Consider the following 57,671-nt stretch of genomic DNA (forward strand, 5'->3'; position numbering starts at 1 on the left):
ATACCGCGCTGCGCCTGTTCGGCAAGCCTGAAGTCAACGGCCAGCGCCGCATGGGCGTGGCCCTGGCGCGCGACGAGTCGATCGAAGCCGCTCGCGCCAAGGCGACCCGTGCTTCGCAGGCGGTTGTTGTCGAGCTGTAAAAACAACGGTGGCGGGCTTATAACTTCTATAGGCATCGCGCCATTGCTTTACCTGTAAGAGCGAACCTGCTCGCGATGTACTCAAGAACACCGCGGGGAACCAGACTCCCCGCGTTATCGTTAACGACCATCGCGAGCAGGCTCGCTCCTGCAGGACATTTATCCATGCTCCAGGCCTGTACCCCATGAATTCGCAAAGCATCATCGTCCCGAAAATCTCCACGCTGGCGGTGCACGAGCCCCGGGCCCGGGCGATCGTGCGTTGGCTGGTGCGCAAGAACATCATCCAGGAAGAACTGACCACTTGTGGACGCACCGGCAATCGCATGGCCTATGCCATCGCCGACGGTGCCCGCGCGGTGGTCCTGCACCCGGAGGCGCTGCCGTTCGGCGAGCCGGTCAACGGCCTGGAGATCGTCACCAAGCGTTGCATCTATACGCCAGCCAAGGGTTTCCTTGAAGAAGCGGGCTGCGCCGAGTGTCGCAAAGAAGTGGGCGAGGCCTTGTTTGAAAGCCTGGAAGACTGGATGCCGGGGCGCACCGATAACTTCACCTGCCCGGAATGCGGGCATGAAGACGACATCAACGGCTTTCTGTTCCTGCAGGAATGCGGCTTCTCCAACCTCGGTTTCATCTTCAATAACTGGGCCGAAGCCGGCTTCAAGCAGAGCTTTCTCGATGAGTTTGCCGATTGGCTCGATCAGCCGGTCAGTTGGGTGAAGGTCGAGTTGTAGCGCGTCTGATGGACCGCGTTATCGTTGATCGCCAGCAAGCCGGCTCCTACAAGATCACGCCAAATCCGTAGGAGCCGGCTTGCTGGCGATGCTCTTCAAATCTCCCGTCGATCACCGCGTCGATAATAGACAGAGTTTTACATTGAACCCGAGAGGGTGTCTGACTATAATGGCGCGCTTCCATTTTCCCGCTCGGGAGCCCCCGCGATGCTGCGTATCAGCCAAGAAGCTCTGACATTCGACGACATTCTCCTAGTGCCCGGTTATTCCGAGGTGCTTCCTAACGAAGTCAGTCTCAAGACCCGCCTTACCCGTGGCATCGAACTGAATATTCCATTGGTCTCCGCCGCCATGGACACCGTCACTGAAGCCCGTCTGGCAATCGCCATGGCTCAGGAAGGTGGTATCGGTATCATCCACAAGAACATGACCATCGAGCAGCAAGCTGCCGAAGTGCGCAAGGTCAAGCGTTACGAAGCCGGTGTGGTCAAGGACCCGATCACCATCGACGCCGACGCTACCGTGCGCGAACTGTTCGACCTGACCCGCATGCACAACATCTCCGGCGTTCCGGTGCTGCACGATGGCGACCTGGTCGGCATTGTCACCTCCCGTGACGTGCGTTTCGAGAACCGTCTGGAAGCCACTGTCCGTGAAGTGATGACGCCTAAAGAGCGCCTGGTCACGGTCAAGGAAGGCGCCGACAAGAACGATGTGCGTGAACTGCTGCACAAGCACCGCATCGAGCGCGTGCTGATCGTCGACGACAAGTTCGCCCTCAAAGGCATGATGACCGTCAACGACATCGAAAAAGCCAAGGCTTACCCGCTGGCCAGCAAGGACGATCAAGGTCGTCTGCGCGTGGGCGCTGCTGTCGGTACCGGTAAAGACACCGGCGACCGCGTTGCCGCCCTGGTCAACGCCGGCGTTGACGTGGTGGTGGTCGACACCGCCCACGGTCACTCCAAAGGTGTGATCGACCGCGTCCGCTGGGTCAAACAGAATTTCCCTGAAGTGCAGGTCATCGGCGGCAACATCGCCACCGGCGCTGCTGCCAAGGCCCTGGCCGAAGCCGGCGCTGACGCCGTCAAGGTCGGTATCGGCCCAGGCTCGATCTGCACCACCCGTATCGTCGCCGGTGTCGGCGTCCCGCAAATCAGTGCCATCGCCAACGTCGCCGCTGCCCTTGAAGGCACAGGCGTTCCGTTGATCGCCGACGGCGGCATCCGTTTCTCCGGTGACCTGTCCAAGGCCATCGTGGCTGGTGCTTCCTGCGTGATGATGGGCTCGATGTTCGCCGGTACTGAAGAAGCGCCGGGCGAGATCGAACTGTTCCAGGGTCGTTCGTACAAGGCTTATCGCGGCATGGGTTCGCTGGGCGCCATGTCCCAGGCTCAAGGTTCCTCCGACCGTTACTTCCAGGACTCTTCGGCAGGCGCCGAGAAGCTGGTTCCGGAAGGCATCGAAGGGCGTGTTCCGTACAAGGGCACCCTGAGCGCGATCATCCACCAGCTGATGGGCGGCCTGCGCTCCTCGATGGGTTACACCGGCAGTGCCGACATCGAAGAGATGCGCACCAAGCCTGAGTTCGTGCGGATCACCGGCGCAGGCATGGCCGAGTCCCACGTTCACGACGTGCAGATCACCAAAGAAGCGCCAAACTACCGCGTAGGTTGAGCCTTCAAGCAACAAGCTAAGCAACCGGGGCTGTTCTATTCAGCCCCGAGTTGTTTCTGAATCACGATTGTTTCCGAATTTTTTAGACGAGACTGAATCATGGCCCTCGACATTCACGCCCACCGCATCCTGATCCTCGACTTCGGTTCCCAGTACACCCAGCTGATCGCCCGCCGCGTGCGTGAAATCGGCGTGTACTGCGAACTGCACCCGTTCGACATGGACGAAGATGCGATCCGCGAATTCGCTCCTAAAGGCGTCATCCTCGCTGGCGGCCCAGAGTCGGTCCACGAAGCCAACAGCCCTCGCTGTCCGCAAGCAGTCTTCGACCTCGGCGTACCGGTCTTCGGTATCTGCTACGGCATGCAGACCATGGCCGAGCAACTGGGCGGCAAGGTTGAAGGTTCCGAGCTGCGTGAGTTCGGTTACGCCCGCGTAGACGTGGTCGGCAAGAGCCGCCTGCTCGACGGCATCGAAGACCACATCGACGCCGATGGCCTGTTCGGCCTCGACGTGTGGATGAGCCACGGTGACAAAGTTACCCGCATGCCGGAAGACTTCCACATCCTGGCCAGCACCCCGAGCTGCCCGATTGCCGGCATGTTCAACGATGCTCGCGGCTACTACGGCGTGCAGTTCCACCCGGAAGTGACCCACACCAAGCAGGGCGGTCGCATCCTGTCGCGCTTCATCCTCGACATCTGCGAATGTGAAGCGCTGTGGACCCCGTCGAAGATCGCTGAAGACGCCATCGCCCAGGTTCGCGCCCAGGTTGGCACCGACAACGTCCTGCTCGGCCTGTCCGGCGGCGTGGATTCGTCCGTGGTTGCCGCGCTGCTGCACAAAGCCATCGGCGACCAACTGACCTGCGTCTTCGTCGACAACGGCCTGCTGCGTCTGCACGAAGGCGAGCAAGTGATGGCTATGTTCGCCGAGAACATGGGCGTCAAAGTAATCCGCGCCAATGCTGAAGATCAGTTCCTGAACAACCTGGCCGGCGAAGCCGACCCGGAGAAGAAGCGCAAGATCATCGGCCGTACTTTCATCGACGTGTTCGATGCCCAGTCCAATAAACTGGACAACATCAAGTACCTGGCCCAGGGCACCATCTACCCGGACGTGATCGAGTCGGCTGGCGCGAAAAGCGGCAAGGCTCACGTGATCAAGTCGCACCACAACGTGGGCGGCCTGCCGGAAGAAATGAACCTGAAACTGGTCGAGCCACTGCGCGAACTGTTCAAGGACGAAGTCCGTCGTCTGGGCCTGGAACTGGGCCTGCCGTACGACATGGTCTACCGTCACCCGTTCCCGGGCCCGGGCCTGGGCGTGCGCATCCTCGGTGAAGTGAAGAAGGAATACGCCGACCTGCTGCGTCGCGCCGACCACATCTTCATCGAAGAACTGCGCAAAGCCGACTGGTACCACAAGGTCAGCCAGGCCTTCGTGGTGTTCCAGCCGGTGAAATCGGTTGGCGTGGTCGGCGATGGCCGTCGTTACGCCTGGGTCGTGGCCCTGCGTGCCGTGGAAACCATCGACTTCATGACCGCGCGTTGGGCACACCTGCCTTACGAACTGCTGGAAACCGTCAGCGGCCGCATCATCAATGAAATCGAAGGCATCTCCCGCGTTACTTACGACGTGTCGAGCAAGCCGCCAGCGACCATTGAGTGGGAATGATGAGGCGACCCACAAAGCCGGCACCCTCTAGAGTTCAACGTTAGATTCGGAGGGGCGCAGGAGGGTTTTAGCCAATGCCAGTCAGTTTTGCTGACTGGCATTTTTGTTTTTGGGTGGAAAGCGCCGAAGCAAGATTCGTCGTTTTCGGTGGATGGCAAAGGCTGGCGTAGTTTTTAGAGAAACTGTGATCGAATCAAATCCGTATCGAACGGCGTTATCCCTTGATCAGGCGCAAACACCGCCTGTGCCTGCTGCGGCGAAGCCACTCGTTCCCCCCGTGCTCGAACATGTAAGTCGAACAGAGTTTCCAAATCAGGCCGTGGTGTATGCACCAAAGCCCGCAGCATCAACGATATCCCACTGAGGTTGTTCTCGACATTGTTCCACCGGGGAGATGAAGTCAGCCCCAGATCGGCCCAGATCACGCGTCGTTCCTGCAAGTCCATAACAAATGGCAGGCAGATCTGTGTGTCGGATGCGATATCGATACGGTCGAACACGGAGCGCGGCTCGAATACTTCACCCGATGCTGCGTCGGCGCGGGCCATCCAGCCAGCGAAGCATTCTGGAAGATCGCAGTACGGCTGCTCGGTGTATGAGTTGATAGACGTGACGACGTAGCGGATACCTTTCTTGACGAGGACATTAAGGTCGAGGTCGATGAACTCCGAAGCCCCGTCGGGCGCGTCGACGATGTCGCCGCTGTGGTAGCCACCGAAACCCTTCAGGTTGTAGTACGCGACCGTTTGTGTGAACACGAAGTTGGCGTCGAAAAATGCGGCGGACAAGTCGATGTCCGTGCGTTCACAGCCATTTTTCCACCACAGGAACAGACGAATGAAACGTGTGTCAGGTATAGGCAACCGACTGCCCCGCACCAGCGTACGTAGCGATTTCGATGAGGCACGCTGCGCCAGCGGCACCCGGTATTCGCGTAATGCTGGATCGATGAAACAGCGGCCTAGTGGCGGCAGCGACGCAAAACGCTTGACGAGAGCGTCTTCACAGATTCGGGCTGCACGAGCCAACACGTCGGGTGTGAGCGGTTCGCGTCGATCCTTGATGCCATAGATTTTGGCGAATGAACCTTTCGGTGTGAAGGCCCGCAGGGGCAGGGGGCGCGGAGAGCGTACTTGGGCCAGCAACTGCAGCAGGACAGGTGACGACACTTGTGTCGCTACAGCCTCGAACGCGTCGAGAACCGACTCTGGTTCCGTCGCGCGCCGCAGGGTCGCGTCCAGCCGTCGTGCGAACTCACCAGGACGGCTCTGAAGTATTGGCACAAGCGTGGCGATGTGACGCTGGGCAAGCAATGTTTCGACACGTGATCCAAATGAGGCTGGCGCTTCGTTGCGACGCGCTGCCGTGATGGCGGCTAGCGCTCGTGGGTACTTATCGGCGTAGTCGCCCGGATGCAGTACTTCAGCCAGACGTTTCCAGCGCTCAGCATGGCGCATCACGTCTTCTACAGCGTTGGGTATGTGCTCGAGCAGGCGCAACAGCAGACGGCGCATTGAGCGCTTCATCGCGGTGAAACGTGTCGAAGTTGTCGTCAGCGACACGTCTCCTCCATTCAGCGCGACCGCCAGCCGTAGCACGTCAGTCGCCGTTTCGACGTTTCGCTCCAGGAATGCGTCCACCCGTGCGTCACTGGCGACATGCAGGATCAGTGCGCCGCCAACCCGTGCACGGATCTCCCGAAATGGGATGGTCTCAGGCAGCAGACGGAACACATCGCTTTTGTACTCTCGAATAAACCAGACGACATCGGCAGCCTCCTCTTCGGAGAGCGAGGTACGCGATGAAACCAGCGGCTCGAGCAGTGACTCGAACTCAAAGACGCTTCCCGGTTCGATAACGCGGGAAATGAAGTTGCCTTCAAGCAATGCAGGTCGAGAGTGTCCAGTCGGTGGTAAACGCCAAAGCGTGAGGCAGTGGATGACGGCGTTCAGGTACAACTGCGCCTCTGAGGCCGTCAGAACTTGCTCCGGAAAGTCAGGATAAAACGGCCGGTGGTGCACATGAGCGCCAGTCTCCCGCCGAAGCACTCCGACAATGTCGCGCAGCCAGTGCTTGAGTTCTGTCGCTGACAACATGCCGATTTGCTCAATCAGAGGCTCTGATAGTACACATCGGAATGCAGCGACTTCCCGGACAGCCGACGCGACCTGAGCGGGCGTGGCACCGCCAGTGCCCATCGGGACGTGAACTTTGGTACGGCGACGCAGGAACAGCTCCTGATTCATCCTTGATTTTCTCCCTTGGCCTCCGTCGTGAACGAGCTGCAGCATCGTGTCTACAGCCGATATAAAAACGCCTGCAAGAAGCAGGCGCGGTGTGGAGAGCGGAACCCCTAGGTCATAGGAGGTTTAGAAGGAAGGTGTTCCATAGCCACGAAGGGATTCTACGGGAGGCTGTTCCTGTTTGTCAGGTTGCTGTACATCGCAACAGTAACAAGCTGCTTCACCATGCCGGGCAAGCAAAGTGCCTGCGTTTTTTCATCCAGGATTCCTTACTGTTTCGCAGTTGCAGGTGTATCGTATTTGCCTTTTGCGGCCCTCCGGGCCTGTTGCTGATACGTGAGGTAGTTGAGTTCATGTCGTTTACCCGTCGCCAAATCCTCGGTGGCCTGGCCGGTCTTGTTGTCGTTGGTGTCGGTGCTGGGGGCGCGTCGCGCTACTGGCTGGGCAAGATGGCTGACGCCGAGGCGGGTCACGATTACGAACTGATCGCGGCACCGCTGGACGTCGAACTGGTGGCCGGGCATAAGACGCCGGCCTGGGCCTTCGGCCCATCGGCACCGGGCACCGAATTGCGTGTGCGCCAGGGTGAATGGCTGCGGGTGCGCTTCATCAATCATCTGCCGGTCGCGACCACCATTCACTGGCACGGCATCCGCCTGCCGCTGGAGATGGACGGTGTGCCTTATGTGTCGCAGCTGCCGGTATTGCCGGGTGAATACTTCGACTACAAGTTTCGCGTGCCGGATGCCGGCAGTTATTGGTACCACCCGCATGTGAACAGCAGCGAAGAACTTGGCCGGGGGCTGGTGGGGCCGCTGATCATCGAAGAGCGCGAGCCGACCGGTTTCAGGTACGAAAAAACCTTGAGTCTCAAGAGCTGGCATGTCGACGATGTGGGTAACTTCGTCGCGTTCAGCATTCCCCGTGAAGCCGCCCGTGGCGGTACGGCGGGGCGGCTGTCGACGATCAACGGCGTGCCACAAGCGGTGATCGAATTGCCGGCCGGACAGGTCACCCGCGTGCGCTTGCTCAATCTCGATAACACGCTGACCTATCGCCTGAATATTCCCGGCGTCGAAGCGCAGATCTACGCGCTGGACGGCAATCCCATCGAGCCGCGCCCACTGGGCAAGGAATACTGGCTGGGTCCCGGCATGCGCATTTGCCTGGCAATCAAGGCCCCGCCGGCCGGTGAAGAGTTGTCGTTGCGTAACGGCCCGGTGCGCTTGGGCACGTTCCGTTCGGTGGCCAATACCGACGCGCCGACCGAGTGGCCACCGGCACTGCCGGCCAACCCGATCGCCGAGCCGGACCTGGCCAACGCCGAGAAACTCAACTTCAATTTCGAATGGGTCGGCTCGGTGTCGGTCAACGTCGACAACGGCAAGCCGCCCAGCCTGTGGCAGATCAATGGCAAGGCCTGGGACATCACGGACAAGACCTGCGCCGACCGCCCGATTGCCAAGCTCGAAAAGGGCAAGAGCTACATTTTCGAATTGAAGAACATGACTCAGTATCAGCACCCGATTCACTTGCACGGCATGAGTTTCAAAGTGATCGCCTCGAACCGGCACAAGGTCATTCCGTATTTCACTGACACCTATCTGCTGGGCAAGAACGAGCGCGCTCAAGTGGCGCTGGTGGCGGATAATCCGGGAGTTTGGATGTTCCATTGCCATGTGATCGATCACATGGAAACCGGCCTGATGGCCGCCATCGAGGTGGCGTGATGCGTCAGATTCGTCCCGCCGCGATCATTGATCGCAGTCGTGATCGTGATTTCATGCGCGAAGCGTTGGCATTGGCCGCTGAAGGCGCCGCTCTCGGTGAAGTGCCGGTGGGCGCGGTGCTGGTGCAGGACGGTGAGATCATCGGTCGCGGCTTCAACTGCCCGATCAGTGGCAACGACCCTAGCGCCCACGCCGAGATGGTTGCGATCCGCAATGCGGCTCAGACCGTGAGCAACTATCGTCTGCCGGGCAGCACGCTCTACGTCACGCTGGAGCCGTGCAGCATGTGTGCGGGGCTGATCGTGCATTCGCGGATTGCGCGGGTGGTGTACGGCGCGCTGGAGCCGAAAGCGGGGATTGTGCAGAGCCAGGGGCAGTTTTTCACCCAGGGCTTTTTGAATCACCGGGTGTTGTATGAGGGCGGGGTGTTGGCGGAGGAGTGCGGGGCGGTGTTGAGCGAGTTCTTCAAGGCCCGCCGCGCAAAACCTGCAGACTAAACACCGCCCTCTGTAGGAGCTGGCTTGCCAGCGATAGCGTCGGCACACACAACCGCGATGTCGACTGAACCACCGATATCGCTGGCAAGCCAGCTCCTACAGGTGTTTGTGGATCATTTCTTCGCGACAATCACCGCCCGCATCGGCGCCGGCAATCCTTCAACGGTCTTGCTGTGATCCTCGGGATCAAGGAAGTCGCTCAACGACTGATACTTCATCCACTCCGTGCCGCGCTGTTCCTCGATTGTGGTGGTGCTGACGTCCACACATTTCACATCGGTGAACCCGGCGCGGCGCAGCCACAGTTCCAGCGCCGGAACTGACGGCAAGAACCACACGTTGCGCATTTGCGCGTATCGGTCCTCCGGCACCAGCACCTGCTGTTGGTCGCCTTCGATCACCAGGGTTTCCAGCACCAGTTCACCACCCTTGACCAGGCAATCCTTCAGCGCCAGCAAATGCTCGATGGGCGAACGGCGGTGGTAGAACACGCCCATGGAAAACACCGTGTCGAAGCCTTCGAGGTTCGGCGGCAGGTCTTCGAACGGGAAGGGCAGGTGCCAGGCATTCGGCTCTGACAGGTAACGCTGCACCGCCTGGAACTGGCAGAAGAACAGCCAGTTCGGATCGACGCCGATCACGCTGTCGGCGCCGGCGCCGAGCATGCGCCACATGTAATAGCCGTTGCCGCAGCCGACATCGAGGATGCGTTTGCCTTTCAGATCCAGGTGCGGAGCGACCCGCGACCACTTCCAGTCCGAACGCCATTCGGTGTCGACGTGCACGCCGAACAGGTCGAACGGCCCCTTGCGCCAAGGCGACAGGCCCATCAACGCCGTGCGCATTTGTGCACGGGTTTCATCGTCGCAATCGGTGTCGAGCTTCAAGCCGTTGAGCAAATCGACTTCGCTCGGCTGGATTTTCGGCAAGGCATCCAGCGCACTCTGCCAGCGCTCCAGGTCGCCGTGACCCTTCTCCATTTTCTTGTCGAGTTGTGCTTGCAGGGTGTTGGCCCATTCGGCCAGCGGCGTGCCTGCCAGACGGCGGGCGAGGGGGGACAGATCAATCATGGCAAGGCAATCAACGAGGCAAAGTTAAGACACTGGAACCACGGCACGACTTTCGAGAACCCGGCGGCCAGCAGGCGTTCGCGGTGTTCTTCGAGGCTGTCGGGCTTCATGACGTTTTCGATGGCACTGCGCTTCTGGGCAATTTCCAGTTCGCTGTAGCCGTTGGCGCGTTTGAAGGCGATGTGCAGGTCGGTGAGCAGCGCGTGCTCCTGCTCGTCTTCGAAGCGCAGTTTTTCCGAGAGGATCAATGCACCGCCGGGCAACAGTGACTGGCGGATACGCGACAGCAACGCCGTGCGCTGATCCGGGGCAATGAATTGCAGGGTGAAGTTCAGCGCCACCACCGAGGCTGGCTGGAATTGCAGGGCGAGGATATCGCCTTCGATCACTTCGACCGGCAGCAACTCCTGGAACATCGAATCCTGACCGTTGAGGTATTCGCGGCAGCGCTCGACCATGGCGGCGGAGTTATCCACAGCGATGACGCGGCAACCGTCGGTGCGCACATGACGGCGCAGGGCCTGGGTCACGGCGCCAAGGGACGAGCCGAGGTCGTAGAGCACGCTATTGGGCTGGGCGAATTGCGCGGCGAGCACGCCGAGGTTTTCCACAATGGTCGGATAACCGGGCACCGAGCGCTTGATCATGTCCGGGAACACCCGCACCACGTCCTCGTTGAAGGCGAAGTCAGGCACCTGGGTCAAAGGCTGGGCGAAAAGGCGATCGGATTCTTTGCTCACGGCGGTTCCGGCGGTATCGGTGAAAAGGCCGGCATTTTAGCCAAGTTGGCGCAGGGATGCGCGGGTTGTCTGATAAAGCGCAAAATCAAAAGATCGCAGCCTGCGGCAGCTCCTACATTGGAAACCCGATCCCCGTAGGAGCTGCCGCAGGCTGCGATCTTTTTTATGCTGAGTGCGTTTTTTGGCTGAAAGCCGAAGCAGTGATCCCCCATTGGCCAAGCCAGTAGCTGAGGATGATCACGTAAGGCGCGGCATCAAACGGCACCACGAAACGACTGATGCCAATCACGCTATCGGAAAACACAAACGCCACCGCGCCTGCTGCCGCCAACAGCGCCGAACGTTTGGGCACCTCGGTCCCGAGCCGGGCCAGTGCGCGCCAAAGCATGGCGCTGATCGCCAGGCCATAGACAATCACCGGCACCAGCAATGGCCCAAGCCCGTGGGAAATCAGAATCCCCAACAACACCGCGCCAACGCCGAGGGCGATGATCAGCGGCAACAGCGCCAGACGCCGACAGTCGCTCAAGTAGGCTTTCAGATAAGCCAGATGCGCGACCAGAAACGCCCCGAGGCCGAACACAAACAAATCCCCGGGCCACGCCAGCAGCACATCGCCGAGCAGGGAGAAAATCAATCCGAGACTGATCCAGCGCCGGTAATCGCTGGGTGGCGCGTCGTGTAGCCAGCCGAGAAGGGCCAGCACCGGCAGCGGCTTGACCAGCAGGCACAGCAAAGAGGCATGGACGCTTAGGCCGTAGAGAAAGGTCACCGCGCCCATCAGCGCCAGAATCAGCCAGCCCACGGTCAGTTAACCGAGATCGCGCAGTCGAAGGTTTCCACCGGCAACACTTCCGGCGCCCAAGGCTGTTGCGAGGTCAGGCGCAGGCGCCCGTTGCCGGGAGCAAAGGCCTGGAAGCGCCAGGTCGACACACCTGCCGCGCCCACGACGCCGGCATCCTCCGGATTTCGGTAAACCTCTGGACCTAATGCGTGCAATACGCCACCGGCTGAATCCTGGACGGCCCAGCGGTAACCTGTGGTGGGGTTGCTCGGCAGGGTCAGGATCAGGTTTTGTCCGTTGCTGAGCTGCACCGGGCATTCGCTTTGTTTTTCCACGGTCACGTTCTGTGCAGGTTGCGTGGCGCATCCGGCCAGCAAGGCGAGGGCGAGGGGGATCAACAGGCGAGTGGGGGACATAAGGTCAGTGGCTCCGGCGTTCACGACGAACGGCGAGCATAACCGAGTTGAGACAAATTGTGACAGTCAGGGAAGTCGGCGTTGTCAGTGCCGACGCCATCGCTGGCAAGCCAGGCTCCTACAGGGTTTTGCGGTGGACACATAATCTGTGAGCACCCCCAATCACTGTAGGAGCAAGCTTGCTCGCGATGGCGGTAATGCAGGCACTACAGAAACATCAGAAAAGCACCTTCGCCACATCCGCAAACCGCTTGGCGAAATGTACCGTGATGCCTTCTTTCAAATACTCCGGCAGCTCTTCGAAGCTCCCGCGGTTGGCCTCAGGCAAGATCAGTTCGAAAATCTTCTGCCGCCGCGCCGCAATGACCTTCTCGCGCACGCCACCAATCGGCAGTACATGCCCGGTCAAAGTCAGTTCGCCGGTCATCGCCACGCCTTTTTTCGGCGGCTGGTTGCGGGCCAGCGACAGCAGGGCACTGGCCATGGTCACGCCGGCGCTCGGGCCATCTTTGGGCGTCGCACCTTCCGGCACATGCAAGTGCACGAAAGCCTCATCGAAGAACTTCGCATCGCCGCCGAACATCTTCAGGTGCGAGCTGACGTAGCTGTAGGCGATTTCCGCCGATTCTTTCATCACATCGCCCAATTGCCCGGTGAGTTTGAAACCACGGTTGAGGGTGTGAATCCGTGTCGCTTCAATCGGCAAGGTCGCGCCGCCCATGCTGGTCCAGGCCAGACCGGTGATCACGCCGACTCCCGACAGCACTTGCTCGTTACGGAACACCGGTTTTCCGAGGGACGTTTCGAGGTCCTTGGTGCCGAGCTTGATCACGGCCTTTGGATCGTCGAGCAGTTTCATCACCGCTTTACGCACCAGTTTGCCGAGGTTTTTCTCCAGCTGACGTACGCCGGCTTCACGGGCATATCCGTCGACCAACGCCTTCAGGGCGTTGTCGCTGATGCTCAGGCTGCCTTTGGACACGCCCGCTTTCTCAAGCTGCTTGGGCCACAGATGACGCTTGGCGATGGCGACTTTTTCTTCGGTGATGTAACCGGACAGGCGAATTACTTCCATCCGGTCGAGCAACGGACTGGGGATCGAGTCCAGGGTGTTGGCGGTGCAGATGAACAGCACTTTCGACAGGTCCATCCGCAGATCCAGATAGTGGTCGAGGAATTCCACGTTCTGTTCCGGGTCGAGGGTTTCCAGCAAGGCCGAGGCCGGGTCGCCCTGGTAGCTCTGGCCCATCTTGTCGATCTCGTCGAGCATGATCACCGGGTTCATCACTTCGACGTCTTTGAGCGCCTGCACCAGTTTGCCCGGTTGCGCGCCGATGTAGGTGCGGCGGTGGCCCTTGATCTCGGCTTCGTCACGCATGCCGCCGAGGCTGAAGCGATAGAACGGCCGACCGAGGGATTCGGCGATGGATTTGCCGACGCTGGTCTTGCCCACGCCCGGTGGCCCCACCAGCAAAACGATGGATCCGCTGATCTCGCCTTTATAGGCACCGACCGCGAGGAATTCGAGGATGCGGTCCTTGATGTCGTCGAGGCCGGCATGGTGTTTGTCCAGCACCTTGCGGGCGTGCTTGAGGTCGAGTTTGTCCTCGCCGAAAACGCCCCACGGCACCGAGGTCGCCCAGTCGAGGTAGTTGCGCGTGACCGCATACTCCGGCGAGCCGGTCTCGAGGATCGACAGCTTGTTCATTTCCTCTTCGATGCGCTTCTGTGCCTGGGGTGACAAGACTTTGCCGACCAGCCGCTGTTCGAACTGTTCGATGTCGGCGCTGCGGTCGTCCTTGGTCAGGCCCAGTTCCTGCTGAATGACCTTGAGCTGTTCCTTGAGGAAGAACTCACGCTGATGCTCGCCGATCTTGCGGTTCACTTCGGCGGAAATCTCTTTTTGCAGACGCGCGACTTCGACTTCCTTGCGCAGCATCGGCAGGACTTTCTCCATGCGCTTGAGCATCGGCACGCAGTCGAGCACTTCCTGCAGCTCGCTGCCGGTGGCCGAGGTCAGGGCCGCGGCGAAGTCGGTCAGCGGCGATGGATCGTTGGGGCTGAAGCGGTTGAGGTAGTTCTTCAGCTCTTCGCTGTACAGCGGGTTGAGCGGCAGCAGTTCCTTGATCGCATTGATCAACGCCATGCCGTAGGCCTTGACCTCGTCGGTCGGCTCGCTCGGCTGGTGCGGGTATTCGACTTCCACCAGGTACGGCGGGCGATGGTGTTTGAGCCAGGTCTTGAGGCGGACGCGGGTCAGGCCCTGGGCGACGAACTGCAGTTTGCCGTTTTCGCGGCTGGCGTGGTGCACCTTGACCAGCGTGCCGTACAGCGGCAGGGCCGAGGTGTCGAAATGGCGCGGGTCTTCCTGGGTCGTGTCCATGTAGAACAGGGCCAGGGTGTGGTGTTCGGAGTTGGCCACCAGATCCAGCGTCTCGGCCCACGGATCTTCATTGACGATGACCGGCAGCACCTGGGCCGGGAAGAACGGGCGATTGTGGATCGGGATGATGTAGACCTTATCCGGCAGGTTTTGGCCAGGCAGGGCGAGGCCTTTGCCGGTGGTGTGGTGTTCGGCGTTCTCTGGATCGGCGTATTCGCTCGGCTCTTCGGGGAATTCTTGCTGGTCGCTCATGGGGGCACCTGCGCAATGGGTATGGGTCTTAGATGGGGCAGGTTGGCGGTGGTTTCAACGGTCAATTTGTGCAAGCAGGTGTTTTGGCTGTGTGTTCAGCGCACAGACAGGTTGGCTGGAAACTGTGACAGATGAATTCATCTGTAGGAGCCGGCTTGCTGGCGAAGGTGTGTCAGCTGCGGTGATGTCGCCTGACACGCCATCGCCAGCAAGCCGGCTCCTACAGTGTTTTTCACACGATCAAAAAAAGGCGACGCCTGTGAGGGCGTCGCCTTTGGTTTTTCTGTCGCTAAATCTTACTCGGACAGTTTGTACGCAATCACATAGTCACCCTGCTTGGTGCCCAGCGAACCGTGGCCGCCGGCGACGACGAGCACGTATTGCTTGCCGTCCTTGCCGGTGTAGGTCATCGGCGTGGTTTGCGCGCCGGCCGGCAGGCGGCCTTCCCACAGCTGCTTGCCGTTTTTCACATCGTAGGCACGCAGGTACTGGTCGAGGGTGCCGCTGAGGAAACCGACGCCACCGGCGGTGGTGAAGGTGCCGCCCAGGCTTGGCACACCCATGCTCAACGGAATCGGAACCGGCGAGCTGTCGCGCACGGTGCCGTTCTTGTGCTTCCAGATAATCTGCTGGGTGGTCAGGTCGACCGCTGCCACGTAACCCCACGCTGGCGCCTGGCATGGCAGGCCCATTGGCGACAGCAACGCTTCAAGGACTACGCCGTATGGCGCGCCTTTGTTCGGCTGCACGCCTTCGGTTTCGCTTTTGCGCGGGCCTTGGGCGGCGATTTCAGCGGCCGGGATCATTTTCGATTTGAACGCCATGTAGCTCGGGTTCACGAATGCGATCTGACGCACCGGGTCAACCGAGATACCGCCCCAGTCGAACACACCGAAGTTACCCGGATACACAATCGAACCCTGCAGCGATGGCGGTGTGAACGGGCCGTCGTAGCGCATGGATTTGAAGTCGATCCGGCAGATCAGTTGGTCGAACGGTGTAACGCCCCACATGTCGCGCTCTTGCAGCGGCGGCGGCATCAGGTTGAGGTCGGACTTCGGTTGGGTCGGCGAGGTGTGGTCGCCTTCCACTGCGCCCTGCGGCACCGGCACTTCATTGATCGGCACGATGGCCTGGCCGGTGCTGCGGTCCAGCACGTAGATGCTGCCTTGCTTGGTCGATGCCAATACCGCTTGTTTGACGCCGTCAGCGGTTTTCAGGTCCATCAGGGTTGGCTGGCCGCCGACGTCCATGTCCCACAGGTCATGGTGAGTGAACTGGAAGTGCCAGCGCACTTGACCGGTGGCGATGTCCAGGGCAGTCAGGCCGGCTGCGTGCAGTTCAGATTCAGGGGTGCGATCACCACCGAACTGGTCCGGGGTCTGGTTGCCCATCGGCAGGTAAAGCATGCCGAGTTTTTCATCGACGGCGAACATGGACCACATGTTCGGCGAGTTGCGGGTGTAGACCTCACCTTCGGCAATCGGCGTGGTGTCGTCCGGGTTGCCGCTGTCCCAATTCCACACCAGTTTGCCGGTGTGCACGTCGAACGCGCGGATCACGCCGCTTGGCTCGTCGGTGGAGACGTTGTCGGTGACGTGACCGCCGATCACCACCAGGTCCTTGGTGACTGCGGGTGGCGAAGTGGAGTAGTAACCGCCGGCCGTGAAGCCGCCGATGTTGGCGCGCAGGTCGACCTGGCCCTTGTCGCCGAAGTCTTCGCACATCTTGCCGGTGTCGGCGTTGAGGGCAATCAGACGGGTGTCGGCGGTCGGCAGGAAGATGCGGCGCGGGCAAGCGTTGGCCGGGGCCGGGCTGGCCGAACCGGTCGGGCTCTGCTCGGAGGCATACACGGCGTCATCGTGATAGGTCACGCCACGGCAGGTCATGTGCGCCCAACCCTTGAAGTTCGCCGCGTTCTGCGTGGAGAGCTTCGGATCGAAACGCCAGATTTCCTTGCCAGTGTCCGGGTCCAGTGCAATCACCTGGCTGTGCGGCGTGCACACGTAGAGCATGCCGTTGACTTTCAGCGGGGTGTTTTCGGCGGTAGTTTCGCCCGGGTCGTTCGGCCCTGGCAGGTCGCCGGTGCGATAAGACCAGGCTTCGACCAGTTTGTGGGCGTTCTGCGGCGTGATCTGCGCCAGCGGCGAGTAACGGTCGCCGTGGGCGCTACGGCCGTAGGAGTTCCAGTCGCCGTCGGGCATGGCCGGGGCGGTGTTGGTCATGCCCGGCACGCTGTCGCGGTCCAGTTGGCCTTTGATTTCACCGGGGTTGGTGAACTGGCTGGCCAGTGCCGTCGCGCCCGCGAGCACTACGGCGACGCTCAGTGCGCCCGTGCCCATCGGTGCGCCGCCGCTGACCAGCAGCGGACGGCGGAACCACGGCAGCAACATGACGATGCCCAGCCCGAACAGCAGCGACAGACGCGGCACCAGTTGCCACCAGTCGAGGCCGACTTCCCACAATGCCCACACGGTACTGGCGAACAGCACCAGTGCGTACAGGCCCAGCGCTGCGCGGCGAGCGGCGATCAACAACGCGCCGGTCAGTGCCAGGCCGATACCGGCCAGCAGGTAATACAGCGAGCCGCCGAGCATGCTCAGCTTGATCCCGCCGGCCAGCATGGCCAGGCCCATCAGCAGAAGCAAAATGCCGAGCAGGGTCGGCAATAGACGGCTTCGACTCAAGGCACTATCTGTGCTCATAGTGTGATTCTCCGTGATGTTTCAAAGAGTCCCGCGCAAGTTCACTGTAGATGACGATCTTGCTGGGGCATGGTTCAGATAAAACCGATTGGGTTGACGCAATCCCTTGTAGGAGCTGGCTTGCCGGCGATGGCGGTGTGCCAGCGGGCATGTGTGTCGACTGATACACCGCCATCGCCGGCAAGCCGGCTCCTACAGGGTTTTTGGTGTTTTTTAGAACGAGGACTGGATCTTGATCCCGCCGATCAGCGCGTCATCGACCTCGTTCACGCCACCGGGATGGCGGATGTATTGCAGGTTCGGGCGCACGGTCAGCCAGTTTGTGACGTGCACGCCGTAATACAGCTCGGCGCTGTATTCGGTGTCTTGGGGTGGCAGGTAGGACGGATCGTCATAGTCGTAGACGGCGCGGGCCTGGTTGGTCGCCTCAGCGTTCTTGCGATAAGCCGGGTTGACGTGGACGCGGGCCATGGCGAAGCCGATGTCGTCCTTGGCGCGTGCGTCGAACACACCTTTGTAGACGACGCCGGCCTGGACATAGTTGTCGATGGCGTTGGTCTTTTTGTCGTGCATCGTGCCGTTGGCGAATACGCTCAGACCGCGCGAATGGTCGCTGGCGAGGCTGGTGATTTGCTGCTGGATGCCGAGCCACATGCCGTGCTTGCTCGATGCGCTGCGGTAGGCCTCGCCACTCAGGGCGGCAGGCTGGCCGTTGCTGTCTTTGTAGACATCGGTGGCGTCGGCGTTGCTGTAGTAATAGCCGGCGCGGTACTCGCCCGACAGACCATTGAGCTTCGGCGTCCACACCAGCTCCACCGGCAGGATCGCGCCCTGGGTGCCGCTGCCACTGAGCTTGAACCCGTTGTCGCGATCAAGGTTCGACGGGTTTTGCTCATACACGCCGACTTGCGCGTACAGCTCCGGCGTCAGGTGATATTTGACCCGCATCGCCCACTGGCTGACCGGCCAGTTGTACCAGATGCTGCCCGCCCAGTTGCCGACCTGGGAGCCGCAGAACGCCAGGTTCTGGAAGTCGCAAGGGAAGCTGTTGAAATCTTCGCCTTCGCCAAAACGGCCGACCTTGATGTCGAGCGTTTGATCGAGGAACTTCTGCTGATACCACATCTGTGTCAAACGCCAGGTCTGGCCGCGCCCCCAGACTTCCTGGGCGGACGTGAAGCCGCCGACACGCGGATCGTTGATGCGGTCGTTGCTGATGTTGTTGCCGCTGCGTTCGGTGATGGTCAGCTGAAATTCGGCGTCGTTCCAGCCGAGGATTTTCTGCAAGTCCAGGTGGGTCCCCAAGGCAAACTGGTCGCTGTAGCGCGCAGTGCGATCGTCGTCGTAGCCGCCATGCAGGTTGCTGCCCATTTCGCCGGTGTAATCGACTTTGAAGTCGTAGCCTTTTTCCGCGAGTTCTGTGCGAGTGCCGTTCCAGTCGCCGAGCATCCACGGCGAGTCGCTGTCGAAGGCCGGCGCCGCTTGTGCACAAGTGGCGACGCCAAGCGCGGTGAACCCACTGAGCAGATTCATGACGTTTCGATGGGCAACAGATGGTAAGACAGCGCTGTCTCGCAAGCTTTTTACGTAAGGCATAGGGAAGAGATTCTTGATCTTTTTCTGGAAGTAATCGGGAAGTGCAGTTGATGGATGAAGCGTTTCAGCTAAGGCGGGCGCAAGGATAATGTTCTGTTACAAATAGAGAAAGGGCTTTTGCTGACATGGAGCGTTTCGGATTTGGTAACAGTCAGCGGGAAAAGATCGCAGCCTCGTTTCACTCGACAGCTCCAACAGGTGAACGCATTCCAATGTAGAAGCTGTCGAGTGAAACGAGACTGCGATCTTTTCCGTTTCACCTACATTTGACGTAAGGTGCGCGACTTCCCAATCCTCACACTGCTCGAAGGCCCGGCATGACCGAACACAACATTGACCCGCTGCATGGCGTGACGCTGGAACAGATCCTCAATGCGCTGGTTGAACATTACGAGTGGTCGGGGCTGGCCGAGCGCATCGATATTCGCTGCTTCAAGAGTGACCCGAGCATTAAGTCGAGCCTGACGTTCCTGCGCAAAACGCCGTGGGCGCGGGAGAAAGTCGAGCGTCTGTACGTGAAGCTGATGCGCACCAAGCGTCCACTCTGAACATGGTCAATCCGTCGGTGCGGCGTCGTTTTGTGGCGGTGGCGGCCGTGCTTGGCTGGGTGGGATTGAGCATTCAGATGTACCTGATCTTCCACTCGCGCTGGACGCTGGACGCGAGTCTGATCGGTGGTCTGGTCAGCTTCTTCAGCTACTTCACGGTGCTGAGCAATACCCTGGTGGCGACGGTGTTGACCTGTGAACTCACGTCCCGCGATTCGGCGGCACGGCGCTGGTTTTTGCAACCCTGGGTCAGCAGTGCGATTGCGGTGAGCATCGCGGTGGTGAGCCTCACCTACAACGTGCTACTACGCCACTTGTGGCATCCCGAAGGTTGGCAATGGCTGGCCGATGAGTTGTTGCATGACGTGATGCCGCTGCTGTTTCTGGGCTATTGGTGGTGCTACGTGCCCAAGGGCACTTTGCGTGTCTGGCATATTTCGGTGTGGTTGATTTATCCGCTGGTGTACTTCGCCTATTCGATGTGGCGCGGGCATTTGCTGGCGGTTTATCCCTATCCGTTCATCGATGTGGATAAGTTGGGTTATCCACAGGTGTTTGTGAATGCCGGCGGGTTGATGGTGGGGTTTGTGGTGATTGGGTTGGTGGTGATCGGTTTGGATCGCTGGCGCGCCCGCTCTTTGTAGGAGCGAGCCTGCTCGCGATGGACGTCAACGATAACGCTTCGAGCCTGGCACCCCGCGGCGTTCTCAGGTTTTTCGCGAGCATGCTCGCTGCTACAGGTTGCTACTCCGCGTCGCTGCTATCCAGCTTCCAGTAGCCAACGGCTTTGACGTACTGATCGTCCAGTCCATGCTCATCCAGCAACACCCGACGAATCTGCCGCGAGACTTTGCTCTCCGTCGCCACCCAGGCATACAGACTGCCAGCGGGCACCTGCATCTGGCGCACGGTGGTCAGCAAATGGTCTTGCCCACCTTCGCGCAGCACCCAGATCACATTGACCTCGGCAGCACTTTGCAGCACTTGCTGTTCCTTGCCGTTCTCCACTTCGATGATTACCAATGCACGTCGATTGGCTGCCAGGCCTTCGAGACGCCGGGCGATGGCGGGGAGGGCGGTTTCGTCGCCGATCAGCAAATAGCTGTCGAAGATATCCGGCACGATCATCGAACCCCGAGGCCCGCCGATGTACAGGAACTGCCCCGGTTTCGCCTGTTCCGCCCAGGTCGACGCAGGGCCGTCGCCGTGCAGGACGAAATCGATGTCCAGCTCCAGCGTATTCAGGTCATAGCGCCGCGGGGTGTAGTCGCGCATTTCCGGCATCGGGCCGTTGTCCTTGCCTGCCCCCAGGACCAATGTCTCCAGCGCGGCGGCTTGCTCGGCGTTCTGCGGGAACATCAGTTTGACGTGATCATCGGTGCCCAGGCTGACGAAGCCCGCAAGCTCTGGTCCGCCCAGGGTGATGCGACGCATGCGCGGCGTCAGGTCAACCACCCGCAGCACTTCCAGGCGACGGCGTTTGATTTCGTGCATGACGCGGTGAATGGTTTGGCTCACTTCAGTCATTCAGCTTGCTCCTGAACGGGTTGAACGGCGGGGCCGTCGACAATGGCTTTGGCCGTGTTGTTGAGCAGGTCGCGCACCCGCAGGATTTCTTCCGGGCTCCAGCGTCCGTGATGTAGCTGTAATGCGTGGCGCAGGTTGTGCACCGCCTCATGAATTTCCGGCGGTCGATCATGCCCGCGCAACGAACGTTTGCTCACCTCGATGCGCATGCGCACGCCATCCAGCGCAACGGCTTGGTCCTGCAAGGAAAGACGTCCGGCGTCGGTAATTGTGTAGCGTTTTTTTCCGCCTTCGGCGTCGCCCTGGATCAACTCGCTTTCTTCGAGGAACGTCAGGGTCGGGTAAATCACACCGGGGCTTGGGCTGTAGGCGCCGTCGAACAGGCTTTCGATCTGGCGGATCAGGTCGTAGCCGTGGCACGGTTGTTCGGCGATCAAGGCCAGCAGCAGCAGCTTCAAATCGCCGGGGGCAAATACTCGTGGACCGCGACCACCGCGCTCGCGGCCGGGGCGTTTCTCGAAGCCGTCGCGGCCGTCGCCGTGTTCGCGGTGGGGGGAATGATGGTCTCTCATTTCGTCTTCTCTCGTCGTGTTTAGATACAACTTAAGATATATCTTTGCGAGAGAGCAAGGGCTTCTGACCAACGGTGGGTGTCAAGCAGGTCAACGCGATGAGGGCTGAGCCCTGAAATCTACGAAAGCGAACAATTTTTAATTAGAGTAAATAACTAGAAATTAGTGTTAACTCTCTAATTGCGAGTTTTGCACTATTGTTTGTTGGGTGTGTGGTATTGGTCTTACAGAAGTTGCTGTGACATTGTGTTTTAGATGCGTCGTTTGTTATTGGGTTTGTAGTCTCTCTCTTACAGCTAAACAGTGACTTTTCCGTTATTTCAGAATTCTTCCTGCCGAGTAGATCGTTCTTGGGCTACGTGGTTGTCGGAACTTGCCTGCTTACTTTCAAGAAGGAATGCCGGATCATTGCCGGCATTGAAAGTTCAACGTTGTCATCACGTGCTCGTGACACTTGATGCCAATCTTGAACGTTCAATGAATCGATCCTTTTAAAAAGACAGGTACTTAAATGATGTTCAAGAAAATCGCATTCGCCGCGCCACTGGCAATCCTGGCGCTGGGTTCTTCCATGGCCTTCGGTGCCGATGAATCCCGCCAGACCATCAACATTATCGCCAAAGTACCAACGACCTCTTTCTACGTGAGACCGAGCCCAGGGTTGACCGACCAGATTCAGGACATGAGCCCACAATCGGAAGATGGCGCATTGAAAGATATCAACGGTCACTTCGACATGCGTGCTACGGGGGCCAAAATTGTTGGAAAGCTGATCAGTTCGCCCGTGCTCTACGCCATGAACAGCAACAAGCAAGTTCTGTTGAAAGTCACGGTAAACAATAAAGAAATGACTTTGAATTCGGAGGAAATTGTCAATGAGGCGGATTCTAACGATAATTTTCGTGCCCTGCTGAATATCACAACTAAAGTCGCTGGGCCGGTGGCGTCAGGTGATTACAGTGGTGATGTGAAAATGCTCTTTGAACCAGAAATTACTTCGCTCTAATTTTCCCATGTGATTCGTCGGGGCAAGCCGCGTGGATTGCCCCGATGGTTTTTACCGAGTTCGAAACCAGAGAACGTTTTCATGTTCCCGATGACACCCATCGCGGCCGCGCTTGCGCTGTTGTTTTGTGCCAGTGCACTCGCGGCACCCGATTCCGCTGCAACGACACCGCGGAGTCTGTTGGCCCAGGCCAAGGGTTTGCCGGCCGATTTCGAGGAGCACTTTTTTGATGTGCCTTTGGCGGTACGTGTGGAACTCGATCAACAACCCCTGGGCGAAGCCATGGTGGTGTTGTCCCGAGACGACCGTATTTCGCTACTTGAATTTACCGATACCAGCGAAAACCGCTATGGCGCCCTCGAGCGCGAAAAGTGGGCGGGATATCTCAAACAAGGAGTACCGCTGGGCAATTGCGCTGGCTCATGCCCGAATCAGATGCTGGCGGTGCACTACAACCTGGAAAACTCGCTGGTATCGATCCTCAGCGAAAACGCCGAGCGTGATCTCGAGGCCAAGCGTTTCCATGACCAGCCCCTGGGTGGCAGCACTGGCCTGATGGTGCGCAATCAACTCAATCTCAACGGCGGTCAGGATCAAGACCTTGGCGGACGTTTTGGCCTTGAAGCCAGCGCCAGTCTGGGTAACTGGAGCCAGGCGCTCAATCTGCAAGTGGCGCGCCTCGGTGGTCCGGACGACAAGTTCTACCATGCTGTCCAGGAGCTTTATACCCAGCGAGAACTGCAAGGCAGTTTCCTGCGGTTGGGCTATTTCACGCCCAGTTCCGAAGGTTTGACCCGCCAGCCCCGCACGTTCGGCAGCAGCCCTGACACGGCGGTCGGTTTGATGTACGGCAGCTCCGACAGTCTGGCAATCAACAGTCCCAAACCGAGTGTTTACCCGATCTATGTGACGGCTAATCGCCAAGGTTCGGTTGAAATCTACCGTGACGGCCTGTTGATCAATACCCAGTCGGTGCCGGCAGGGTTACAGACCCTCGACACCCGGCCATTACCCGGCGGCATCTACGAAGTCGAAGTGCGTCTGATCGAGGACGGGCAGATCACTTCCACCAGCCTGGAGTTGGTGTACAAGCCCAACAACTGGCGCAACCTCGACGAGCGCTGGCGCTACAACCTGTTTGCCGGGCAGGAAAGCAAACTGCTCAGCAACTGGGATCAGCAGGAAAGCGGCAGTGCCACCGCCGGGGCGTCGGTCAATTACCTGATGCACCCGCGGGTCATTCTCGGGCTGTCGACGCGGCAGATTCGCGACAAGCTGCAATACGGCAGCTCCGTCGACTGGACCCTGGCCGATCGCCTGAGTCTGTACGCCAACGTCTATCAGACGCAGGACCACGGCACCGGCCTGGATGTGCAAAGCCTCTACAACTATGACTCGGGCAGTCTGGTCATCAGCCACAACCGCAGTTGGCTGGACACCACCAGCCTCTACGACACCCTGCCGGACGGCACTCGGGTGAAACAACGCAACGTGTTTGTCGGCGAGACCAGTAATTCGTCCCTGGCCCTCAACCATCGGCTCAACAGCAAAAGCTCGATCAATGCCCGGGTCTCCCACAGCGAGGGCAACACCGAAGGTGTCGGTGTGGACCTGGGCTGGAACCAGCGCACGGTGCTGTTTGGCAGCGATGCCAACTGGCGGTTGTCGCTGTTCGATCGGCCCGGCAGTTACAGCAGTGGCGATGAGCGCAATCGCGGGGTCGATCTGAGCATCAACCTGGCACTCGGCGGACCGGGTCAGCAGATCACCGGCAGCATCGGTTCCCGCACCGCCATTGAGGGGGGGCGCGATAACAATGCTTCGCTGGGCTGGCGCAAGGATCTCAAGGACCACGTTCTGCAAAGCGTTTCGGTGACTGCTCTGAGCGATACCTACGGTTTGGGCATGTCCGGTTTTGGAAGCTTCGGTACTGATGCGATCACTGGCGATGGTTTTATCCAGCGTTCCTCTTACAACGGCAATTTCACGGGAGGGTTGAACGTGGACAGTACATTGGCCATCGGCGCTCAGAAAATGATGCTGACCAGTCAAGGCGACTTGCGCGGTGCCGGGTTGATTGTCGACGTGGAATCGGATGTCGATGACGTTGTGCTGCGTGCCGATGATTTCAGTGGCGGCAGCGCGTTGCTCAAGCCGGGACGCAACTTCATCCCCATCACCGCTTACCAGAACAGTTCGGTGGGCTTCGATTTCGAGGGCAATCATGCGCCGGCTGCCGCGATAAACCCGCCGCGAACGCGCTATCACCTGAACAAGGGCGGCATTGAATATCGCAAGGTGACCGTCATGAAAACCCTGACGGTGCTCGGCCGGCTGGTCGACGGCCAGGGACAGCCGCTCAAAGGGCATCACGTGATCAACCACGCCAGTCGGGGGGTAACGGAGGTCGACGGTTTCTTCTCGATGGAGATGCATGCCGGTACGCCGACGCTGGAAGTGCGCCAGGGCAACCAGTTGCTGTGCCAGTTTCGCCTCGACGCGGATCGCCATCGCAGCGAAAACAACGTGTTGATGATCGGGGATCTGCGCTGCACGCCAGACACCCTGGCTGACGTCACTTCCACCGACCAGAAGGCGGGCTGAAAAATGAAACGAACAACCTGTTGGCTGGGATTGTTGCTGGCGTTGGCGACTCCGTCGGCCATGGCGGTGAATCAAACGATTACGGCGAAGTTTGCACAAGACCCTACTCGTCCGAGCAAAAACGAATTTGTGAACACAACGCCCGTCAGCGGCTATTGCGCGACCAATCCGGCGGATTGTGCTCAATACAACATGTTCAGTATTCGGGTACCCATGAGTTTCAGATCGAACCGAGAAATACGTCCGCGGGACATGATTTCGATCAAAGTACCGGCCTATTGGCATCAGGCGACGGTTTTCCACAAGATTACAGGGCAGGCCGAAACAGTCGAGATACGGTTTGTCGGCATAGGCTCCGAGTATGTTCTGAGCAGCCCGGTCGATGAACTGACTGGCGCACCATCAGTACGCGACGGGCACCATTGGCTTTGGGGCGGCGGGGCAAGTAGTTGGGTTTTCGCTCCCCCCCCTTGTCTGGAAGGCGGGGCCGGGGGCTATAGCGCTACGAGGTACCGGTTTTTCTGGCGCACACCTGTCGAAGGCCCCTGCACCAAAACAGCCGAATACAACATACCGTTACTGTCTTTCGACACCCTCGATTTTGCCTATCAACTGCGAACCCCAAACCCCCTGGGCATGATGAACGGTCAGTACACCGGATCGGCAGCTTATACGGTCGGCTCCCTCAGGGATTTCGATTTCGGGCATCTGATGGTCGCTGATGATCAAAATTTGACCTTCGATTTTGTTCTGGATGTTCAGCACACCTTGAAAGTCGATTTGCCCGCGGGTGCAGACAAAGTTGCGCTTGAGCCTGAAGGCGGTTGGCAGCAATGGATCGACGGCGGACGCAAGCCCTCGAGAATCTACCGCGAACAGGAGTTTCTCATCTCGACGACTTCAATGTTCAGTGTCTGGATGAACTGTGACGGTTTTCCCGGCAACTCCCAGTGCAAGTTGCGCGGTGAAAAAGGCAGTGAGGCCAACGTCCAGGTGTTCCTGACAATGCCTGACGGGATCGTCAATCGAAACGGAGCGGCGGTGCGCGATGAGCGGCTGTACCACGGGAAGTGGTCCATTGGTTCACCCTACGAAACATCGCGCTACATCGATCGAAAACCGGGCAAGTTGCGTTTTGAAATGGACAAGTCCGACATCGATGCGCTGCTGCGTCCAGGGTTTACTGACACCTTGAGGGGCACCATCAACATCATTTGGGATTCGATGTAAGTATCCGGGGCAGGTATTTTTTATGAGGTTGAACACGATGATCCGTCTGTTTTTACTGTGGGCATTCAGCCTGCTGTGCGTCACTGCCAATGCGGGGCCGCAGATCAATGTCGGCGCGGTGTACGACTACCTGGATGGCGATAAAAGTACCTATCTGAAACGGGTATTCAACAGTGGCGATGCCACCGCGTTCGTCAAGGTCAACGTGCTGGAAATCGTTTATGACGCCGACGGCAAATCTCGGGAAATTCCGGTTGAAACCTCTGCCGATGGAGCCTCGCGCAATGGCCTCATGGCCAGTCCGGCGCGGTTGATCGTTCCGGCTCAGGGTGTGCAGGGTACGCGTCTGTTGTTCATGGGCGTGCGTGATCGTGAGCGCTATTTTCGAGTGCGCTTCATACCCGTGATACCGGAGAAGGAAGACGCCTTTGTGGTCACCAACGAGGAGCGCGAAGACTACAAGGAAGCGCTCTCGGCCGGTCTCAATGTCATGACCGGTTTCGGCACGATCTTTTTTGTGCGACCCACTAATGCTCGTTTCGACACCACCATCAAAGAAACCGAGCGCCGCTATGAGCTGCGCAACAATGGCAACACCGTGGTGGTGGTGGATGAATTCAAAAATTGTTCGTTGGCCGTCGAGACGGACTGCGAGGCGACCACCAAACACCACGTCATGGCGGGCAAGACGTTTGGTTTCGACAAAAGCAAGGGCCGTGAATATCAGTTCACCCTGGTCGAGGGCGCCGATAAGAAAACCTTGAGAATCGCGAGCCGATAAACCGGTTCTTTCAATACAGCAGTGGGTAACGAACATGATCAGACACTGTGCCGTCATCGCACTGATGACAGCGACCTTGATGGCGGGGCCTTTTGCCTGGGGGGCGCGCGAATCGCACACGTTCGATGTGTCGGTGACCATCCCGAGCCGTGCCTTTTACATCACGCCGACCGAGCCAGGCTGGATTCATCTGCCACAGGAGATGAGGTGGAGTCACTTCGCCGGGAATTTCAACACGCTGGCGAAATACTTCGACGTGCGACATGACACCAGCGCCATTGAAGCGCGGCTCGAAACCACGCCGTATCTGTCGAACGGCTGGCCGACTCAAAACATCCAGTTGCGCGTAACGTTCAACGGCGTGCCGGTCAGCACGGATGTCATCCCCCGCGAAGTGGTCTCGGCCGCCGAAGCGGCGGCGGGCAAACGTGTGTTGCTGCAAATCGAAACGCTGAAACCGGCGAACGGTTTCAAAGCAGGAGAGTACACCGGCAATGTGGTGTTGTTGTTCAACGCCAAAGCGCCGGGTGCCTGACACGTGACAAAAGGTCATTCAAGCAGACACCCTGAAAGCCTGGGCCATCAGGGTGTCAGCGTTTGCAGCAGGCCGTTATGCCGACAACCCGGCCTTCCTTAGAGCCTCGCGGGTCAATTGTCGATACAGCGCTTTTTCCTCGTACCCCATTTCCACGAGCAATTGCTCATAAAGCGCCTCGCTCATCGGTTGCTCGGAAAAAACCGCCGCGTCAGACACATCGAAACCCACCATGAGTGCTTCGAGTCGATCCCTCAGCCCGTTGCGTTGCGCCGGGGGGAACTGCGATGACTCGACCCATTCGAGTTGGGTGGTTCGCAAGGTTTCAAGCTGTTCATACTTTTGCAGAAACCGCTGCTTGTTGACTTCGATCCGGACCGGAAATTTTTCATTCAGGTATTTTTCCCAGAAAGCCTGTTCGAGCATCCTGTTGACCAGACCATCGCCTTCGCCCAGCGTCAACACGGTGCCATACGCTTTATCGATCATCTCCTCACTGACACCGGCAATCGGTCGATAGAGCATGCGTTCCGACTGCCAGGGCAGGCCAAGGCGTTGCGATAAACCGGTCTGGTAAGCCAGGTAGATTTCAACTTCGTCGAAACTGGGATCTTCAGCATTGGCATTGTTGTTACGTTGGGTGTTTCCCTGAATGTTCTGTGGGTTGTCCTCTTGGGCGATTTCGTTCTCAGCATCGTCAGTGCTGTCCTCTTCAGAGATTTCGATGTTTTGCGCTTCGCGGGCTGCGGCAAACCTTCGACGGTGCTCGATGATTCGCTCTTCGATATCGGCGCGAGCCACATCATTGACCTGTTCCAGACGCGCAGCACCTTTGGCCAGCGTCACCAGTTTCTTTGCCAACTGTTCGGAGTCGGTGGAAAAAGAAATCGCCTCCGAGGCCAGCACTTCGATGCCCATGTTGTTGAACAATTGCGCGCCGGCATCGGCGCAATTCACCGGCGCTATCGCCATGGTGAACAGTTTTTTGCGCAGATCGGTGTCAATACGCACGGCGTCGAGCATGCGCCATATTCGCTGCAGCAGCTGCGTGCGCAGCTCACCCCTGGATTTGAAGTCGGCCGATTCCTGAACTTTCAGGAGTGCCTTCATGAACGACTGGGCATCAGGTTCATCGATCAGCTCTGACAACAGATTGCCCCGCTCAACGCCCCAGCCCGGTACTTCGTTCCACCTTTCGAGAAGGTATCCCGAACCGATCTGCGCTTCCTGCTCACGCATGGCGTCTGTGACGGCAGGTTCCTCGCGCAGCCCTGTCGAGCGCTGAACCTGCCGGTAAATCACCTGATTGATGTCCGACAGTTTGTCGACATCCAGACGCGTGCGTGCCACAACCCAGGCATCCGCAGAGCCGGGAACCACTTGGGCAATCTGGTCAATCGGGTTGGACCGCAGGTCCAGCAGAAAACCCCGTGGCCTGGTCTTGCTGAAAGTGCCAAGTGGCCAGGTTGTAGTGCCGGTTTCTTTCAATCCCAGAACCTTCAACCGGGGCATGCGGCCGATGTCGACAAGCCTGCCCAACGGATTGTCATCGAGCCTGAGTATTTCCAGGTAGGTCAGGTTTCTCAGCCGTTCGACTGCAGGTGCGTCCAGTACGATCTTGTTATTGCTCAACCGCAAGCGTTCGAGTCTGTGGAAATTGCCGATGCTTTCCGGCACCTGGGTCAGTTCACAGCCGTGGGCGCTGAGCTCACGAAGATGGGGGAAGTCTTTCAACAAGCCGTTCGGCCTTGCCGAAAAGAGTGTGTTGTCGAGCTTCAATACCGTGACTTTTTCGAGAAACTTTGTCATCTCAGGGTGTTTCAACCACCAAAGATCCAGATCAATCGGCAGCAGTTCCGTGGACAGATCAAGTGAATAGATTGCCGGGTCGGTACGGTTGCCAAGTGCTCTGTTTTTACGCCTGAAACAGTCAATCAAGCGTTCGCTGATATGAAGGCCCCCGGCGTCCTGAAATGACCGGCTGCCGGGTCCCCAGCTGTCCGGTTGCAGATATTCCCAGCGGTTCAACATCACTCGCAGTTCATCAAGGTCATTCTCCAGCTGCTCGATGGCGTTGAGCGCCTCACCTTTTTCGATCAAGGCCTCGGCAAATGCGTTGACCTCGTGTTCACTGAAATTCGGATGCAGGTCTTGAACGCGCTCGTGCAGGGTTTTACCCCCTCTGCTGAGCAAGCCACCGCGTACCAGCAACGTCGTTTCATGTTCGGCAATAGGGCGAACGGGCGGGCGGGAGAGAAGTGTTCGGCGCTCACTCGGTGGCGCGGTTTTTTCGATAAGCCACTGCTTGAACATTTCGCCATCGCCAGGTTTATAACCCAGAGCGCGGCGCTGCTCGGTTCCCAAGGTATTGAGTAGCGATTCCAGGAGCTCGTCGGCTTCATGCAGGCGTTGGCCGGAGGCATCGCGCACGGTGTATTTGCCGGCTTCGTCCCGAACCAGAATCCTGAGCACACGTGAGTCTTCTGATCCCGCACTGCAACGCAACTCGCCATCGATCGCGCCCTGACGGATCTCGATGCGCAGGTCGCCAAACGTGTTGGTGTGGGTTCGCACTGTGCCCAAGACCAGGCGTTCAGTATCGATGTTGGCCAACGCCTCGTTGTACAGGCCCTGCGCAGCACGGACCGATTGCACCTCGAATTGAAGTTCCCGGGCCTGGGTTTTCAGGCGCAATGGCAGGTGCTCTTGCTCTTCGATTTGCTGGCGCTCTGATCGAGTGGCACCGGCCATTATTTTTTCCACAATGTTGCTCGGCAATTCGGGACACTCCGCGAACAGCAAAGCCGTTTGCGGGGCGGGTTCGACCGGTGCCTGAACGGCAGTCGCTCCGAGACGTTGCAGGGTGTCGATCAGCAGGGGGGGAGGAGGAGCATTGTCCACGTGAACCCGGCGCAGTTCGGCCTCTTCGGTGCCGCTGACTTTTCGAACCTGTTCCAGTTGCACGTCATCGAAGGCGTCGGTGGTGTGCCCCAGGCGCCGCATCAAGGTCGGGCCTTCCCACTGGCGCGGATTGTCGGTTTCGCTGATCCAGGCACCATGACCGTTGTGCGTGAGCTTCGGCGCATACGCATCGGGCCGTTGTGGATGTTTGATGCGATGCTGCCCGGTGACAGGGTCGTTATCGAGAAGGAAGTGCTGATCGTCCAGACGCACGATACGTTGACCCTGATGCTGGTAAATACCCGACGCATCGGGTTTGGCTCCATTCGGCAGGGCGGTCTCCAGGCGTTGGTAAGGCGTCAGGTCAGGGTTCCACAAACGCGTCTGGCCACCGGCTACTTGCACCGGTTTCAAGCTTTCGAAAAACGGCGAAAGTTTTGCCTGTACAACCTTGGCAATGGTGGCGCCTGCGGCAAATGCAGCCAGTTGAGCGACGCTTTCCAGCACGCTGATGGCTTGCTCGGCAGCTTCTACCAAATGGCCCTCGGCCAAGTCGACAACCCCTTCTACGACTTCACTGGTCAATTGATACGCGATGTACGCCATCATCAATTCGCCCAGGCCGGGTACCAAAGGCATGGCCACCAGCAACGCCGTGTTGAGAATGTCGGAGAGCATTTTTTCCAGGTTGTCCCACCACGCCCAGCGGGCCATGCGGTCGGCGTACTCGGTGGAAATGGCGATCTCCCGGGCATCGTTGAGAGTCTTGTTGAGTTTTTGCTGGTACAGGTATTCCCAGAGATTGCCGGTGAAGCGTGTCTCGCGATCCTCTTCGATTTTCGCCAGGCGAAATTGCAGGTTTGGGTTATCCACAGGTGTTTCGCGCCAGCTCGGCAAACCCGAACCCGGTGGGGCGGGCTGCCACTTTACTGTGCTCAAGCGGTCATTCAGCCCGGCGAAAAAATGACCGCGTTGCTGATGGGCGACGAACTGGCTGAAAAACTGCTGGTAGCTTTCAGACGCCTTGATTGAGGTGTCACGCAACTGCCGGGTCAGTTCGGCCATGAACTCAAGCGATGACGGGTATTCCTTGAGCGGATGTTCCGGGTCATTGGGCACGTACACGATGACGGGTTGGGGCTTGTCGCTGGTCTGCGGATCGGGGGCTATCACGACGATGCCGGTCAGTACCGCATCCATCATCGCGAGCGTGTGATAGCCGACGGTTTTTCCGTTCCATTGCAGGTGTTCGCGGTCATGCAGCATGCCCAGAATGACGTCATAGGCTTGCGTGCTGATGTCTTTTTTGGCCAAGGCCATTTGGGCTGCAACCGTCAGAGCACTCTTCTGGCTGCGGATGACTTTGAGTTGCAGGACGGCGCGAGCCAACCCATCGGCGGGCAGTAAACAATCATTTAAATGCTTCTGGTATTGAGCGCCGATGTTCAGTTCCCGGCACAACGCCATGAACTGTGCGACGCTGATTTTTTGCCTGAGCGGTTCAACCCGGAAATGCCCGCGGGCATCGGGCCGGCTGATGAAATCCGAATCGGCGGCGTAGGTTTCGTTGCTGGAAAAATTATGCAGCGCCGCATCGAGCAGGGACTTCTTGAGGCTTTTGACGCCTCTCTTGAAATCGTGAGCCCACCAGGATGTTTTGGCGGGTGCGTACAGCAGCAGCCAGGTTTCTTTCACATCGACGTCGATGCCATAGCGCTCAACCAGTGCCTTTCGCAGCAGCGGCTCGGCAAAGCTCTGGACATCCTGCAAACCGCTGAGCATCCGGTCTACCGCGTTTTGCGCGGTCCAGTGGTGTTCCGTCAGTTTCTTCAAAAGCTGGTGCTGTGCATCCGGTACTTCTTTTTGCCAGGCGAGCGTGTTCAGACGCGCTGTCTTCAGTTCGTCGATTCGCCGTGGAGTCGCTTGGGCCAACCAGCTCGGAAGAGCGTTTTTGACGTGTTCGAAGTGAATACTTTTATCAGCCAGTGAAACCTGATCCGGCTGCACAATCGTCAGGGGAGAAGTGGGCATTGCATGATCGTCCGTTGATCAACTTTGGAACGCTCAGCCTAGGTAACCCGCCAGCGCAAAAAAAGCGCAAATACAGGTTCGGAACACGGCCTGAACCGGTCCGAACCTTTCAAAATTCAGGAGTGAAAAATACATAGTTACCGCCATGCCAGGCGGTTTTTCGGTCTGGGTTCAGCGCTTCGCCATTGTGGTGACCGGATTGCACATCGTGTGCGTACCCGGTTGCAGGTACGGCGTCAGAATCGGTGCCATGCCCTTGAGCACTTGCACGGGCAAGGCCGAGGTGAAGGTGAAGTTTTCTGCCGAGCGCCCCGGCACGAAAGCGGTCAATGTGCCGAAGTGGTTATCCCCGATGTAGAACACGAACGTGGCCGTGCGGTTGAGCGATTTGGAACTGAGGATACGTCCGCCCGAACCGACGGCCTCGATGCGGTTGTCACCTGTACCGGTCTTGCCGCCCATGGCCAGCGGTGTACCGTCAGGCAGTTTGAAACTGCCGGCCACGCGCTTGGCGGTACCGGCATCGACCACTTGCGAAAGTGCTTCGCGCATGGCTGCCGCTACCTCGGACGGCATGACCCGTTTGCCGACATCCGGGTCGTTGATCAGGGTCGTTTCGTAAGGCGTGTCGGCGGCGAAATGCAGGCTGTCGATGCGCAGGGTCGGCATGCGCATACCGTCGTTGAGAATCGTACCGATCAGTTCGGCCAGCGCAGCGGGGCGGTCACCGGAGCTGCCGATGGCGGTCGCCAGCGACGGCACCAGATGATCGAACGGATAACCGACTTGCTGCCAACGCTGATGAATGTCGAGGAACGCTTCGATCTCCAGCATGGTGCGGATGCGACTGTCGCGAGCGCCTTTGTGTCGGCTCTTGAACAGCCAGCTGTAAACCTCCTGGCGTTCAAAGTGGCTGGCCTTGACGATGTCCGGGAACGTGGCGTCCGGATGGTTGAGCAAGTAGCTCATCATCCACAGGTCCAGCGGGTGGACCTTGGCGATGAAGCCCTGGTCCGGCAAATCGTAGGCGCCGGGACTGTAGGCTTGGTAAAGGCGTTCCAGGCGCTCGTCGGTGAGTTTTTCCGTCAGCTTGGCGCCTTTGAGGTGCGAGCGCACAAAGGTATTGAAGGTTTCCTGTTTGGCCTGTGGCAGCAGGTAACGATGCACCGCGGCCAGGCGGATCGGCGTCGGGCGCATGCTGTCGAGGAAGGTTTCGAGCCGGTCCTGAGTGTCCTTGTTTTTGTATTTCTTCCAGAATTTGAGCAGGAATGAAGTGCCCTCGCGGTCGGCGAACGAGGCCAGGTATTCCTGGCGTCGAGGGTCGCGATCGTCCTTGAGCAGTTCGGCGCTGTTGTTGGGGCCGGAGTAGGTCGTGTAGCGCACCAGATCACGCATCAGGCGAATGAATGGCAGGTTGATCGACTCGCGCAGGGCATCGCGCAGAGTCGGTATGCGACCGTTGTCTTCCTTGCGGAAGTTATGGAACACGTGAAGTCCGCCACCGGTGAAAAACGCTTCGCCGGGGCTGGCCGAGTATTTGCGGTCCAGCGCGGCGCCCAGCAGGGTCGGCAGGCTGCGGTCTTTGTTCTCGATCATGTAATCGACGACCCAGCGGCTCAGGCGGTCCTGATCCGGTACTTCGGCTTTCTTCAGATCCGGAACACTCATGGCGGCATATTTGTCGTGCAGCTCGGCAATGATCTGCAGATAGGTCGTCATCACCCGCATCTTGGCGGTGGAGCCCAGTTCCAGTTTGCTGCCTTCGTTGATGTCGAACGGCTGGTCGGTGCTGTCGGTCTGCACCCGCACCCGCGAGCCGTCCGGGGTCAGTTCGAACAAGGTAAAACTGTAGCGGACCTGGGCGGTGCTGGTGGGGGTCAACAGGCGTTCACCCATCAGGCCGATTTCTGTCGCAAAAGCCGGGTCCGCGAGTTTCTTGAGGTACGCGGTGGCTTGGGTTTGCAGTTCGCCTTGCAGGGTGCTGGTGGCCGACAGGTCGAGACGGTCGAGGTCGTACAGCGGACGGTTGAGCATGCCGGCCAGACGGCTACGCGCCACGCTGATGCCTTTGTTGGTTTCGATCGGTTGAATGGTCGGCTGGGTCGCCCAGTCGCGGTAGGTCACTTTGCTGGTCAGGGCGGCATCGGCGAATTGAGCGTCGATCACACCATTTTGTGCCAGCAGGCGGATGTGGCTGTCGGTGAGTTCGGCCAGTTCATTGTGCCCCTTGGTCAGGTAGTGGGAGGGGCGACGCTGGGCGATCATCAGCGACAGCATCTCGCGCAGGGCCAGGCCTTTTTCCGCCAGGCTGGCTGGATCCGTCGCGGTGCTGGTCAGGCGCTCGTTGGCTTTATTGAAGTCGGCGCCGTACCACACGCGCAACCCTTCGGCCATGCCGTGCACTTCACCGTGCCCGGGTACAGCCGACAGGGGCACGCTGTTGAGGTAATCGCGAACCACGTTCTGCCGGGCTTCGAGGGTTTGCGGCCCGGCTTGATAAGCACGCACGCTGGCGGAAATCATCTGGCGGATTTTTTCCGCGCCACTGACGGTCAGGCCATCGGGCGAATGCCGGTATTTTTCCAGTTGCGTGGCCAGGGTACTGCCGCCCGCGGATTGGCCGGGGATGTGCAGCATCTTGGCGACCTGGGACCATGCCGCCATGCCGAATCGCGGCCAATCCACTGCCGGGTTGGCCAGGGGCTGCTTCGGATCGAGCAGAAAGCGGTTCTCGATGAACAGCAAACTGCTGACCACCACGGGTGGGATCGAAGCAAAGCTCGAATAAAGCTGTTGCGGGTAGTTGTACTGGTACAACGGTGCCGCCCGGCAATCGGTGATCGACAGGCCGGCCTGGATTTTTTCTGAATACGGTACGAACAGGCCTTTGCCGCTGTAATCCATCAAGGCGGGGGAGAAACGGGTTTGCGCTTCAACGATGAAATCGCGCTTGATCAAACGTGGCAGGAACTCGTCCAGCGAGCTGTAACCCAGACGCCGGTCGAACGGGCCATCACCCGGATAGCGGATGGCATCGCTGGGGCCAGGCTTGAGTTCATAGCTCAGGGACGCGGCATATTTGCTGACTTCCCGGGCCTGAAACTTCGAGGTGCGCATCTCCCTCGCGGCAGCCAGCCCCACGACAACCGCGATAATCAACAGCAAAAGCCAGAACGCTCCCCATCCGTGCCGACTGCGACGGGGTTTTTCAGGTGTTGGCGCTTCATCCACTCGTTCAGTCGGGACCACAGTTTTACTCGAATCGGTTTGCCACAAAGCGCCCATAGTCGACTGATCCATTCACGCAGATTGATCGGACTTGTCTGAAGCTTAGACGGTGGTTGGCGATGGGGAAAAAATTGTGTGGTGGAAAATGACGGGTTTTTGCCGTTTTTTGTGGCGAGGGAGCTTGCTCCCGCTGGGTTGCGAAGCAGCCCCAATGATTTTTGCGATTGGTCTGATAAGTCGGACCCGCCGGTTTTGCGCCTGCTGCGCAGGCGAGCGGGAGCAAGCTCCCTCGCCACAAGGGGGTAAGTCTACAAATCGGATTCATAGCCAGCAGGCATCCCAGAGCGTGTAGTCGCCGATTTTTTTAACCAGTCCTGCCCTCAGGGGATTGGCAACAATGTAGCGGGCGAAAGGAAGCAGATCCTCGCCATCGCGGATGGCTCGGTCGTGGTAGCCGGTTTGCCAGAAGGCTCCTCTTTGGTTCAGGGCGCGGTTGATGGTGAGTGTGCTACGGGATTTGATTGACTGCATGAGTTGCGCCAGCGATCGCTGTTCAAGCTGTACCAGCCAGTGAAAGTGGTCCGGCATGATGACCCAGGCCATTGAGCTGACCCTTTTTTGTTCTTGAGCCCGTCGAAACTCATCAACCAACAGACGCCCAATCCGCCAGTCGCCGAAAATTCGGCGGCGATCATGCACGACCGCCGTAATCAGATAACCCCGTCCCGATTCCGAGTAGCGCCCGCGTCGCAGCAGGTGTGAGTTTGGATGTGGAGGCATTCCGTTGCGTCCTTGAAGTGTTGTTTGAACACGTTAGCGCCTCGTTTTCCTACTTGAATCCGCAATTGCTGAGTGAAATTTCCCGACCCGATGACCAATCCAATAGCGCCGAAGTGCTTCTGTGGCGAGGGAGCTTGCTCCCGTTCGGCTGCGCAGCAGCCGTAAAAGAGATGTTCGCGGTGTGTCTGAACCAATCGAGGCGTCCTGCAACCGACCAATGTGTCGCAAGGTGCAGTGCGCTCGGCTTCGTAAGTGGTAGCGTTAAAGATCAAAAGATCGCAGCCTGCGGCAGCGCCTACAGGGGAATACGATCAGATTCTGTAGGCGCTACCGAAGGCTGCGATCTTTTGAATGGCTGGTTCAAACGCTTGTTGAACTCCAGCCACGCCCCCAGCAACGCCATCAACCCGGCGCCCACCAGTGCGGTGAAAATCTGCATGGAAAAGGCATCGTCGGTCAGGGCGTTGATCATGTCCGCCAAGGGCGCCAACAACACGCCCAGGCAGAAAATCTCCAACGAAAAACGCCCCATGCGGCAGCTTTGCTGCGCCAGCCAGTTTTGCGTCCAGCCGGTGTCGGGCAGCAGTTTCGCGGTGACGTAGGCCAATGCGAGGAAGTGCAAAAGGCGCGCGGGGGACAGGTCGGTCTTGCTGATGGGATACAACAGACTTCTCAGGCTGTCCGGCACCACCGCATCGTGAATTTCCGGCCAGCGCCAAAGGACGGTCAGCACAGCAGCGAGTACGACATAAGCCGATGCGGTCACAAACAACGGTTGGCGCAACAGCGGACGTGTCTCGGGCAATCGGGGACGCTGCCCATGAATCGCCGCAGCGCCACCGAGGACGAATAACAGTTGCCAGGCCACGGGGTTGAAGTACCACACGCCGTCCTTGATCGCCGCCAGGTTCCAGCCCGCCAACGGCACCATCAGGTACAGCGCCAGCGACATCGCCACCACCACCCAGGCCTTGCGTACCAGCAACGGCAACACCAGCGGCAAACCCGCCAGCAGCACAATGTACAGCGGCAGCGGGTCCATCAGGTTCGGCTTGAAGCGCAACAAAAGCTCATCGATCAAGGCTTGCTGCGGGTTGCTGATGAAATGGTGCATGCCCATTTCTTCGACCAGATCGCGGGTTTCCACGTGGCTGTTGGCGAAGAACACGATACCCATCAGCATCGCCAGCAAAAAGATGTGCACCACGTAAAGCACCCAGGCACGGCGCAGGATTTTCACGCAGGCGATCAGGAAGCCTTCCCGCGCCAGGACTTTTCCGTAGGCCAGCACCGCCGCGTAACCGGCCAGGAACACGAAGACTTCGGCGGCATCGCTGAAGCCGAAGTTACGCAGGGTGATTTGGCCCAAAGGGTTGTGGGGCACGTGATCCCAGAAAATGAAGATCAGTGCCAGACCACGAAAGAAGTCGATCCGGTGATCGCGCGTTGACGTCATGTCGGCAGGCTCGTGAACGGCTGATGAAAGGGATTGACCGCGGGTGCACAGCTGGCGTGCCCGTCGGCGGCGCGCAGGGTGGACTGATTTGCGGGCGATTGCAAAGTCGGGATATTACCGAATGTCTCAACCGTCGCCCCAACGCTCAACCGCTGGTCTGAAAGGCGCTTTGGCCTGCGATTTCTGACAGCAGACAAGCTCAAATACTTATGTGTGCAACGTTCTGGAACGGGAGCACTTCATGAGACGGTTGTGGAAAGGATTTTCCAGCTACACGGTGATCGGAGTCGCCAACACCCTGATCCACTGGCAGATCTTCTTCCTGCTGAGCGTTGCCGCCGGCCTCAGTCAGGCTGTCAGCAATCTTGCCGCCTTCTGCGTGGCCGCCTCGTTTTCTTTCTACATGAACGCGCTTTACACCTTCGACACCAAGGCTACGGTGATCGGCTACGTGCTGTTTATCACGGGCATGGGCGCGTTGAGCCTGGGCGTCGGCCATGCCGGCGACGTCTGGCGTTTTCACGGTCTGCTGACCGTGACGCTGTTTTCCGCGCTGAGCCTGGTGGTCGGCTTCCTGTATTCCAAATACGTGGTGTTTCGCGAGCGTGATGCATGAAGGTTTCGCTGATCGTCCCGGTGTTCAACGAAGAACAGGCGATCAACCTGTTTTATCAGGCGGTTCGGCGCGGGTTGCAGCTCGGCGACATCGAGGTCGAAATCGTCTTCATCAACGACGGCAGCACCGACCGAACCGCCGAGCAAGCTGCGGCGCTGGCGAAGGTCGATGATCTGGTGATGCTGATCAACTTCTCGCGCAACTTCGGCAAGGAGCCTGCGCTGTTCGCCGGTCTGGAATACGCCAGCGGCGATGCGGTGATCCCGATGGACGTCGACCTGCAGGATCCGATCAGCGTCATCCCGCGGTTGATCGAACAATGGCAGAACGGTGCTGACGTGGTGCTCGCCAAGCGCCGCAGTCGATCCGCCGACGGTTACCTCAGGCGCCACAGTGCGTCGATTTTCTACCACGTGCTCAACCGCATCGCGTACACCCGCATTGAAGAAAACGTCGGGGATTTCCGGCTCATGGACCGCAAGGTCGTGGACGTGATCCGCTCGCTGCCCGAGCATCAATTGTTCATGAAGGGCGTGTTGTCGTGGGCCGGGTTCAACACGGCAGTGGTGGAATACGAGCGGGCGGGGCGGGTGGCCGGCAGCAGCAAGTTCAATGGCTGGAAACTGTGGAACCTGGCGCTGGAAGGCGTGACCTCGTTCAGCACCGTGCCCCTGCGGTTATGGACGTATGTCGGTGGAGCGGTTTCGATTTTCGCCGTGCTGTACGCGGTGTACATGGTGCTGGACAAGATTTTTTTCGGCAACAGCGTGCCCGGTTACCCGTCGCTGATGACGGCGATCCTGTTCCTCGGCGGCGTGCAATTGATCGGTATCGGCATCCTCGGCGAATACATCGGCCGCATCTACATTGAAGCCAAGCACCGGCCGCGCTACGTGGTCAAAGACATCATCCGTGGTCAAAACCGGGTCGGGCCCTGACATGGGCCGGTTCAGCGACTTTTTTGTTCGTGAACTGGGGCGGCGCCAGGTCGGGTTGTTTTTTCTGTTGGCGACCCTGGTGTATGTGTTGCCGTTGATCCTTGCGGACTATCCCTACATCGATGACAACTGGCGCTCGCTGTCTGCGGGCATGGCCTGGGCGGCGCAAGGACGATTGTTCGCCCAGCTGTTCTACAACGTTCTGACATTCACCGATGCGGCACCGAACATCTTTCCGCTGCCCCTGTTGATCGCCTCACTGGCCATGACGGCGGCGCTCACCAGTCTGACCTTTCATTACTTTCGCCAGCCGACCATCGCCTGTTGTCTGGTGCTGTTGCCCCTCTGGTACAACCCGTTCTTCCTGCAAAACCTGTCTTATCAATACGACGGCGCACCCATGGCGTTGAGTGTTGTGGCGGTGATTTATGCGATTACTTTTCGTCACCCCAGACGCAGCGTGCAATGGCTGGTGCCGTCCTTCCTGATCGCGCTGGCGCTTGGGCTTTATCAAGTCAGCCTGAATGTGTTTCTGGGTCTGTGTTGCCTGGAGGTATTGCGCGCTGCCAACGACAAAATGGCCTGGTCGCAATGGCCCGGTCTGATTGGCTGGAAACTGGCACAGATCACCTTGGGCTGGTTGATCTACTGCGTCAGCGCCTACCTGTTCATGGGCTCAAACCGCACGTTGTTACTGAATTGGGCAGTGCATCCCTGGCTGCAAGTCCACACCAATATCGCCCGGGTGCTGGAAAAGGTTGTGCTGCTGTTTGACGGCGGATTCGCTTGGGTGTTTGCCGGGCTGGTGTTGTGCGCCACTGCCGGTGCGGTCCGCCTCGGCATGACCGTGGCGCAGCGCGAAGAGCGCACCAGGAACAAGCTTCTGATCGGTCTGTTGTGTTTGCTGACCGTGCCGGTCGTGGTGCTGTTGGTGTCGGGTGTGGCGCTGTTCTTTCGCGACTTCAACGAAGGCGCCCGGACCCTGATGGGTTTTGCGGTGTTGCTGGTGCTGCTGTTCTATCTGAGTTATCTGGCGCTGGCGCCCGTGCATGAGCGATTGCCGCTGCTGCTGGTTGTGCCGCTATTGGCGATGCTGTCGCTGTCGTTCGCCTATGGGCGTGTGTTGACCGTGCAGAAAACCTTCGCGACCAGTGCCTTGTTCAACCTTGAACGCGACATCGCCAACCACCCGCCATTGCGCGACGCCAAGCGCATTTACTTGTCGGTGACGTATTCCGATCACTGGTTGACGGGCGCGGCCGGCTCGTACAAGCAACTGCCGGTGTTGCACTATCTGCTCAACATCGACTTCTACATGCTGGCCGAAAATCTGCCGAAAGTCGGCATCACCAACGTAGTGGCAGAGAAGGAGCGACGCAACGCGACGCGCGTTGGCTATCAGGGTTATCCGGCGCTGGTGGAGAACCAGTACTACCGGATTTTCCTGATTGGCGATTACGGTTTCATCGTGATGAAAGAGCCGGCCCCGATCAAATCATTGCGCTGGTGAAACCCGGGGCCGTTCAGCTTATGCCGCTTCTACGTCATTGGGCTCGAAGCTGTCAGCCCGCGCCATCTGCCACATCCGCGAATAGAACTCGCCGCTCACTTCCCCGGTCAGCAATTCACCGGGTTTGAGGAACACGTGCAGCTGCGAGAACAACTTGATCTCGGTTGCCGACATGCGTCGAACCAAGTGCTTGGCCGACAGTTGCGAAGGGTGATCGAGGCCGGCGGCGGCGAGCATTTCTGCCAGGGCCTTGAGGGTGTTGCGGTGAAAACTGAACACCCGCTGAGCCTTGTCCGGCACCACCAGCGCCCGTTGACGCAGATTGTCCTGGGTGGCGACGCCGGTCGGGCATTTGTTGGTGTGGCAGCTTTGCGACTGGATGCAGCCGATGGCGAACATGAAGCCGCGTGCGGAGTTGGCCCAGTCGGCACCGATGGCCAGCACACTGGCAATGTCGAAAGCGCTGACAATCTTGCCGCTGGCACCGAGCTTGATCTTGTCCCGCAGGTTCAGGCCCACCAGCGTGTTGTGCACGAACAGCAGGCCCTCGCGCATCGGCACGCCGATGTGGTCGGTGAACTCCACGGGGGCGGCGCCGGTGCCGCCTTCCTTGCCGTCGACGACGATGAAGTCCGGAAGGATGCCCGTCTCCAGCATGGCCTTGGCAATGCCCATGAACTCCCACGGATGGCCGAGGCAGAACTTGAAGCCCACCGGTTTGCCGCCGGACAGTTCGCGCAGTTGCTGAATGAAATGCATCATTTCGACAGGCGTGGAAAACGCGCTGTGCCGCGACGGTGACACGCAGTCTTCGCCCATGAGAATGCCGCGGGTGTCGGCGATTTCCCGGGTGACCTTGTGCTTGGGCAGGATGCCGCCGTGGCCAGGTTTGGCACCCTGGCTCATCTTGATTTCAATCATCCGCACCTGAGGCGTTTGCGCCTGTGCGGCGAAGCGTTCCGGATCGAAACGGCCGTCGGCAGTGCGACAGCCGAAGTAGCCGCTGCCCAGTTCCCAGGTCAGGTCGCCACCGTGCTCGCGGTGATAAGGGCTGATGCTGCCCTCGCCGGTGTCATGGGCGAAGTTGCCGAGCTTGGCGCCCTGGTTCAACGCGCGAATCGCGTTGGCACTGAGCGAGCCGAAACTCATGGCCGAGATGTTGAACACCGACGCCGAGTACGGCTGTGTGCATTGCGGGCCGCCGACGGTGACCCGGAAACTGCTTGGGTCGCTCAACGGTGCCGGGCGCATGGAGTGGCCGATGAACTCGAAGCCCGACTGATACACATCAATCAGCGTGCCGAAGGGTTTGTCGGCGGTTTCGTTCTTGGCTCGGGAATAGACCAGCGAGCGCTGCGCCCGGGAGAAGGGCAGAGCATCACTGTCGGATTCGAGCAGGTACTGGCGAATCTCCGGGCGGATGCCTTCGACCAGATAGCGGATATTGCCCAGGATCGGATAGTTGCGGCGCACCGCGTGGGGGCTTTGCAGCAGGTCGAACAGGCCGACGAGGCTGAGAACAGCGGTGACGGCAGTGATCGGCCAGAGCCAGTCATGTTCAAGAAAGGGCAGGCTGGCGAGGGTGAAAATGACGCACGCGGCAAAGAAGGCGTAGCGGCTCAGGAGTGACAGGCTCATACGGTTTCCTTGGGTTCGGACTTATCAGTGACCTGTGGGAGCGAGCTTTCTTGCGGTGAGGGAGTGTCAGTCGACGTCATTGTTACTGAACCACCGCTTTCGCGAGCAAGCTTGCTCCTGCAGGAAAGCACTTCAATGTTATGTCAGGATTTAGTGCCCCGAGGAAACCTAAACAATGTGAAGGTCTGTGATGAGGCCGTTCGCTTTGCTCGCGGGCGGCGGACATGTGATCCTTGCCGTTTTGAGTCTAAGGCCTTTTTCCATGTCGACGTTTCCTGAGCAGTCCACTGGACTTATCCGCATTGCCGCCGCCCTGTTGATCGGTCCCGATGGCCGAACCCTGTTGGTGCGCAAGCGCGGTACGCAGGCGTTCATGCAGCCGGGTGGCAAGATCGAAGCCCATGAGTTGCCGGTTCACGCACTGGCCCGGGAGCTGGAAGAAGAGCTGGGTCTGGAGATTGATCCGGCGCAGGCCACTTTCCTCGGACAGTTCTCGGCCCCCGCCGCCAATGAGCCAGGATTTGTCGTTCAGGCAGAGATCTTTCAACTGACCATCGATGCAAGCGTCACCCCGGCGGCGGAAATCGAAGAGGTGATCTGGATCGACCCGGCCAGCGACGGTGGTGTCACGCTGGCGCCATTGACACGGGACCTGATTCTGCCGTTTTATCGAGCTTCGCTGACCGCGATCGCCTGACCATCCACGCCAAGGAACCGCCATGATTCCGCTTCAGGACTTGCTGATCTTCGCTGCTGCCGCACTGCTGATGGTGCTCACGCCGGGGCCGAACATGATCTACCTGATCTCCCGTTCGATCTGCCAGGGACGCAAGGCCGGGGTGATTTCGTTGCTGGGTGTGGTGGCGGGATTCTTCGTACATCTGTTCGCTGCCGCGGCCGGTTTGACGGCGGTGTTCCTGGCGGTGCCGATGGCGTATGAAGTGTTGAAGTGGGCTGGCGCGCTTTACCTGTTGTGGCTGGCCTGGCAGGCCGTCAAACCCGGCGCGCGTTCGCCGTTCGAGGCGCAACAGTTACCGCCGGACTCCTCGCGCAAACTGATCACCATGGGGTTTCTGACCAGCGCGTTGAACCCGAAAATCGCGGTGTTCTATCTTTCGATATTTCCGCAGTTCATCTCGCCTGAACACGGTTCGGTGTTCAGCCAGAGCATCATCCTGGGCCTGACCCAGATCAGCGTCAGTTTCAGCGTTAATCTGCTGATCGCGGTGTTTGCCGCGGGCATTGCTTCGTGGTTCGTCAACAACCCGACCTGGCTGGCGATGCAGCGTTACCTCATGGGTTTTGTGCTGTCGGCGCTGGCGGTACGCCTGATGCTTGAGCAAAAACGCATGGCCTGACCCGACACAATCCCCTGTAGGAGCGAGCTTGCTCGCGATGGCGGTGTGTCAGTCAGTGAAGAGGTTGAATGTCAGACCGCTATCGCGAGCAAGCTCGCTCCTACAGGGGGATGTATTGCTTTAACGAACGGCGCTGACACCATCGAGTGTCGAAAACGATGTGTCCTTGGCCGTCAGCAGGAAGTCGCGCATGTACGGCGCATCCAGCATGTCGGCGCGGATCCCCGCATACAGCGTCGCAAACAAGCCTTTCTCGCCCAGCCGCTTGGCCTTCACGTAACCCCGTGAACTGTATTCATGCAGCGCCCAATGGGGCATGCCGCACACGCCGCGACCGCTGGCCACCAACTGCATCATCATCACCGTCAGTTCCGAAGTGCGGACCTGGGCCGGTTCGATGTCGGCCGGCTCCAGGAAGCGGGTGAAGATATCCAGGCGATCCCGTTCTACCGGGTAAGTGATCAAGGTCTCGGTGAGCAAATCTTCGGGAACGATGTAGGCCTTGCTCGCCAATTTGTGTTGGTTGGCCACCGCGAGCATCGCTTCATAGGTGAACAGTGGCACATAGGTAATGCCAACCAGATCCACCGGGTCGGACGTCACCACAAGGTCCAGATCACCCCGGGCCAGGGCCGGCAGCGGCGCGAAAGAGAAGCCCGACGCCAGGTCCAGTTCGACTTCCGGCCAGGCATCGCGGAACTGGTCGATGGTCGGCATCAGCCATTGGAAGCAACTGTGGCATTCGATGGCCATGTGCAGGCGCCCGGCAGTGCCGCCAGCCAATCGGCTGATGTCGCGCTCGGCCGCTCGCAGCAGCGGCAGGGTGGCATCGGCCAGTTGCAGCAGACGCAAACCGGCGCTGGTGAAACGCACCGGTTTGGTCTTGCGCACAAACAGCTGCATGCCCATGCGCTCTTCCAGTTCCTTGAACTGGTGGGACAGGGCCGACTGCGTCAGGTGCAGGCGGTCGGCGGCGTCCACCAGGCTGTCGGCTTCGCGCAAGGCGTGCAGGGTCTTGAGGTGACGGATTTCAAGCACCGGGAAGCTCCATGAGGAAAACTTGTGATCAACACGAAAAGGTTGAGTTTGTCTCATGTTGGGTTGGCTGTCGACAATAGCGCCATCTTTTACAGGGAGCATCTCACCATGGCTTTGGCCCACACCCTTGGTTTCCCGCGCATCGGCGCCGACCGTGAACTGAAAAAAGCCCTCGAAGCTTACTGGAAGGGCGACATTGATCAGGACAGCCTGAATCGCGTCGGCCGCCAACTGCGCGCCATGCACTGGCAATTGCAGAAGGGGGCCGGCATCGACCTGTTGCCGGTGGGTGACTTTGCCTGGTACGACCAGGTGCTGACCCATTCGCTGACGTTCGGCGTAATCCCCGAGCGTTTCGACAACACTAAAGATGCCGATGGCCGTCCGACCCTCGCCACCCTGTTCGCCATGGCCCGTGGCGCCACATCGACTTGCTGCGGTGGCGAACACGGCACAGCGCAATATGCACAAGAGCTGACCAAGTGGTTCGACACCAACTACCACTACCTGGTCCCGGAGTTCAGCGCTGACCAGCAATTCAAACTGAGCTGGGAACAACTGTTCGACGAAGTCGACGAAGCCAAAGCCTTGGGCCATAACGTCAAGCCGGTGATCATCGGTCCATTGACCTATCTGTGGCTGGGCAAGGCCAAGGGCAACGATTTCGACAAACTCGACCTGCTCGAACACCTGCTGCCGGTGTACAACGAAATCCTCAATCGCCTCGCTGCACAAGGCGTGGAATGGGTGCAAATCGACGAGCCGATCCTGACCCTCGACCTGCCGCAAGCGTGGAAAAGTGCGTTCGAACGCGCTTATCACATCCTTCAGTATTCGCCGCTGAAAAAACTCGTGGCGACCTACTTCAGTGGCCTGGAAGACAACCTCGGCCTGGCCGTGAGCCTGCCGGTGCAAGGCCTGCACATCGACGCGGTGCGTGCGCCGGATCAACTCGGCCAGGTGCTTGATCGCCTGCCGACCTACAAGATTCTTTCGGTGGGTTTGGTCAACGGCCGCAACGTCTGGCGTTGTGAACTGGAGCAAGCGCTGGCGCAACTGCAACCGGCTCAGGAGCGGTTTGGCGACAACCTGTGGGTCAGCAGTTCCTGTTCGCTGCTGCACAGCCCGGTGGATCTGCGCCGTGAAGATCAACTCGATCCGGAACTGAAAAGCTGGTTGGCGTTTGCGGTGCAGAAGTGTGGCGAAATTGCCGTGTTGCGCGATGCGCTGAACGATCCGCAAGCCGCCCATGTTCAGAAAGCGTTGTCTGAAAGCCGCGCCATCCAGGCCAGCCGCGCGCAGTCGCCGCGTATCCACAAAGCCCAGGTGCAAGCGCGGATCAAGGCGATCAGCACCAGGGACAGCCAGCGTCAATCGCCCTTCGCCCAGCGCATCGAACAGCAGCGTGCGCGCTTGAAATTACCCGCGTTCCCGACGACCACCATTGGCTCGTTTCCACAGACGGGCTCGATCCGTCTCGCCCGTCAGGCGTTCAAGCAAGGCAGGTTGTCGGCCAACGACTACAACGACGCCATGCGCCACGAAATTCGCCACGCCGTGCAGATCCAGGAGCGCCTGGGGCTGGACGTGCTGGTACACGGTGAAGCCGAACGCAACGACATGGTCGAGTACTTCGCCGAGCAACTGGACGGCTATCTGTTTACCCGTTTCGGCTGGGTGCAGAGCTACGGTTCGCGCTGCGTCAAACCGGCGATCATCTACGGTGACCTGAGCCGTCCGAAGGCCATGACCGTCGACTGGATCACTTACGCCCAGCAGCAGACCGGCAAGGTCATGAAAGGCATGCTCACCGGTCCCGTGACCATGCTGATGTGGTCGTTCCCCCGTGAAGATGTGTCGCGCAAAATCCAGGCGCAGCAATTGGCCTTGGCCCTGCGCGACGAAGTGCTGGACCTGGAAAACGCCGGGATCAAGGTCGTGCAGATCGATGAGGCGGCGTTCCGCGAAGGCCTGCCGTTGCGTCGGGCGCAATGGCAGGCATATCTGGATTGGGCCGTGGAAGCGTTCCGCCTGAGCGCCAGCGGTGTGCGTGACGAAACCCAGATCCACACCCACATGTGCTACAGCGAATTCAACGATGTGATCAAGGCCATCGCCGACATGGACGCCGACGTGATTACCATCGAAACCTCGCGTTCGGACATGGAACTGCTGGAAGCCTTTAAAGCGTTCGACTACCCGAATGACATCGGTCCGGGCGTCTATGACATCCACTCGCCGCGGGTGCCGGACACGGCCGAGATGGTCAAGTTGATGAGCAAAGCGGTGAAGCGTATTCCCGCTGAGCGCTTGTGGGTCAACCCCGACTGCGGTCTGAAAACCCGCGCCTGGCCGGAAACGGAGGCGGCGCTGGTGAACATGGTGGCAGCGGCGCGGCAGTTGCGTAGTCAGTTGGCTTGAGGACGCCATCGCGAGCAAGCTTGCTCCTACGATTTAACGGCGTGTGCCAGAGCCTGTGGGAGCGAGCCTGCTCCGGGCGGCGTTCCGACGATGAGCGATAACGCGGTCTTAAAAAATGACCGCCCGGCACTCTTCATCAAACTGTCATGGAACTGTGGCAGCGCGCTTGAACAAACATCATCAGACTCGCGCTCTACTGGGGTTCTGCGTTTCGGTGTTTTGTCATGTGTGCACGATTTTTATCGACAGCGGCTTTTTTGGCCGCGTTGTTGTTCAACCTTCCGACTTTTGCGGCCGCTCGTTGTGACGTCAATGTGGCGACCGAACGGGTCGACCTGCCTCAGGTGAGCCTGGCGTACCAGAGCATCGGCCGTGAATCGGACCCGGCACTGCTGCTGGTAATGGGCCTCGGCGGGCAGTTGATTCACTGGCCCGACGAAGTGGTCGTTGCGTTGTGTCAGCAAGGTTTTCGGGTGATTCGCTACGACAACCGCGATGTCGGCCTGTCGACCTGGCGCCAAGCCCCGCTCGAGGCCAACCTGACTTTCGAAGTCCTGCGCTACAAACTCGGCTTGCCGGTTTCGGCCCCGTATTCGTTGACCGACATGGCCGACGATGGCCTGGGCCTGATGGACGCCTTGCACATCGAGCAATTCCACGTGCTGGGCGCAAGCATGGGCGGCATGATCGCTCAGCACATGGCTGCCATGGCACCGCAACGGGTCGAGAGCCTGACCCTGATCATGAGCAGTTCCGGGGCCGAAGGCTTGCCCGCACCGAGTGCGGCGCTGCTGCAATTGCTGGCACGACGTGGTGCGCCGAGCCGGCAAGTGGCCCTGGAGCAACAGGCCGATCTGCTGGCGGCGCTGGGCAGCCCGACGATCAGCGATGATCGCCAGGCTCTCCTCGAACAGGCCGCGCAATCCTATGACCGGGCATTCAATCCCGAAGGCGTGAAGCGGCAGATCATGGCGATCCTGGCCGAACCGAGCCGGGTGGCGTTGCTCAACCAGTTGCGGGTTCCGGCGCTGGTGGTGCACGGCACGGCCGACCCGTTGTTGCCGGTGATGCATGGCGTGCACCTGGCGGCGCATCTGCGGGGCAGCGAATTGAAGTTGATTCCGGGGTTGGCCCACAGGTTTCAAGAGGCATTCAAGGCGCCATTGCTCGCAGCCGTGTTGCCGTATTTACGGGCTCACCGCGAAGACACGTCACACTGGGCACAGATCGATCCAGTGGCCGATCACAACCTCCTCTAACACCAAAGATCAACTGTAGGAGCAAGCTTGCTCGCGATAGCGGTATGTCAGTCGATGATGATGTTGACTGATGTGCCGCCATCGCGAGCAAGCTCGCTCCTACAGGGGAACTGCTGCGTACTCGGAATCCGGGGTGTATCGTGCAGGTTTTCCGGTGCATTTCCAGCGTGCGAGGTGGGTGATGAGTACTGCATTGAAAATCGATTTCGTCAGCGACGTGTCCTGCCCCTGGTGCGTCGTGGGTTTGTATGGGCTGACCAAAGCCTTGCACATCTTGCGTGACGAAGTCCGCGCCGAGATCCGTTTTCAGCCGTTCGAACTGAACCCGAAGATGGGGCCTGAAGGGCAGAACATCACCGAGCACATCAGCGAAAAGTACGGCTCGTCACCCGAGCAATCGAAAAAGAACCGCGAAATGATCCGCGCGCGTGGCGCTGAGTTGGGATTCGCGTTTCGCACCGACGGCAACAGCCGAATCTACAACACGTTCGACGCTCATCGCCTGCTGTACTGGGCGGGGCTCGAAGGCATGCAATTGCAACTCAAGGAAGCGTTGTTCAAAGCGTATTTCACTGATGGCGGCAATCCGTCCGATCCTGAGCAATTGGCGAATATTGCCACCAGTGTGGGACTGAACCACCAGCGCGCCGAAGCGATACTGGCGTGCGACGAATTCGCCCACGAAACCCGCGAGGAAGAACAACTGTGGCTGTCTCGCGGGGTGAGTTCGGTGCCCACCGTTGTGTTCAATGGGCAGTACGCGGTGACGGGCGGGCAACCTGTCGAGAGTTTCGTCAGGGCGATCCGGCAGATCATGGCTGAAGCGAACGGTGGGACGGTCAACTGATGGTTTGCGGTCAAGTCAGCGGGGCGCGCCCCGCTGGTACCGGTTTATAGATCGGCAAAGTGTTTGTTGGCCAGTAACTTGCCAATGTCGCCGCGCCAGATGGATTCAACCTGTGCGCCGCTGTCAGTCTGTGCCTGTTGCCACTTCAATCCCAGATTACGTTGCTGCGGCAGCTTCAAATGGGCTTTGACGAAGTCATCGAATGTCGACTTTGCCGAGTTGTAGTGAAAATGGGCGTACCACAATGGGGTGGGCGAAGGCTGCGTCAGATCGAGCACTTCGTATTCCTGCAGATAGTCGCGAAGACGATTCGTACCACGCCCCAAATCTTTCAGGTCGCCGACCTTGCGAATCTCGATGAGCTTCTGGTCCTTGAGCCCCATTTCAACCAGATAGTCCAGATACTGTTGCGTGGGGGTCTGGCTGTTCATGGTTTGTTTGATGCGCAGGGCACGACCCGCGTCATTCAGCTCCCTGGCCTTGTCGGTCAATCGCGTGATGACAGGGTCTTGTGGCTTCACAGCTTTGATTCGCTCGGCACGTGCACGCAACTGTTCGGCCTCGCTGGTCATCAGGTGCTCAAGATTGATCGGCAGCATGTTCTGTCGGGCATACGCCTCGACCTTGCTGCGATAGGCATCCTGTGAGTCGAGACGATTTGCGGCTTCTGCCAGCCAGGGTTTCACGTTGATCACGGTTGGCGTCTCGGGTGAAGAAACGGTGGGTTGGTAGAGACGGTATTTGCCGTCGGGATGCGGCAGCCATCTTTCTACGGGCCCTTCGATACCTTCAACCTCGAAATGCTTGGGGGCGGTTTCAGACGCCTCCACTTCTTTCCCCATCAGCCACTGGTCGTCCTCGGTCTTGAACAGTTTGCGGGCAGATTTTGTGTTGGAGATTGCCGGGCGTTTTTTGATGGCTCGGCGGGCATACTCTTCCATCTCTGCAAGATAACCGAGAAATATCGCGACCTGTTTGGCGTCCATATACTCGGAATAACCCGTATTCGCCGCCATCAGATGTCGACGAAACTTCGCATACGCCTCAAGGCAATCTTCAAGGATTGCGTTGTGCTGGTTTACATTGCTCACTACGCTGCGCAGATCGGATTGAGTACGCAGGGCGCGTTCGACGTGGTCGCGTGCCTTCAAGTGGTGAACATAAAAAAAGAACCAGGACTCATCACTGACAACATCGTACCGGTTGATGATTCTCACGGCATGTGCCGTTTTAAGGTAGCTGACGGTTGCGGCACGATCAGCGCTGGTCAAGTCTTGCACAACTTTGGTCGTGTCCGTTTTCAATGCCTTGCCGGGTATTTTTTCCTTCCAGACACTAAGGCGTTCGATATACAGGTCTCGTTGCTCGAACTCGAACATGATGAGCTTGCGGATGTCTTTTCGTTTTTGCAGCAGGGCCAGATGTTGGCGGGTTTCGTGGGCGGGGGTGGCGTCCGTGAGTTTAAGGAGGTCACTAATCTCCTCCAGTCGCCAATCAATTCGCGCGAAGGCAAACTGCAATCGGTCTAACGTGCGATCAAAGATGGTTTGCGCGCAGAAGCTTCGGAGCTTTTGGACTTTGGTGTGATTTTCACCACTGGTCAGGGGCAATAGTTCGTTCAATTCCTGGAAGTTCGATTCCGCCAGCTCGATCTGGTCGACGTATTTGCGTTCCAGCGCCGGCTGAAGAGCGCGGCGCGCTTCAGGTTTTTTTGTTTCGTAAACGATGATTTCGGCTTCGATTTCAGTTCTTTGCGTTTGCAGCCGGCGCATGTCCGCGTCCACGGAATTGACCAGCCTCAGTCGATGCCGAAATGTCGCGTCCGTCCACCAACGCGGCAGCCATCGCCGGATCGCGGCGGGCCAGAGCGGGTCGAGGCCCTCGGCCAGATGATGGCCGAGAACCCCGCCACCGCCGAGCCCGCCACCTTCGATCAGCGTGCCATAAACGGCGAAATGCGTATTCCAGTTACCGTTTTCATCAAGGGCGATGGGTTGTTTGTAGCTTCTGCTGCGGCTGCCGCTCAAGCGCCAGAATGGCGGATTGCCGCTCTGCTCAACACGATAGATCCGACCCTGACTGACGATGAAATCGCCGAGTTCATGGCGATACACGTTGCGATACAGGCCGCTGCTGCCAGGGCGAATATTGCTCAGTGAAAGGTCGTGCTCATATTCGTAACCCTGGAAACGTTCTGCGGTGCGCAGGGCCTTTCGTTTCGTAGTGGGGGATAACGTACCGGCCTTCCTCGCCAGCCCTGACAGTTGCCGCTGCCGGGTGAGCGAGCGAGCGGCGGAGGGGGCGGCATTCCCACCCGGCAGTATGTCCATTGCGGCGTCGATCAGTGACAGCAACACCGATTCGAGTTGTGCCAGTCCGTTGCCGACATCACCCCGCAAAAACGCGGCGACGCTCAGGTTGGCGCTGTCCCAGGCGTCATAAAGAGCGATGGAGCTGCCGACGAAGGGCACCATCCCCAGCGCCATTTTCAGATAGTTGAGCATCACACCGGACGCCAGCGCATGGTGTTCCAGCGCCAGCTTCCTGTTGGACCGCGAAGTCGAGCGATGGGCCTCGATCAAACGACCCATGTGCGTATTGAGCAGATGGGCTGCCAACGATGTTGTCACTGGCCAGGCCAGGCCGACCCCGATCAACGCATCGAAATGCCGCAGCACTGACTGGTTGATACGGCTGACATGGCGCGCAAAGTCGCCATGCAAGGTGCGTCCCGCCAGGTATTCGACCATGGACGTCTGCTGGCACAGATTGAACAGGCTGCGCCGGGCATGTTCCAGGCTGGTGTATTGCCTGAGGAGTTGGCCGTCGGGACTGTCGGGCAGATAAAGCAGGGTGAGACCTGAATTCAGTTCATGAATGAAAGTGATACCGGCCAAGCCGGCAGGGCCTTCCTGATGGGTATCCGCACCACCGACGGTCAGGCTCACTGGCAGCAGTGAAATGTTCATGCCATTGATGGCATAGGCTTGGCGACTGTCGGCGTCAATGGCGATGTCGAGTATCTGGCGGCCCTTCGCATTGATCTGTCGTTGTGCGAGGGCGCATTCGCCTTGCAGTTTGAGCATCAGGCGCCAGGGTTCGATCAGGCATTCGCGGCGATAGGCATTGTCGAACGCCGGGGCCGTTGAAGCGCCCATGAACGTACTGAAGATCAGGTCCTCATACTTTTGCGCCAGGTTCAGATCAGGCACGATTTCGCGCAAGTAATGCTGTTTGATGCCGGTCTGCAGAATGTGCCGCTCGATCGGGTCGTCCGCTTGAACCAGAACCTTCATGAAACCCAACCTGTCCCATGTCGATTGGTCGATGTTGTTCAGCACAAACTCGGCGATGGATACGGTGCTGCGGTTCTTGCTGGGAATCAGAATATTCTCCTGAGGAGTGCCTGGTGCCGCGCCGTCGGTGACTACTTTGCGCCAACTGGTCGAATCCGGCAGATCCAGTTTTATCTCGAAGTCACGTTCGAGCGAGAAGTCCTGGCGCAGGCGAGCCGCCATGCGCTTTTCGATGAAGTCCTGGCGATGTGGCAACTCGCGTTCCAGTAACGCCTGAGACCGTTTCATCGCGGCGATGAAAGCCTGGGTCATGGCCTTGAGTCGAACGCGCTGCGCGTCTGTCAGGGTGGATAGCCATTGCGGGCGTTTTTGCGCCAGTACACCGCTGTGATGTTGCTCGACAATCTGGCTGTAGGCCTGGTCTCGGGCCGCATGCGTCGCAACGCACAGGTCGGTGAGAGTTTGTTCTCGTAACTTTTCCATTTGCGCCAGACGGTGCTGAGCGCGGGCGGGTACCGGGTTGTCGGCAATCACCTTGGCCGCCAATTGTTCGCACGCGTAGAGCTGACTTTGCAGGCCTTGCTCGAACGGGTCTGACGTTTGTTCCGAAAGTTGCAGCGCCCGCTCGCTGTCATTGGGCGTGATCTTGAACAGCTCGCGCTCCAGCGCCGACAGTGAAGCAAAACGCTGCAAACCACCGAGCTCACCCGGCCAGTAGAGCAGCAGGCTTTGCGGTGCAGAGGAGGGAATCAGGAGGGAGGGATGGGCGATGAGCAATACACCTTCCAGCTCCCGCGATTGCAGTTGTGTGTTTTCTCCCTCGTGGTTCAGGCAGGTGAGGGCCAGGCTGAAAACCACCACCGGCGCACTACGTTGCGTTTTATCCGAATGATCGAGAATCGCCTGAAGCATCCCGTGCTCCTCGGTGCTGATCTGACTCAACAACAACTGGATGTCCGATTCGGCGCGCAGGCCCGCCAACCGCGCCTGATAAAGGGCGCTGTAATGTTCATTGGGTTTTTGCCGCAATTGGAGCATGCGCAGACCATCCCTGGCATTCAGCAGCCTGGAAGCAGCCGATTGGCTGGCCTGTTCGGCTGCTGCCAGCGCATCGAGCGACTGTTTGAATTTCAGCTGGCGGGGGGCATCTGTGACATTCCACAGGCTGTCTCGAAAAAGGGCTTCTATCGCCGTTCGTTGCCGGGCCAGGCTGAGTCTGCGGATGCTCAAGGGGATATCCGGGTTCAGCAGTCCAAAGAGTGAGATCGTCTCGTCGAGTGGCTCCACCTCGTTACTGTCTGCGAGTGGTGCAGGAGGCGCGCCAGACAAAAGTGTCACCGCCGGGCTCGCAATCAGTTGTTCGACCCCAGCCGTCAATGGCGAATCAGTCAGCGCGGTGTAGTGAACCAACACCTGTTCGTGTTGCGTTGAGACGACGGCAAGGTGCTGATATTGCTGCAGCCAGGTTTCCATCTGGCTGCGCTGTTCAAAAACCGTTAATGCCGGTTGCTGGGCAGGCAAATACAAATACTGGGTGACGGGTTGATCCATGTCGACCGTGATGACGAGTGCACCGGATATTGCGCGAGAATTGTCAGCCCGTTGCAGGGCCAACTGTTCGGCATAGATTGTACGGTCGCCAAGCCTCAGGCCTTCGGTTGGTGGATCGATGATGGCCAGCAGCACGTTCATCTGCTCGACATTCAGACGTCCCTCGGCAAAAGCCAGCTGACAGGCTGCTTCGAAATGCTGGCGGTACAATTCGCTAGCCAGATCCTTTCGCGACACCGCTGTGCCGGGGGCGCGCTCACGCCAGTACGCGTCGATGCGCGGGGGATCGATGTCCGTAGGGCGTTGCGCCACGAGTTCGAGCATGCGTCGGCGACTGTCGTCCAGGCGTTCGCAGGCGATGAGGAACAGGCTGTGGTCGGTGGGAGGCGATTCGAGGGAGGGCAGGAGGTCGAAGTCGACCGGCGCTGGGTGAACGGAGTCAAGCATGATGTGGAGGCTCCAAATGACAGGAAGGCCGGGAAACCCCGGCGTTGCTGTCATTAGAAGAGCGACGCTTTCAGTGCTGGCGGTACATAGTTATGGGGTGTGGATCAATTCATGACGGCCACTGTGGCGTGAATACGGTGCGTTGAGAATCCGCTCGATCAGTGACTCAACCCGTACTTCTTTACCTTGTCGAACAGAGTGGTCTTGGCCATGCCCAGTTCCTGGCTCGCTTGTGTGAGGTTGCCGCCGCTGCGTTGCAAGGCATCGCCGAGCAAATTGCGTTCGAACGCTTCCACCGCTTCGGCGAAAGCCAGGCCATGAGTGCTGCCGCCAGCACCGGGCTTTTTGAACGCCGGCAGGCCCAGGGCAAAACGTTCGGCGACGTTGCGCAGTTCGCGCACGTTGCCCGGCCAGTCGTGGCTCATCAGGTTCGACACGGTCTGGTTGTCCAGCTCCGGTGCGATCCGGTCGAAGCGCAGGGACGACTGCTGCAAGAAATACTCGAACAGTTGCAGGATGTCTTCGCGACGCTCGCGCAGCGGCGGCAGTTCCAGGGTCACCACGTTGAGGCGGTAATACAGATCGCTGCGGAACTCGCCGGCCTTGCTCGATTCGTCGAGGTCGGACTTGGTCGCGGCAATCACTCGGCAATCCACCGCTACGCTCTGGTTCGAGCCGAGGCGTTCGAGGGTGCGCTCCTGCAACACCCGCAGCAATTTGATCTGCAGGGGCAGGGGCATGCTTTCCACTTCGTCGAGGAACAGCGTGCCGCCGTCGGCGTGTTCGATCTTGCCGATCCGCCGTTTGCCGGCGCCGGTGAAGGCGTTGGCTTCGTGGCCGAAAATTTCGCTTTCGAACAGGTTTTCGGGCAATCCGCCGCAGTTCAACGCGACGAACTGTTTGCTGTGGCGGCGACTGAAATCGTGCAGGCAGCGGGCGACCAGTTCTTTGCCGGTGCCGGTTTCGCCTTCGATCAAGACGTTGGCCGAGGTGTCGGCGACGTTGGCGATCAATTCGCGCAGTTTCTGCATGGCCGGTGAACGGCCGATGATCCGGCCTTCAAGGGAATCTCGCTCGGCCAATTGCCGCCGCAGGGACGAGACTTCCCGCGCCAGGCTGCGTTGTTCCAGGGCACGACGGGCCACGTCCACCAGACGTTCCGGAGAAAACGGTTTCTCCATGAAATCGTAGGCGCCTTTCTGCATCGCGCCGACGGCCATGGAAATGTCGCCGTGGCCGGTAATCAGCACCACTGGCAGGCTGCGATCACGCTCCTTGAGCCGGCCGAGCAGTTCCAGACCATCGATGCCCGGCAAGCGAATGTCGCTGATGACGATGCCGGCAAAGTTGTCGCCGACGCGCTCAAGGGCTTCTTCGGCACTGCCCACGCCAATGCAGGGAATGTCTTCCAGGGTCAGCGCCTGTTGGCAGCCGAGCAACACATGGGGGTCGTCTTCGACGATCAATACACTAAGGTCGTTGTTCATATTGGCTTCGCGGGAGTGGGGCTTACCAACGGTAAACTGAGGACGAATGCGGTACCGCCACTGGCCGGGTGCTCGACACCCAGGTGTCCACCGGTGGCGGCGGCCAGGCTCGCCGAAAGGGTCAGGCCAAGGCCCAGGCCTTGTTCGCCGGGTTTGGTGGTGAAAAACGGTTCGAACAGATGCTTGCGCGTTTCGGCGTCGATGCCGTGGCCGTTGTCGCGAACACGCAGGCGGTATTTGCCATCGAATTCTTCACCTTCGAGCCACAGCTCAGGTTGTGGCTGGGCCAGCATGGCATCGAGGGCGTTGCCGATCAGGTTGACCAGAATCTGCTCAAGACGAGTTTGATCGATCCGGACCTGCACCGCTTCGAAATGACGGTGCAGATGGGTGTGTTTCATCCGTCCATCGAGCAATTGCAGTGCCGCGTCAACACCTTTGCCCAGGCAAGCCTGGCCCTTGTCGTCACCGCGTCGCGCAAAGGAGCGCAGGCTCGCGGTGATGCGGCCCATGCGGTCGATCAGTTCATTGATGGTCTTGAGGTTGGTGCTGGCCACGTCCAGTTGCCCGCGCTCGAGGAAGCGCACGGTGTTGCCGGACAGCGTACGCAGCGCCGCCAGCGGCTGGTTCAGTTCATGGGCGATGCTGGTGGACATCTGGCCGATGGCCGCGAGTTTTCCGGCCTGCACCAGTTCATCCTGGGCGTGGCGCAAAGTCTCTTCGGCGTGGCGCCGTTCGCGGATCTGACCCTTGAGCCGTTCGTTGCTGGCGCGCAGGTCGACGGTGCGTTCGGTAATCCGACGCTCCAGTTGATTGTTGGCTTCCTGCAAGGCTTCACGGGCCGCTAAGCGGGTGGCGATCACCTTGCGCCGCTCATTCCAGGCGATCAACAGAAAGGCGAGGAGGGCAAACGCCACCGCCACCAGAATCCCTTGGTTGATCGCTTCGCGGCGCAAATCCTGCAGCGGCGTCAGCAGGGTGAAATTCCACGGCGTGTCGCTCAACGGCCGGGTTTGCGACAGATAGCTGATGTTCTCATCGTCGGACACCAGTTCGCTGTTGGCCGGGAAAGTCAGTTTCTCCACGCCCTCGGACAGGGTTTCCCGGGCCAGCGGTTGCAGTTCGTTGAGCGGGAACCAGTAGTACTGCAGGCTACGGGCCAATTTCTCTTTGGTTTCATCGCTCAGCGGCACCACGGACTTCAAGCGGCGGGCCGGATCGCTGGAGAGAATGATGATGCCGTTCTCGTCACTGACGAAGGCTTCCAGGCGCGCTCGCTGCCAGCGTTCTTCCATGGCTTCGAGGCGAACCTTGACCACGGCGACGCCGATGATCTTGCCGTGTTCTTCCAGGCCATGGGCCAGGTAGTAACCGGGCTCGCCGTTGGTGCTGCCAATGCCGTAAAAGCGTCCTGGCTGACCG

40 protein-coding genes (2 of these 40 cut by a window edge) are annotated in these 57,671 nt (G+C 59.1%); 21 read left to right on the forward strand and 19 right to left on the reverse strand.

The genetic code is table 11. The features are described from left to right. The 4 genes from purT to guaA form a co-directional block, all read left to right on the forward strand. Positions 1-140: the final stretch of a formate-dependent phosphoribosylglycinamide formyltransferase gene (purT, locus tag CKW19_RS15490; protein ID WP_095058623.1), read on the forward strand. 1,042 nt of this gene lie to the left of the window's left edge; only the last 140 of its 1,182 coding nucleotides appear in the window; its start codon lies beyond the left edge, outside the window; its stop codon occupies positions 138-140. A gap of 185 nt (positions 141-325) precedes the next feature. Then, entirely contained in the window at positions 326-874 is a 549-nt protein-coding gene (locus CKW19_RS15495; protein ID WP_095058624.1) for a sugar ABC transporter ATPase, read from the forward strand. Positions 875-1,081: 207 nt separating this feature from the next. Then, positions 1,082-2,551: an IMP dehydrogenase gene (guaB, locus tag CKW19_RS15500; protein ID WP_095058625.1), complete on the forward strand. Its 1,470-nt coding sequence runs from the start codon at positions 1,082-1,084 to the stop codon at positions 2,549-2,551. A gap of 99 nt (positions 2,552-2,650) precedes the next feature. After that, the gene (gene guaA / locus CKW19_RS15505) at positions 2,651-4,228 is read left to right on the forward strand and encodes a glutamine-hydrolyzing GMP synthase (protein WP_095058626.1); all 1,578 of its coding nucleotides are present in this window, start codon (positions 2,651-2,653) and stop codon (positions 4,226-4,228) included. A gap of 173 nt (positions 4,229-4,401) precedes the next feature. Here guaA and CKW19_RS15510 read toward each other — a convergent pair whose 3' ends face one another. Continuing rightward, positions 4,402-6,474: a TerD family protein gene (locus tag CKW19_RS15510; protein WP_095058627.1), complete on the reverse strand. Its 2,073-nt coding sequence runs from the start codon at positions 6,472-6,474 to the stop codon at positions 4,402-4,404. Positions 6,475-6,824: 350 nt separating this feature from the next. On the opposite strand from CKW19_RS15510, the gene CKW19_RS15515 reads away from it, so the two are divergent. Both CKW19_RS15515 and tadA read left to right on the forward strand, forming a co-directional pair. Then, a complete protein-coding gene (locus CKW19_RS15515; protein ID WP_095058628.1) occupies positions 6,825-8,201 on the forward strand; it encodes a multicopper oxidase family protein in 1,377 nt (458 codons plus the stop codon). After that, positions 8,201-8,698: a tRNA adenosine(34) deaminase TadA gene (gene tadA, locus CKW19_RS15520; RefSeq protein WP_095058629.1), complete on the forward strand. Its 498-nt coding sequence runs from the start codon at positions 8,201-8,203 to the stop codon at positions 8,696-8,698. The genes CKW19_RS15515 and tadA overlap by 1 nt, the downstream gene beginning before the upstream one ends. Before the next feature lie 113 nt (positions 8,699-8,811). On the opposite strand, the gene cmoB is transcribed toward tadA, so the two are convergent. The 7 genes from cmoB to CKW19_RS15555 all read right to left on the reverse strand — a co-directional run bounded on the left by cmoB (position 8,812) and on the right by CKW19_RS15555 (position 18,644). Next, complete coding sequence (gene cmoB, locus CKW19_RS15525) at positions 8,812-9,768, reverse strand: tRNA 5-methoxyuridine(34)/uridine 5-oxyacetic acid(34) synthase CmoB (RefSeq protein ID WP_095058630.1); 957 nt, start codon at positions 9,766-9,768, stop codon at positions 8,812-8,814. Beyond that, positions 9,765-10,508 carry a carboxy-S-adenosyl-L-methionine synthase CmoA gene (gene cmoA, locus CKW19_RS15530; RefSeq protein ID WP_095058631.1) on the reverse strand — a complete coding sequence of 248 codons (744 nt, stop codon included), beginning with the start codon at positions 10,506-10,508 and terminating at the stop codon, positions 9,765-9,767. Before cmoA ends, cmoB begins: the two co-directional genes overlap by 4 nt. Before the next feature lie 163 nt (positions 10,509-10,671). Continuing rightward, complete coding sequence (locus CKW19_RS15535; RefSeq protein ID WP_095058632.1) at positions 10,672-11,313, reverse strand: lysoplasmalogenase; 642 nt, start codon at positions 11,311-11,313, stop codon at positions 10,672-10,674. 2 nt (positions 11,314-11,315) lie between these two features. Continuing rightward, a complete protein-coding gene (locus CKW19_RS15540) occupies positions 11,316-11,708 on the reverse strand; it encodes a protease inhibitor I42 family protein (RefSeq protein WP_095058633.1) in 393 nt (130 codons plus the stop codon). Positions 11,709-11,925: 217 nt separating this feature from the next. Next, entirely contained in the window at positions 11,926-14,343 is a 2,418-nt protein-coding gene (gene lon / locus CKW19_RS15545; protein WP_095058634.1) for an endopeptidase La, read from the reverse strand. 296 nt (positions 14,344-14,639) lie between these two features. Then, on the reverse strand, positions 14,640-17,048 hold the full coding sequence (locus tag CKW19_RS15550) for a glucose/quinate/shikimate family membrane-bound PQQ-dependent dehydrogenase (RefSeq protein WP_095058635.1): 2,409 nt from the start codon (positions 17,046-17,048) through the stop codon (positions 14,640-14,642). 213 nt (positions 17,049-17,261) lie between these two features. After that, a complete protein-coding gene (locus CKW19_RS15555; protein WP_095058636.1) occupies positions 17,262-18,644 on the reverse strand; it encodes a carbohydrate porin in 1,383 nt (460 codons plus the stop codon). A 317-nt stretch (positions 18,645-18,961) separates the two neighbouring features. Here CKW19_RS15555 and CKW19_RS15560 point away from each other — a divergent pair, with 317 nt between their 5' ends. Both CKW19_RS15560 and CKW19_RS15565 read left to right on the forward strand, forming a co-directional pair. Further along, positions 18,962-19,192, forward strand: coding sequence for a VF530 family DNA-binding protein (locus tag CKW19_RS15560; protein WP_007975135.1), 231 nt, complete (start codon positions 18,962-18,964; stop codon positions 19,190-19,192). A gap of 2 nt (positions 19,193-19,194) precedes the next feature. Next, on the forward strand, positions 19,195-19,836 hold the full coding sequence (locus CKW19_RS15565) for a Pr6Pr family membrane protein (protein ID WP_095058637.1): 642 nt from the start codon (positions 19,195-19,197) through the stop codon (positions 19,834-19,836). Positions 19,837-19,936: 100 nt separating this feature from the next. On the opposite strand, the gene CKW19_RS15570 is transcribed toward CKW19_RS15565, so the two are convergent. Both CKW19_RS15570 and CKW19_RS15575 read right to left on the reverse strand, forming a co-directional pair. Next, complete coding sequence (locus CKW19_RS15570; protein WP_095058638.1) at positions 19,937-20,719, reverse strand: siderophore-interacting protein; 783 nt, start codon at positions 20,717-20,719, stop codon at positions 19,937-19,939. Next, on the reverse strand, positions 20,716-21,291 hold the full coding sequence (locus CKW19_RS15575) for a PadR family transcriptional regulator (RefSeq protein ID WP_095058639.1): 576 nt from the start codon (positions 21,289-21,291) through the stop codon (positions 20,716-20,718). Before CKW19_RS15575 ends, CKW19_RS15570 begins: the two co-directional genes overlap by 4 nt. Positions 21,292-21,805: 514 nt before the next feature. On the opposite strand from CKW19_RS15575, the gene CKW19_RS15580 reads away from it, so the two are divergent. From CKW19_RS15580 to CKW19_RS15600, 5 genes are all read left to right on the forward strand, one after another. Next, positions 21,806-22,297: a CS1 type fimbrial major subunit gene (locus CKW19_RS15580; protein WP_159953396.1), complete on the forward strand. Its 492-nt coding sequence runs from the start codon at positions 21,806-21,808 to the stop codon at positions 22,295-22,297. 81 nt (positions 22,298-22,378) lie between these two features. Further along, a complete protein-coding gene (locus CKW19_RS15585) occupies positions 22,379-24,901 on the forward strand; it encodes a CS1-pili formation C-terminal domain-containing protein (RefSeq protein WP_095058641.1) in 2,523 nt (840 codons plus the stop codon). A 3-nt stretch (positions 24,902-24,904) separates the two neighbouring features. Next, positions 24,905-26,131, forward strand: coding sequence for a hypothetical protein (locus CKW19_RS15590; RefSeq protein ID WP_095058642.1), 1,227 nt, complete (start codon positions 24,905-24,907; stop codon positions 26,129-26,131). 37 nt (positions 26,132-26,168) lie between these two features. After that, the gene (locus CKW19_RS15595; protein ID WP_095058643.1) at positions 26,169-26,912 is read left to right on the forward strand and encodes a pilus assembly protein; all 744 of its coding nucleotides are present in this window, start codon (positions 26,169-26,171) and stop codon (positions 26,910-26,912) included. A gap of 34 nt (positions 26,913-26,946) precedes the next feature. Beyond that, complete coding sequence (locus CKW19_RS15600) at positions 26,947-27,447, forward strand: CS1 type fimbrial major subunit (protein ID WP_095058644.1); 501 nt, start codon at positions 26,947-26,949, stop codon at positions 27,445-27,447. Positions 27,448-27,522: 75 nt separating this feature from the next. On the opposite strand, the gene CKW19_RS15605 is transcribed toward CKW19_RS15600, so the two are convergent. The 4 genes from CKW19_RS15605 to CKW19_RS15620 all read right to left on the reverse strand — a co-directional run bounded on the left by CKW19_RS15605 (position 27,523) and on the right by CKW19_RS15620 (position 37,843). Beyond that, a complete protein-coding gene (locus CKW19_RS15605; protein ID WP_095058645.1) occupies positions 27,523-32,379 on the reverse strand; it encodes a dermonecrotic toxin domain-containing protein in 4,857 nt (1,618 codons plus the stop codon). 171 nt (positions 32,380-32,550) lie between these two features. Next, positions 32,551-35,664: a transglycosylase domain-containing protein gene (locus tag CKW19_RS15610; RefSeq protein WP_095058646.1), complete on the reverse strand. Its 3,114-nt coding sequence runs from the start codon at positions 35,662-35,664 to the stop codon at positions 32,551-32,553. A gap of 264 nt (positions 35,665-35,928) precedes the next feature. Beyond that, positions 35,929-36,387, reverse strand: coding sequence for a transposase (locus CKW19_RS15615; protein WP_095058647.1), 459 nt, complete (start codon positions 36,385-36,387; stop codon positions 35,929-35,931). Positions 36,388-36,682: 295 nt separating this feature from the next. Further along, positions 36,683-37,843 (reverse strand): OpgC family protein, encoded by a 1,161-nt coding sequence (locus tag CKW19_RS15620; RefSeq protein WP_095058648.1) that lies wholly within the window; start codon positions 37,841-37,843, stop codon positions 36,683-36,685. Between the two features lie 241 nt (positions 37,844-38,084). Here CKW19_RS15620 and CKW19_RS15625 point away from each other — a divergent pair, with 241 nt between their 5' ends. Genes CKW19_RS15625 through CKW19_RS15635 form a run of 3 tightly spaced genes read left to right on the forward strand, consistent with a single transcriptional unit; the run spans position 38,085 to position 40,907 of the window. Further along, positions 38,085-38,459: a GtrA family protein gene (locus CKW19_RS15625; RefSeq protein WP_095058649.1), complete on the forward strand. Its 375-nt coding sequence runs from the start codon at positions 38,085-38,087 to the stop codon at positions 38,457-38,459. After that, entirely contained in the window at positions 38,456-39,397 is a 942-nt protein-coding gene (locus tag CKW19_RS15630) for a glycosyltransferase family 2 protein (RefSeq protein ID WP_095058650.1), read from the forward strand. The genes CKW19_RS15625 and CKW19_RS15630 overlap by 4 nt, the downstream gene beginning before the upstream one ends. A 1-nt stretch (position 39,398) precedes the next feature. Next, on the forward strand, positions 39,399-40,907 hold the full coding sequence (locus CKW19_RS15635) for a glucosyltransferase domain-containing protein (RefSeq protein WP_095058651.1): 1,509 nt from the start codon (positions 39,399-39,401) through the stop codon (positions 40,905-40,907). An 18-nt stretch (positions 40,908-40,925) separates the two neighbouring features. Here the strand turns inward: CKW19_RS15635 and CKW19_RS15640 are convergent, their stop codons facing one another. Next, the gene (locus CKW19_RS15640) at positions 40,926-42,545 is read right to left on the reverse strand and encodes an FMN-binding glutamate synthase family protein (RefSeq protein WP_095058652.1); all 1,620 of its coding nucleotides are present in this window, start codon (positions 42,543-42,545) and stop codon (positions 40,926-40,928) included. Between the two features lie 262 nt (positions 42,546-42,807). Between CKW19_RS15640 and CKW19_RS15645 the strand changes: the two genes are divergently transcribed. Continuing rightward, complete coding sequence (locus CKW19_RS15645; protein WP_095058653.1) at positions 42,808-43,242, forward strand: NUDIX domain-containing protein; 435 nt, start codon at positions 42,808-42,810, stop codon at positions 43,240-43,242. 22 nt (positions 43,243-43,264) lie between these two features. After that, positions 43,265-43,903, forward strand: a complete 639-nt coding sequence (locus CKW19_RS15650; RefSeq protein ID WP_095058654.1) for a LysE family translocator — start codon at positions 43,265-43,267, stop codon at positions 43,901-43,903. A gap of 120 nt (positions 43,904-44,023) precedes the next feature. Here CKW19_RS15650 and metR read toward each other — a convergent pair whose 3' ends face one another. Then, positions 44,024-44,941: a transcriptional regulator MetR gene (gene metR, locus CKW19_RS15655; protein WP_095058655.1), complete on the reverse strand. Its 918-nt coding sequence runs from the start codon at positions 44,939-44,941 to the stop codon at positions 44,024-44,026. A 108-nt stretch (positions 44,942-45,049) separates the two neighbouring features. Here metR and metE point away from each other — a divergent pair, with 108 nt between their 5' ends. From metE to CKW19_RS15670, 3 genes are all read left to right on the forward strand, one after another. Further along, positions 45,050-47,362 carry a 5-methyltetrahydropteroyltriglutamate--homocysteine S-methyltransferase gene (metE, locus tag CKW19_RS15660; RefSeq protein WP_095058656.1) on the forward strand — a complete coding sequence of 771 codons (2,313 nt, stop codon included), beginning with the start codon at positions 45,050-45,052 and terminating at the stop codon, positions 47,360-47,362. 224 nt (positions 47,363-47,586) lie between these two features. Then, positions 47,587-48,621 carry an alpha/beta hydrolase gene (locus CKW19_RS15665; protein WP_095058657.1) on the forward strand — a complete coding sequence of 345 codons (1,035 nt, stop codon included), beginning with the start codon at positions 47,587-47,589 and terminating at the stop codon, positions 48,619-48,621. A gap of 181 nt (positions 48,622-48,802) precedes the next feature. Further along, complete coding sequence (locus CKW19_RS15670) at positions 48,803-49,468, forward strand: DsbA family oxidoreductase (RefSeq protein WP_095058658.1); 666 nt, start codon at positions 48,803-48,805, stop codon at positions 49,466-49,468. A 44-nt stretch (positions 49,469-49,512) separates the two neighbouring features. On the opposite strand, the gene CKW19_RS15675 is transcribed toward CKW19_RS15670, so the two are convergent. The 3 genes from CKW19_RS15675 to CKW19_RS15685 all read right to left on the reverse strand — a co-directional run. After that, positions 49,513-54,762 carry a dermonecrotic toxin domain-containing protein gene (locus tag CKW19_RS15675; protein WP_095058659.1) on the reverse strand — a complete coding sequence of 1,750 codons (5,250 nt, stop codon included), beginning with the start codon at positions 54,760-54,762 and terminating at the stop codon, positions 49,513-49,515. 158 nt (positions 54,763-54,920) lie between these two features. Then, on the reverse strand, positions 54,921-56,249 hold the full coding sequence (locus CKW19_RS15680; protein WP_095058660.1) for a sigma-54 dependent transcriptional regulator: 1,329 nt from the start codon (positions 56,247-56,249) through the stop codon (positions 54,921-54,923). Next, positions 56,246-57,671, reverse strand: partial view of a sensor histidine kinase gene (locus tag CKW19_RS15685; RefSeq protein WP_095058661.1) — the 3' portion only. It continues 470 nt past the right edge of the window; the window shows 1,426 of its 1,896 coding nt (coding positions 471-1,896); its start codon lies off the right edge, out of view; the stop codon is at positions 56,246-56,248. The genes CKW19_RS15680 and CKW19_RS15685 overlap by 4 nt, the downstream gene beginning before the upstream one ends.

The organism is Pseudomonas sp. Irchel s3f7 (assembly GCF_900187615.1).
Lineage (GTDB): Bacteria > Pseudomonadota > Gammaproteobacteria > Pseudomonadales > Pseudomonadaceae > Aquipseudomonas.

What these genes read in the sequence shown, in the direction of transcription:
- CKW19_RS15495 (WP_095058624.1), top strand. Translation starts at nt 326, where the DNA reads ATGAATTCGCAAAGCATCATCGTCCCGAAAATCTCCACGCTGGCGGTG.
- guaB (WP_095058625.1), top strand. Translation starts at nt 1,082, where the DNA reads ATGCTGCGTATCAGCCAAGAAGCTCTGACATTCGACGACATTCTCCTA.
- guaA (WP_095058626.1), top strand. Translation starts at nt 2,651, where the DNA reads ATGGCCCTCGACATTCACGCCCACCGCATCCTGATCCTCGACTTCGGT.
- CKW19_RS15510 (WP_095058627.1), bottom strand. Translation starts at nt 6,474, where the DNA reads ATGAATCAGGAGCTGTTCCTGCGTCGCCGTACCAAAGTTCACGTCCCG.
- CKW19_RS15515 (WP_095058628.1), top strand. Translation starts at nt 6,825, where the DNA reads ATGTCGTTTACCCGTCGCCAAATCCTCGGTGGCCTGGCCGGTCTTGTT.
- tadA (WP_095058629.1), top strand. Translation starts at nt 8,201, where the DNA reads ATGCGTCAGATTCGTCCCGCCGCGATCATTGATCGCAGTCGTGATCGT.
- cmoB (WP_095058630.1), bottom strand. Translation starts at nt 9,768, where the DNA reads ATGATTGATCTGTCCCCCCTCGCCCGCCGTCTGGCAGGCACGCCGCTG.
- CKW19_RS15540 (WP_095058633.1), bottom strand. Translation starts at nt 11,708, where the DNA reads ATGTCCCCCACTCGCCTGTTGATCCCCCTCGCCCTCGCCTTGCTGGCC.
- lon (WP_095058634.1), bottom strand. Translation starts at nt 14,343, where the DNA reads ATGAGCGACCAGCAAGAATTCCCCGAAGAGCCGAGCGAATACGCCGAT.
- CKW19_RS15550 (WP_095058635.1), bottom strand. Translation starts at nt 17,048, where the DNA reads ATGAGCACAGATAGTGCCTTGAGTCGAAGCCGTCTATTGCCGACCCTG.
- CKW19_RS15555 (WP_095058636.1), bottom strand. Translation starts at nt 18,644, where the DNA reads ATGCCTTACGTAAAAAGCTTGCGAGACAGCGCTGTCTTACCATCTGTT.
- CKW19_RS15560 (WP_007975135.1), top strand. Translation starts at nt 18,962, where the DNA reads ATGACCGAACACAACATTGACCCGCTGCATGGCGTGACGCTGGAACAG.
- CKW19_RS15565 (WP_095058637.1), top strand. Translation starts at nt 19,195, where the DNA reads ATGGTCAATCCGTCGGTGCGGCGTCGTTTTGTGGCGGTGGCGGCCGTG.
- CKW19_RS15570 (WP_095058638.1), bottom strand. Translation starts at nt 20,719, where the DNA reads ATGACTGAAGTGAGCCAAACCATTCACCGCGTCATGCACGAAATCAAA.
- CKW19_RS15575 (WP_095058639.1), bottom strand. Translation starts at nt 21,291, where the DNA reads ATGAGAGACCATCATTCCCCCCACCGCGAACACGGCGACGGCCGCGAC.
- CKW19_RS15580 (WP_159953396.1), top strand. Translation starts at nt 21,806, where the DNA reads ATGTTCAAGAAAATCGCATTCGCCGCGCCACTGGCAATCCTGGCGCTG.
- CKW19_RS15585 (WP_095058641.1), top strand. Translation starts at nt 22,379, where the DNA reads ATGTTCCCGATGACACCCATCGCGGCCGCGCTTGCGCTGTTGTTTTGT.
- CKW19_RS15590 (WP_095058642.1), top strand. Translation starts at nt 24,905, where the DNA reads ATGAAACGAACAACCTGTTGGCTGGGATTGTTGCTGGCGTTGGCGACT.
- CKW19_RS15595 (WP_095058643.1), top strand. Translation starts at nt 26,169, where the DNA reads ATGATCCGTCTGTTTTTACTGTGGGCATTCAGCCTGCTGTGCGTCACT.
- CKW19_RS15600 (WP_095058644.1), top strand. Translation starts at nt 26,947, where the DNA reads ATGATCAGACACTGTGCCGTCATCGCACTGATGACAGCGACCTTGATG.
- CKW19_RS15605 (WP_095058645.1), bottom strand. Translation starts at nt 32,379, where the DNA reads ATGCCCACTTCTCCCCTGACGATTGTGCAGCCGGATCAGGTTTCACTG.
- CKW19_RS15610 (WP_095058646.1), bottom strand. Translation starts at nt 35,664, where the DNA reads ATGGGCGCTTTGTGGCAAACCGATTCGAGTAAAACTGTGGTCCCGACT.
- CKW19_RS15615 (WP_095058647.1), bottom strand. Translation starts at nt 36,387, where the DNA reads ATGCCTCCACATCCAAACTCACACCTGCTGCGACGCGGGCGCTACTCG.
- CKW19_RS15620 (WP_095058648.1), bottom strand. Translation starts at nt 37,843, where the DNA reads ATGACGTCAACGCGCGATCACCGGATCGACTTCTTTCGTGGTCTGGCA.
- CKW19_RS15625 (WP_095058649.1), top strand. Translation starts at nt 38,085, where the DNA reads ATGAGACGGTTGTGGAAAGGATTTTCCAGCTACACGGTGATCGGAGTC.
- CKW19_RS15630 (WP_095058650.1), top strand. Translation starts at nt 38,456, where the DNA reads ATGAAGGTTTCGCTGATCGTCCCGGTGTTCAACGAAGAACAGGCGATC.
- CKW19_RS15635 (WP_095058651.1), top strand. Translation starts at nt 39,399, where the DNA reads ATGGGCCGGTTCAGCGACTTTTTTGTTCGTGAACTGGGGCGGCGCCAG.
- CKW19_RS15640 (WP_095058652.1), bottom strand. Translation starts at nt 42,545, where the DNA reads ATGAGCCTGTCACTCCTGAGCCGCTACGCCTTCTTTGCCGCGTGCGTC.
- CKW19_RS15645 (WP_095058653.1), top strand. Translation starts at nt 42,808, where the DNA reads ATGTCGACGTTTCCTGAGCAGTCCACTGGACTTATCCGCATTGCCGCC.
- CKW19_RS15650 (WP_095058654.1), top strand. Translation starts at nt 43,265, where the DNA reads ATGATTCCGCTTCAGGACTTGCTGATCTTCGCTGCTGCCGCACTGCTG.
- metE (WP_095058656.1), top strand. Translation starts at nt 45,050, where the DNA reads ATGGCTTTGGCCCACACCCTTGGTTTCCCGCGCATCGGCGCCGACCGT.
- CKW19_RS15665 (WP_095058657.1), top strand. Translation starts at nt 47,587, where the DNA reads ATGTGTGCACGATTTTTATCGACAGCGGCTTTTTTGGCCGCGTTGTTG.
- CKW19_RS15670 (WP_095058658.1), top strand. Translation starts at nt 48,803, where the DNA reads ATGAGTACTGCATTGAAAATCGATTTCGTCAGCGACGTGTCCTGCCCC.
- CKW19_RS15675 (WP_095058659.1), bottom strand. Translation starts at nt 54,762, where the DNA reads ATGCTTGACTCCGTTCACCCAGCGCCGGTCGACTTCGACCTCCTGCCC.
- CKW19_RS15680 (WP_095058660.1), bottom strand. Translation starts at nt 56,249, where the DNA reads ATGAACAACGACCTTAGTGTATTGATCGTCGAAGACGACCCCCATGTG.